Source organism: Paracoccus cavernae, from assembly GCF_042430175.1.
Lineage (GTDB): Bacteria > Pseudomonadota > Alphaproteobacteria > Rhodobacterales > Rhodobacteraceae > Paracoccus > Paracoccus cavernae.
This window is the reverse complement of record NZ_JBHMDZ010000002.1, coordinates 166,326-222,418: the sequence shown is the minus strand read 5'-3', so window position 1 is coordinate 222,418 and position 56,093 is coordinate 166,326. Positions and strand designations below refer to the sequence as shown.

Genomic DNA, 56,093 nt, shown 5'->3' with positions numbered 1-56,093 from the left:
AAGCTGATGTCGGCATGGGGCCGCGTGACAGAGCGCAGCTTTGCCCGCATGGTCATCAAGCCCGACTGGAAGATCCCCTCCATCGCCGGCGAGGATGGTCAGGACCATATCATCTATGTCGAGCCGGTGCTCGAAAAGGACTTCGGCGATCTGGTGCATTTCCGCGTTGCGCGCCGTGATCCGATGCCGCGCAAGGTTTTGATCATCGCGCCGATGTCGGGCCATTACGCCACGCTGACCCGCTCGACCGTGGCCTCGCTTCTGCCCGATTGCGACGTCTATATCACTGACTGGCACAATGCCCGCGACATCCCCGTCAGCGCCGGCAAGTTCGATATCGAGGATTACACCAAATATCTGGTGGAATTCTTCCGCTTCCTCGGCCCCGACACCAATGTCATCGCGATCTGCCAGCCCGCGCCGCTGGCTCTGGCCGCGACCGCGATCCTCGCCGAAGAAGACCCCGCCTCGCAGCCCCGTACCCTCACGCTGATCGGCGGCCCGATCGATCCCGATGCCGCCGCGACCGAAGTCACCGATTTCGGCAACCGCATGACCATGGGCGAGCTGGAGCATCTGATGATCCAGCAGGTCGGCTTCAAATACCGTGGCGCGGGCCGCATGGTCTATCCGGGCCTTGCACAGCTGTCGTCCTTTATCGCGATGAATGCCGAAACCCATACCTCGGCCTTCATCGACAAGATCTTTGCCGAGGCGCGCGGCGAGGGCTCGGAACATGACCGCCACAACAAATTCTATGACGAATATCTCTCGGTCATGGATATGACGGCGGAATTCTATCTCTCGACCGTCGAGCGCATCTTCAAAGGGCTCGAGATCGCCAAGAACGAATTCACCGTTGACGGCAAGAAAGTCGATCTGGGCAAGATCAAAGATGTCGCGATCATGACCGTCGAAGGCGCGAACGACGACATCTCCGCCCCCGGCCAATGCGTCGCGGCCTTGCGTCTGGCGACCAATGTTCCGGCGAACAAAAAGGTCGAGCATCTGGAACCCGGCGCGGGCCATTACGGCATCTTTGCGGGCAAAAGCTGGCGCCTCAATATCCGCCCGCTGGTTCTCGATTTCATCGACGACAATCTTGCGGGCAATGACGAGCAATTCCGCCGCCGTCGTCGCAAATCCGGTTCGGCCGCAGAGAAAGCGGCAGCCGCGCCCGCGGCCAATGGCGACGCAAGCCGCGTCACCCACTGACGCGACAGCGCGCAACCAATGCGAAAGGCCGGTCCCGCGACCGGCCTTTCGCTATCGGGCCGCCCTCAACCGAAGGGTGCTTGCCCGCTCAGGCCGTGCAGGCCAAAGCCTCGAGCACCTCGCCCGTCGCTTCCTCGATCAGATGAAGGCAATCGGGGGTCGAGAAACGGTGATCCGCGCCTTTGACCAGATTGAGCCGGATATCCTGCCCCTTGGCATGGCCGAGCAGCCGCAACGCCCATTCCTGCGGCACATCCGCATCTGCCGTGCCTTGCAGGAAGCGCGTGGGGATCGCGAGCGTGAGCGGCTCGGCAAAGACCAGATTGTTGCGGCCTTCCTCGATCAGGCGGCGGGTGATGACATAGGGCGCGTCGTAGTCGCTGGGGATTTCGACATGGCCGTTTTCGGACAGCATGCGGCGCTGCGCATCGCTGAAGCCCGCCCAAAAGCCGTTCTCGGTGAAATCGGGCGCGGCGGCGATCGTGACCAGACCCGCGACGCGCTCGGGCATGTCGCGCGCGATCAAAAGCGAGATCCAGCCCCCCATCGAGGAGCCGACCAGAACCTGCGGCCCCTCGGTCAAGGCGGAGATCGCGGCTTTGGCGTCGGCAAGCCAGTCGCCGATCGCGCCCTCCTCGAAAGTCCCGCTGCTCTCGCCGTGGCCGGAATAGTCGAAGCGCAGGAAGGGACGGCCCTGTTCGCGCGCCCAAGCCTCGAGCGCGACCGCCTTGGTGCCCTGCATGTCCGAACGGAAACCGCCGAGGAAAACGATGCCCACACCTTCGCCCGCCGTGCGGTTATAGGCGATCCGGCGTCCCTGCGGCGTGTCGAGATAATCGGTCATGCTGTACCCCTTGCTTGCCTTGATACCTTGCGCCACAGCGATAGCCGCAATGGGCGGAGGGGTCCATTCCCCGCGTAGCGCCGCCGGTGGCTGCACGGGCTTTCGGCCCAAACATCAAGGCCGCGCCCCCCCTTTCGCGCCCCTTGCGGCGGGTGATCGCGCACTCCGTTTCGCGACGGCATCCGTCACCGCCCGCTGCATTGACTCTCGCGTACAATCTGTCCACAACCCTCAACCGAAATATTCACCCGCAACCGGGCGTTCCGTGGGCGCCAAACCGACGAGGAGCCAGACATGGCCGACCAGATCTCGCTAACTTTTCCCGATGGCAGCATTCGTGAGTACCCCAAAGGGACCACGGCCGGCGCAGTCGCCGCCTCCATCGCGCCAAGCCTTGCCAAGGCCGCAATCTCGGCCAATCTCGACGGCAAGCATATCGATCTGGCATGGCCGATCGAGGCTTCGGGCACGTTGCGCATCAATACGATGAAGGACGAGGCCCCTGCCCTCGAACTCATCCGCCACGACCTTGCCCATATCATGGCCCGCGCCGTGCAGGAGATCTGGCCCGATGTGAAAGTCACCATCGGTCCGGTCCGCGATGCCGGCTGGTTCTATGACTTCGACCGCGCGGAGCCCTTCACCCCCGAAGATCTCGGCCAGATCGAGCAGAAGATGCGCCAGATCATCGCCGCCAAGGATCCGGTCCGCACCGAGGTCTGGGACCGCGCCCGCGCGCTCGCCTATTACGAAGAGCGCGGCGAGCCCTTCAAGGTCGAGCTGATCAACCGCATCCCCGAAGGCGAGGATCTGCGGATGTATTGGCACGGCGACTGGCAGGACCTCTGCCGCGGCCCGCATCTGCAAACGACGGGGCAGGTTCCGGCCGATGCCTTCAAGCTGACGCATGTCGCGGGGGCCTATTGGCTCGGCGACAGCTCGCGTCCGATGCTCCAGCGCATCTACGGCATCGCCTTCCGCAACCGCGACGATCTCAAGGCCCATCTGACGATGCTGGAAGAGGCCGCCAAACGCGACCACCGCAAGCTCGGCCGCGAGATGGATCTCTTCCATATGCAGGAAGAGGCCCCCGGTCAGGTCTTCTGGCATCCGAACGGCTGGACGATCTATACGACGCTTCAGGACTATATGCGCCGCCAGCAGCGCCGCGGCGGCTATGTCGAGGTCAACACCCCGCAGGTCGTGAACCGCAAGCTGTGGGAAGCCTCGGGCCATTGGGAAAACTATCAGGAAAACATGTTCATCGTCGAAGTCGACGAGGATCATGCCCGTGAAAAAACCGTCAATGCGCTCAAGCCGATGAACTGCCCCTGCCATGTGCAGGTCTTCAACGTCGGTCTGAAATCCTATCGCGACCTGCCCCTGCGCATGGCCGAATTCGGTGCCTGCAACCGCTACGAGCCCTCGGGCGCGCTGCACGGGATCATGCGCGTGCGCGGCTTTACCCAAGATGACGCGCATATCTTCTGCACCGAAGCCCAGATCGAGCCGGAAACCAAGAAATTCATCGATTTCCTGTCGATGATCTACAAAGACCTTGGCTTCGAGGACTTCCGCATCAAGCTGTCGACCCGCCCCGAGAACCGCATCGGCTCCGAGGAAAGCTGGGACATCGTCGAGGCGGCTCTGGCCAATGCCTGCACCAAAGCGGGCTATAGCTTCGAGCTGAACCCGGGCGAGGGCGCCTTCTACGGCCCGAAACTGGAATTCGTTCTGCGCGATGCGATCGGGCGCGATTGGCAATGCGGCACGTTGCAGGTTGACCCCAACCTGCCCGAGCGTCTGGATGCCAATTACATCGCCGAAGATGGCGCCAAGCACCGCCCCTATATGCTGCACCGCGCGGTTCTGGGCAGTTTCGAGCGCTTCATCGGCATCCTGATCGAAAGCCATGCGGGCAAATTCCCGCTGTGGCTGGCGCCGCGTCAGGTCGTGGTGGCCTCGATCGTTTCGGATGCGGACGACTTCGTGCACGAGGTCGTGGCGACCCTGCGCGCGGCCGGCATCCGCGCCGAAGCCGATACCCGCAACGAAAAGATCAACTACAAAGTCCGTGAGCATTCGGTCGGCAAAGTACCGGTGATCATGGCGGTCGGCATGAAGGAAGTCGCCGAACGCACGGTTTCGGTCCGCCGTCTCGACAAGCAGGGCAGCGAATCACTGGCGCTCGATACGGTGCTGGCACAACTCAAAGCCGAGTCCACGCCGCCCGATCAGCGCTGATCCGCCGATTTATGACCACATGAGTGCGCGGAACGACGAGTTTCGCGCATTTGTACTTGTTTTTTTCGGCAGATCGCGCAACCGTTTGCGCGTGAGCACGACTTTCTACCGCCTCCCTAACTGGGCAGCCGGGCTGATGAACGGAAAGGCTGCACGGCCTGGGCTGCAATCTCGCAGACAGGAATTACTAAGGAGAGACGGTAATGGCTACCGGTACCGTAAAATGGTTTAACGCCACCAAAGGCTTTGGCTTCATCGCGCCCGACGACGGCGGCAAAGATGTGTTCGTTCACATCTCGGCTGTTGAGCGTGCAGGTCTGACCGGGCTGAACGACAACCAGAAGGTCAGCTACGAGCTGCAGGCAGGCCGTGACGGTCGTTCCTCGGCAAGCGACATCACCCTGCTCTAATTTTTGGGCCTAAGATTTGGAACGGCCCGTCCGCACGGGCCGTTTTGCTTTTTCCGGGAGGCCGCCACGGCATTGCCGCAGGCTGACATGTCGCCCGGGGTCCAGATCACGGATGTGCCGGATGACCGAGCCCCCGATCCAGATGAATTTGGCGCGCCATGTGCTCACAGCTGGCGCAACCACGCCGGACAAGATCGCTCTGGCGGTTCTTCATCCGGCGCTCGAGCCCGAAATCTGGAGCTACCGCCGCCTGATTGCCGCCATTCGCGGCACGGCGAGCGGCTTTTTGCAGGCTGGCCTTGTGCCCGGAGACCGCATTTTGCTGCGTCTCGGCAATAGGCCGGCCTTTCCCATTGCCTATCTGGGCGCGATTGCCGCGGGACTTGTGCCGGTGCCGAGCTCGGCCCAGCTGACCGCCCCCGAAATCACCCGCCTCGCCGCAACCATCCGCCCCGCTTTGGTCATCGCGGGCGACGGCATCGCTTTGCCCGACCATCCCGCGCCGGTTCTGCCCGAAAGCGCCCTGAGCGGTTTTGCGGCCCTGCCGCCGGCCGGCTGGCACATGGGCCCGCCCGATCGTCTGGCCTATATCCTCTTCACCTCGGGCAGCTCGGGCCAGCCGCGCGCGGTCGCCCATGCCCATCGCGCGATCCTCGCGCGCCGCATGATGATGGAGGATTGGTCCGGGCTTCGCGCCGACGACCGCCTGCTCCATGCCGGCGCCTTCAACTGGAGCTTCACTCTCGGCACCGGACTGATGGATCCTTGGACCATCGGCGCCACTGCCCTGATCCCCGCCGACGGCACCCCGCCCGCGGCTGTGGCCACGCTGGCTGCCCGCCATCACGCAACGCTTTTGGCCGGTGCGCCGGGCGTTTTCCGCAAGATGCTGCAGACCGGCTGGCCGAACTGGCCCGCACTCCGCCACGGGCTTTGTGCAGGCGAAAGGCTCGAGCCCGCGCTGCGGCAGGAATGGCGCACGCGTACCGGCACCGATCTGCACGAGGCGATGGGCATGTCGGAATGCTCGACCTTCCTTTCGGGTAGTCCCTCCCGCCCTGCCCCCACCGGCACGGCCGGCTATCCCCAACGCGGCCGCAAAGTCGCCCTGCTCGACGATCTCGGCCGGTCGCTCGGCGCGGGTCTTGCGGGGCGGCTCGCGGTTTCCGCCGATGATGCGGGGCTTTGTCTGGGCTATCTCGACCAGCCGCAAGAGACCGCCGCGCGCATCACCAACGGCTGGTTTCTGACCGGCGATCTTGCCGTTGCGGCGGATGACGGCGCGATTGCCATGCTCGGGCGCACGGACGACCTCATGAATGCCGGCGGTTTTCGCGTCGCGCCCCCCGAGATCGAGACGCCTTTGTCGCAGGTCGCGCAAGCGGGCGATCTGGCCGTGGCGGAGATCACCCTGCGCGCCGGTGTCTCGATCATCGCGGCTTTCTGGACCGGAACGGCCCCTGAAGAAGCACTTCGCGACAAGGCCGCGAGCGATCTGGCTGGATATAAACAACCGCGTGCCTATATCCATCTCGACGCGTTGCCCCGCACCGCCACCGGAAAAATCAACCGCCGCGCCCTGCGCGAGACCCATTCCAAGGACCGCCTATGACCTCTGTTCGCCTCGATATTTTCGCCGATCCCGTCTGCCCCTGGTGCATGATCGGCAAGGCAGAGCTGGACCGCGCCCTTGAAAGCCGCCCCGACCATCCTTTCGCGATCAGTTGGCATCCCTTCCGTCTCGATCCGCAAATGCCGCCAGCAGGCATGCCCTATGTCGATTACATGAAGATGAAATTCGACGACGAAAAAGGCATTCTCGCCGCAATGGGGCCGGTGATGGAGGCATCCGAGCGCCTCGGCCTCTGGATCAACCCCTCGCTGATCGAGCGCGTACCCAATACGCTCAACGCCCACCGCCTGCTCCATTGGGCGGGGATGGAGGGGGTACAGACCCCCGTCATGTCGGCATTGATGCGGGCCTATTGGCGCGAGGGGAAAAACATCTCCAACCCCGATGTTCTGGTCGCAATCGGCGAAGGCGCAGGGCTGGACGGTGCGATGGTCCGCCGCCTTCTGGCGACCGATGCCGATGTCGAACAGGTCGTCGGCCGCGAGGTCCATGCCCGCGGGCGCGGCATTTCCTCGGTCCCGACCTTCATCATCGCCGACCAACATGCGGTTTCGGGCGCACAGCCCGCCGCGCTGTGGCAGCAGGTGATCGACGAGCTGGCGCAAGGCAAACCGCCCGCCTGATTCCGTAGCTTCCGGCCCAAGAGCACAGGTAGAAAAAAGCGCGCGATTGGCCTATCTTGACACTGCCCCGCCTCAAACGGAGCGCGTCAAGGAGACCGCCGATGAGCCGCTTCCCCGCCCCTATCGCCGAACAGATCTGGGATATGAAATACCGCCTGAAGGCGGCCGACGGCACGCCGCTCGATCTGAGCGTCGAGGATAGCTGGCGACGCATTGCCCGCGATCTCGCGCGGATAGAGAAAGACCCCGCCCTCTGGGAGGACCGCTTTTACGCCGCGCTCTCGGATTTCAAATTCCTGCCCGCAGGCCGCATCATGGCGGGCGCGGGGACGGACCGCTCGGTGACGCTGTTCAACTGTTTCGTCATGGGCACGATCCCCGACAGCATGGCGGGGATTTTCGACATGCTCAAAGAGGCCGCTCTGACCATGCAGCAGGGCGGCGGGATCGGTTACGATTTCTCGACCATCCGCCCGCGCGGCGCGGCGGTCAAAGGGGTTGCCGCCGATGCCTCGGGTCCCCTGTCCTTCATGGATGTCTGGGATGCGATGTGCCGCACGATCATGTCGGCAGGCTCTCGGCGCGGGGCGATGATGGCCACGATGCGCTGCGACCACCCCGATATCGAGGATTTCATCACCGCGAAACAGGACAAGAACCGGCTGAGGATGTTCAACCTCTCGGTTCTCGTCACGGATGCCTTCATGGAGGCGGTGCGCGCGGATGCGCCTTGGGATCTGCGCTTTGGCGGCGCGGTTTTCCGCAGCATCCGCGCCCGCGAGCTTTGGGAAAAGATCATGCGCGCGACCTATGATTATGCCGAGCCGGGCGTGATCTTCATCGACCGCATCAACCAGCAAAACAACCTCCATTACGCCGAGACGATTTCCGCGACGAACCCCTGCGGCGAACAGCCCTTGCCGCCCTATGGCGCCTGCCTGCTGGGCTCGATCAACCTTACGCGGCTGGTTGCGAACCCGTTCACCCCCGATGCCGCTCTTGATCCGGCGGCGCTGGATGATCTGGTGCGGGTGGCGGTGCGGATGATGGACAATGTCGTTGACGCCAGCCGCTTTCCCCTGCCCCAACAAGAGGCCGAGGCCCGCGCCAAGCGCCGCATCGGGCTCGGGGTCACAGGGCTTGCCGATGCGCTGATGATGGTGGGGCTGCGTTACGGCGCGGATGACGCCGCCGACCAGACCCGCCTTTGGATGAAGGCGATCGCGCGGGCGGCCTATCTGGCGTCCAGCGATCTGGCGCGTGAAAAAGGTGCCTTTCCGCTATTCGACGCCGAAGCCTTTCTCGCCTCGGGGTTCATGTCGCGAATGGATGACGACATCCGCGCGGCGGTGCGCGAAAACGGCATCCGCAACGCGCTTTTGACCTCGATCGCGCCGACGGGCACCATCTCGCTTTATGCCGGCAATGTCAGTTCGGGGATCGAGCCGGTTTTTGCCTATAGCTACCGCCGCAAAGTGCTGCAAAAGGACGGCAGCCGCCGCGAAGAGGAGGTCGAGGATTACGCCATCCGCCTTTGGCACGAGATCCACGGCGATGCCCCCCTGCCCGCGCATTTCGTCAATGCCCAGACCCTGTCGCCGCTTGATCATGTCGCGATGCAGGCGGCAGCGCAGGAATGGGTCGACAGCTCGATTTCAAAAACCATCAACTGCCCCGAAGATATCGCCTTCGGTGATTTCGAGACCGTCTATCTCGCGGCATGGGATCAGGGCTGCAAGGGCTGTACCACCTATCGCCCGAATGCGGTGACGGGATCGGTGCTCTCGCTCGCCGATACGCCCGCCGTGGCCAAGGCAACTATGCCACCCGCCCCCGACCTGACCCGCCCGCTCGACCGGCCCGCCAGCCTTGAAGGCGCGACCTACAAGCTTAAATTCCCCGGTTCGGAACATGCGATCTACATCACGATCAACGATGTGGTGCAGGACGGCCGGCTGCGCCCCTTCGAGGTTTTCATCAACTCCAAGAACATGGAGCATTTCGCCTGGACGGTAGGGCTGACGCGGATGATCTCGGCGGTGTTCCGGCGCGGAGGCGATGTGTCATTCGTCGTCGAAGAGCTCAAAGCCGTCTTCGATCCGCGCGGCGGCGCATGGATCGAGGGGCGTTATGTGCCCTCGATCCTCGCCGCCATCGGCTCGGTGATCGAACGCCATATGATCGCGACCGGCTTTCTGGCGGGCGAAGGCATGGCGCTCAAATCCGATCCGAAGGCTTTGCCCCGCGAAAACCCGCCCGACGCCGAAGGCGCGGTGATGACGCAGCCCCTCGGGCCGCTTTGCCCCAATTGCGGCCAGCCCGGAATGCATATGGCGGAGGGCTGCATGACCTGCCTCAATTGCGGCTATTCGAAATGCGGCTAGGGCACGGCACAGCCGGGCCAAAAGAAAAGCGGCGCGAAAACCGCGCCGCTTCTCGTCTATTCTCGCGAAACCGCCGCGTGATCAGTCGTCGACCGCGACATATTTCTCGGCGAGGATGACCACCGGACGCAAAGGCGCGCCGATCTGGTCGAGCACCGAAATATCGGTCAGCGCCAGCTTGTAGCTGCCCGGAGCCAGCAGAACCGGCAGAATGCGCGCATTGCGGCCGTCGTCTGAATCGTCGTTTTCCTGCACCACGCGGCCCGAGGCATCAAAAAGCACCAGCTTGGTATCGACGCCCGAGGGCGAACCCAGCGTGCGGATCCCGATCAAGGTCGGCTCGGAGAGTTCGAAACCGAACCAATTGGCCGAGCTGCCCTGAAGGATGACCTCGCCCTGGGTGCGCTTGAACACAAGCGGCGCGACCGGATAGCTGTCGTCGACCGGCGGCAGCTCGCCGCGCGCGGCGGCGCGACGGATGTATTCCTGCGGATCGAGCGTCTTGGCCGAGACCGTGATCGTGCCCTGCGCGCCGCCATTCACCGCACCGACGCCGATGCAGTAACGCCCTGCTTCGAGAACCGGCGAGAAGTCGAGGCGCGAGTTGCGACCGTCGGCATCGTCGTTGATCGCGATGCGCTGGCCGCTTTGGTCGAACAGCGCGATCTGCGGATCGACACTGCCGTCGCCGAGCGCGCGCAGCGAGACCGGCGAAGCCTTGTCAAGCGTGAAGCGCAGATAGCGGTTGCGCTCGGCACTGCCTGCCGACGTGATCTCGCCCTTGGCCAGTGCCAGCTCGAGGGATTCGGCTGCGAAAGCCTCGGCCTCGGTGTCGGGGGAACAGGTCAGCGCAGTGCTTTCCATCAAGGGCTGCTGGCCGTCGCGGCCGACTTGCACGGTCACATCGACCGTATCGCGCAGCTCGCCCATGCGCAGACAGTAATCGCCCTGCGCGACATTGATCTCGAGCAGCGAATTGAGCGAATTTTCCATATCGTCATTGCTGCCGATCTCGTTGCCCTCGCTGTCGAGCAACGTGACCGAGGGGTCGCCGTCGGCATTGGAACGCGCCTCGATGCGGATCCTCTGATTCCCGTCCGTCACGCGGAAGCCGAAGATATTGTTCTCTTCGTCGAGAAAGCGCGCCTGAAGCGGCTCGTCGACCGAGGAAATATCCGATTCCTCTGCCGAAGCGCCCAGCCACGGGCCCGCAATGGAGGGGCCGCATTGTGCCTGACCGCTCGCGGCAACCGCCACCTCGACGGCCGCCACGGCATCGTCGGTCGCGGCATCGGCAGCTTCCGCAGCGGCATCCGCTGCAGCCTGGGCGGCCTCCAGAGCGGCGCGCGCGGCGTTTTCGGATTGGCTCCAGCCGGTACCGGCAGAGATCGCAAGCGCCGCGACCGACAGAGTGGCAAGAAGCTGATGGCGGATTGTCATCACAAAATCCCGTTCCTGATTAAACTGTTGCGTGGTCTTTTTCACAAAGGTTAACCCTCCTGCAACGCCAAACAACGCCGGCGGAGGGCAGTCGTTCCGGCGCGGGGCCGGCTTAGGCGAAAGAGACAGGCCCGCGCTCTACAATGCAAGCCGCGATTGCGGCCACTAAAGGGGACGACAGGCTGCAGGCAGACCGCGCCCAGACCGCGGCCCAGACCGCGCGAGGCGGAACTGCAAAGGATCATGTTCTCGACCGCAGCATTCTGCGCTAGATTGCCGCGGTCACCAGAGCATTCCGTTTTCCCGCAGAACGTCTTTCCCCAAAACAACCGCAGCCGCCCGCCTTTTTTCCGGCCGTTCCCGCCGCGAAACTTCCCGCCCCTCTCCGGTGCCGAAAGCGCGCAAACTCGCCCTGACGTTGCGCCGTTTCCAAAGGGAAGGTTGAACTGTGGCTGATCTCGGCTTACGGACCTGCGACCAAACAACGAGTAGGCCATGGCCCAAAACGATTTAGAAGCCCGTCACCTCGAGACGCTCGACCGCGATCTGGGCCGGTTCTCGAACCTGGAAGTGGCGACCGGCTATATCTCCCGCCCGCTCGTCGCGCCGGGGATCGCCTTTGTCTTCATCCTGCTGGCCGGATTGGTCGCAGCGGTCCTTCTGGGGCATTCCAACAATGTGATGATCGTCGTCGTCGCGGCGATCTTCGGGGCCTATATGGCGCTCAATATCGGCGCCAACGACGTGGCCAACAATATGGGTCCGGCAGTCGGGGCCAATGCGCTGACCATGGGCGGCGCGATCATCATCGCGGCGGTCTTTGAAAGCGCGGGTGCGCTGATTGCGGGCGGCGATGTCGTCACCACGATCTCGCGCGGCATCGTCGCGCCCGAAAGCATCGGCACGCAGGCGACCTTCATCTGGGCAATGATGGCGGCGCTGCTGTCTTCGGCGCTTTGGGTGAACCTTGCGACCTGGATCGGCGCGCCGGTCTCGACCACGCATTCGGTGGTGGGCGGCGTCATGGGCGCAGGCATCGCGGCTGCCGGTTTCGGCGCGGTGAACTGGGGCAATGTCACCACCATCGCGGCAAGCTGGGTGATCTCGCCCCTGCTTGGCGGCGCGATTGCGGCCGCCTTCCTGTGGTTCATCAAATCCCAGATCGTCTACCGCGACGACAAGATCGCCGCCGCGCGCCTGTGGGTGCCGGTTCTGGTCGGGATCATGGCGGGCACCTTCTCGAGCTATCTCGCTCTCAAGGGCCTGCGCCAGCTGATCGAGGTCACGCTGACGGGCAGCCTGCTGATCGGCCTCGGCATCGGCATCGCGACCTGGCTGATCATGATCCCCGTGATCCGTCGCCAGTCCGAAGGCGCGGAGAACCGCAACAAATCGCTCAAGCCGCTTTTCGGCATCCCGCTCGTCGTCTCGGCCGCGATGCTGAGCTTTGCTCATGGTGCGAACGATGTCGCCAATGCCGTCGGCCCGTTGGCCGCCATCGTCGAGGCGGCCCAATCGGGTGCGGTCACGGAAAACGTCAGCATCCCGCTGTGGGTCATGCTCATCGGGGCCTTCGGGATCTCGTTCGGACTGTTCCTCTTCGGTCCGAAACTGATCCGCATGGTCGGAAGCCAGATCACCAAGCTCAACCCGATGCGCGCCTTCTGCGTCGCGCTTTCGGCGGCGCTGACGGTGATCGTGGCAAGCGGCATGGGCCTGCCGGTCAGCTCGACCCATATCGCGGTCGGCGCGATTTTCGGCGTGGGTTTCTTCCGCGAATGGGATGCCGAGCGCCGCCTGCGCAAGGCCCGCGTCGCCATGCCGGTCGAAGACCAGCTCGGCCCCGAAGAGCGCCGCCGCCGCAAACTGGTGCGCCGCACCCATGTCACGACGATCGCGACCGCCTGGGTCGTGACCCTGCCCGCCGCCGCGGTGCTGTCGGCGATCATCTTCCTCGGGCTGAACGCGATCTCGGGCTGAGAACGCCCACCGCGCAAGATCTTGCTCCGGCCCGCTGCGGCCGGAGTTTTCATTTGTGCCTCCCGAGAGCACCAGAGCAAATGCCCGCCTTCGACGGCATAAGGCTTGCAACCGGACAGCGACCGCCACATAGTCGCTTGGTCAGAGATGTTGCTTGCAACATGGGAACTGGGTTTCGAACCCGACCGCCCCCGCGACTGTGAGCGGAGAATGCAGCGAGAAAGCCACTGGTGCCACGCACTGGGAAGGCCGCGAGCATGATGATCCGCGAGTCAGGAGACCGATCTCTGACGATCAATCAACCTCCGTCGGGTGTGACGGAAAGGAGCTGACATGTCGCGTATGATCGCAACGGCAAATGCCGTAACTTCCGCCGAACAATCGAGCCCGCGGGCCACGATCATTCTGGCCACGGTCCTTGGTTTGGGCCTCGTTTTCCTCTCGGGCATTGCCCAATCCGAAACCTTGCATGATGCGGCCCATGACCTGCGCCATGCGGCCGGCTATCCCTGCCACTAACCGCACATGGATCTGAAATCTTTGTCCAGCGCCTTGATCGCTGGCGCTGCTGCAGGGCTGATTGCCGCCCTGTTGCAGCTGTGGCTTGTCCAGCCGGTGCTTTTGCACGCCGAGCTTTACGAGGGTGGCGAGCGCGTCCATTTCGCAAGCGCCGCGCCCCACCACCACGGCGAGGCAGAGGACGGGGCGCAGCCCCATGACCATGCGGCCGACCACGCTGCGGACCAAACCGCGCCGACAGCAGCCCCCGCGGCTGATGAAGGGGTGTCCGGCGGCATTGACCTCAAGCGCGACGCGCTGACGGTCTTGTTCTCGATCCTGATCTATGCGGGATATGGGCTGCTCGGCCTTGCCGTTCTGCTGATCGCATTGGGTCGCGGCCAAAACCTGCGGCCGCGCGACGGGATGCTTTGGGGCCTTGCGGGCTTTCTCGCGGTGCAATTCCTCCCCGCCTTGGGACTTGCACCCGAGCTGCCGGGCATGTCCGCCGCCGATCTCGGCCAACGCCAGCTCTGGTGGGGTGCGACCGTGCTCGCCTCCGGCCTCGGGCTCTGGCTCATCGCTTTCGGCACAAGCTGGCGGGCATGGGCTCCGGCCATCGCCCTGATCGCGGCCCCCCATGTGATCGGCGCACCGGCGGTCCATGTGTTCGAAGGTCCCGCTCCGCCGGAACTCGCCTCGGAATTCGCGAGCCGCGCCTTGGGCGTGGGCCTCGTGGGCTGGGTCGTTCTCGGGCTGGTCCTTTTCACGCTGGTCCTGCCCAAACGCACCGCCTGAGCCGTGGCGGAAAGCCTCTCGCAACTCAGGCCGGCGCCTCTGACAGGGGCGCTGGCCGATCGTTTGGCGCAATGCGGCTGGAGCTTCGCGACCGGCCCCGCGCTGTCGGCCCTCACGCTGCAAACCCCGCCCTTTCCGGTTGACCGCGATTACCGCGTTCAGGCCTACGAGACGATTTCAAGCCTGCCCGCATCGTGCAATTTCGGCCTGATCCTGCTCAAATGCGGCGCGACCGGCCCCGAGCTCCTCCCGCGCCATCTGCAACTGCCGGAAGGTTTCGCGCTTGCGGGCATTGCCGCCGCGAAACGCGCGAGCCTCGGCCCCCATCCTTTTGCCGAGCATTTCGGCCATGCCTATCGCGCGCAACAGCACGAGTTGCGGGACCTGATCCTGAGCGGCGCCGCACCCGAGAGAGCCGAGTTCCGCAAGGCGCCGCGTCTGATGCTGCGCTGCCTGTTGCGCCAGCTCGCGGCCGATCACGCCCGAACGGTCGCGTGCTTTGCCCCGCTCCATGACCGGCCGCTCGCCCTGCATCTGGGGTGCGGTTAAGGTTCCACTCCCGCCAGCGCGAGCATGCGGTCCAGAGCGAGATGGCTCTCGAGATGGTCGGCCAAAGCATCAAGAACCGCGTCGATTTTGGCGTCATAGGCCAGATCCGAGACCGCACCGAAGCCGCCGAGATAGGCCGCGCGGAAACCGTCATCGGCAAACAACCCGTGAAGATAGCTGCCCTCGACACGGCCATCGCGGGAAACCGCGCCTTCCGGCGAAGACCCTTGAGTTTGCCCGATCCGCGCAAAGGGCCGCGCGCGATCGGGGCCAGTGGTCTCGCCCAGATGGATCTCGTAGCCCCGCATCGCGGCACCGCTCGCCTCGTGGTGCGCCCTGACCTCGCGCAGAACCTTGCCCGATTGCAGCACCGTTTCGACCGACAAAAGTCCCAGCCCCGCGCTGCTGCCCGCTTCCCCTTCGAGCCCTTCGGGATCATGGATCATCGTCCCGAGCATCTGGTAGCCACCGCAGACCCCCAGAATGCGGCCGCCGCGCCGGTGATGGGCGGCGAGGTCGATATCCCAGCCCTGCGCCCGCAGAAAGGCGAGATCCCCGCGCGTCGATTTGCTGCCCGGAACGATCACAAGATCCAGATCGCCGGGGATCGCCTCACCGGCGCGGATCGCGACCAGATCGACGGCCGGCTCGGCCGCCAGAGGGTCGAGATCGTCGAAATTCGCGACCCGCGACAGCACGAGCCAGCCGATTTTCAACGCCCCGCGAACCGCGCCCCGACCCGAATTTCCTTCGATGTCCTGCGCATCCTCGGCGGGCAGAAGACGGGCCTCGGGGAAGGCCGGAACCACGCCCATCCCCTCCCAGCCCGAAAGCGCGGCAATCGCTTGATAGCCCGCATCGAACAACTGCGGATCGCCGCGGAACTTGTTGACGATGAAGCCTTTTATCCGCGCTGCATCGTCGGGCGCGATAACCGTTTTCGTGCCCGCGATCTGCGCGATCACCCCGCCGCGATCAATGTCGCCGACAAGAAAAACCGGCAGGCCCACAGCTTGGGCAAACCCCATATTGGCGATATCGCTCGCCCGCAGATTGACTTCCGACGCGCTGCCCGCGCCCTCGACGATCACGATGTCATGGGCGGCTTCGAGGCGGCGAAAGCTTTCGAGCACCGCCGCCATCAGATCGGCCTTCATCCCCCAGTAATCGCGCGCGCGAAAAGCACCGAGCCGCTTGCCCTGCACGATCACCTGCGCGCCCATCTCGCTTTCCGGCTTCAAAAGGACGGGGTTCATGTCGCTGTGGGGCGCAAGCCCCGCCGCGCGCGCCTGCAGCGCCTGCGCCCGCCCGATCTCGCCGCCATCGGCGGTCACGGCGGCATTGTTCGACATGTTTTGCGGCTTGAACGGCGCGACCGAAAGCCCGCGGCGGCGCAAGGCGCGGCAGATCCCCGCGACGATCAGCGACTTCCCGACATTCGAGCCGGTGCCTTGGATCATCAGCGCGGGCATCAGAATTCGATCCCCGCCTGCCCCTTGATCCCCGCCCGCCACGGATGTTTCACCAGCGCCATTTCGGTCACGAGATCGGCCAGTTCGACCAGCTCGGGCTTGGCATTGCGGCCGGTCAGCACGACATGCGTCATCGCAGGCTTTTCGTCGCGCAGGAAGGCGCAGACCTCGGCCGGATCAAGGTAGTCGTTGCGCAAGGCGATATTGATCTCGTCGAGTAGCACAAACCGGATCGCCGGATCGCGGATCAGGGATTTGGCTTTCTCCCAACCCGCCTGCGCCGCAGCAATGTCGCGGGCGCGGTCCTGAACCTCCCAAGTGAAGCCTTCGCCCATCGTGTGGAACTGGCACAGATGCGGGAAATGGGTGGTCAGCAGGCGGCGCTCGCCGGTCTCGCGGCTGCCTTTGATGAATTGGACGACGGCGCAGGGCATCTCGTGGGCGATGGCGCGCATGACCATGCCGAAAGCCGAGGATGACTTGCCTTTGCCCGCGCCGGTATGAACGATGATCAGGCCCTTCTCGCCTTGACGCTCCTCGTTGACGCGATCCTTTGCAGCTTTGATTTTTTGCATTTTTTCCGCATGTTGCGCGTCATTCATCATGTCGAGTATCAACCTTTTCCGGACGGGTTTGCCGCAACGTTCCGGCCTTGGCCGGAGAGGGATTCGCCTTTCTGCCTAGTCCGGCACGCGCCCCTCTGGCAAGCCCGCAGCGCTGGTCCGGCGGGGGCGGAATGCGGGCCCGACACCACCGGCACCAATCGGCAACCCGAACGCGGCTTGACTTGGCGCGCGGCTTGGCGGCATCAAGGGCGGGCAATGGTTCCTGTGGCGACACAGGCTAAGAGGGAATGCACCAAGCCCGACAGCGCCGCGTCAAACGCGCGTCCGAAGGCCCGAGTGCAGCCGCCCCCGCGACCGTGACCGGAGAGCTTCTCCACCGCCACTGGGCCTGTCCCGGGAAGGCAGGAGAAGCGCGGGCCCCGTGCCCAGATCCGCAAGCCGGGAGACCTGCCTTTGCGAGATAACCAATGATGCGGACGGGGTGTGCCGCGGATGGATGGCATCGGACCACCCGCCCTTGCCCCCTCCGCCCGCCCTTTCGCAAAACCGAAGGGGCGCTTGTGGAAACCACGCTGTACATCTGCCAGACCTGCCGCATGGGCCAGCCCGTGCCCGAGGACGGCATCGTGCCCGGCGCGCGCCTTTTGGCGGCGGTCGCGGCAGGAGACCTGCCCGAAGGCATCCGCATCGTCCCCGCCTCCTGCCTTCAGGCCTGCGCCGAGGGCTGCGCCGTCGCGCTGAGCCGCCCCGGCGCATGGAGCTATGTTCAGGGCGGCCTTGCCCCCGACGACGCCGGCGAGGTCGCCACCATGGCGCGCCAATACCGCGACAGCGAAGACGGGATCGTGCCGTGGCGCGAACGCTCGGCACTCTTTCGCAAGAATACCGTCGCGCGCATCCCGCCGCTTCCCGCCCCCTCCCTTATTGCAACCCCGCTTGCGCCCAGCCCCGCAAAGGATCCGGCATGACTTTTCCGACGACCGCCCCGCTTTCCGGCACTGTTGCCGAAACCCGCACCCGAACTCTCGCCAAAACCCCCGTTACCGTGATCACGGGCTTTCTCGGCGCGGGGAAAACCACGCTGATCCGCCATCTGATCGGCAATGCCGGCGGCAAAAGGCTGGCGGTTCTGGTCAACGAATTCGGCACAGCCGGCGTCGACGGCGAGATCCTGAAATCCTGCGCCAGCAGCGATTGCCCCGAAAACAACATCCTCGAACTGGCGAACGGCTGCATCTGCTGCACGGTTGCCGACGACTTCCTGCCCGCGATGGAGCAACTTCTGGCCCTGCCCGAGCCGCCCGACCACATCCTGATCGAGACCTCGGGCCTGGCTCTGCCCAAGCCTCTCCTCAAGGCCTTCGACTGGCCTGCGATCCGCTCGCGCATTACCGTCGACGGGGTGATCGCTTTGGCCGACAGCGAGGCCTTGGCCGCAGGCGCCTTTGACGAGGGCGAGACCGAAGGCTCCGGTCACGACAGCCCGCTGGCCGAGGTTTTCGAGGATCAGGTCAACTGCGCCGATATCGTGCTTTTGACCAAAGCCGATCTCGCAAGCGAGGCGGTCAAAGCCGCAGCCCGCACCCGCCTTGCCGCGATCGCCCAGCGCAGCCTGCCGGTGATCGAGATCAGCGAAGGTGTGATCGATCCGCGCGTGATCCTCGGGCTCGAGGCCAAGGCCGAGGACGATCTGGCCGCGCGCCCCTCGCATCACGACGGGGCCGACGATCACGAACACGAGGATTTCGAAAGCATCGTGGTCGATCTCCCCGAGATCACCGATCCCGCCGATCTGGCCGCCCGCATCGAGCGCCTTGCCCGCGAGCAGCATATCCTGCGTGTCAAAGGTCATGTCGCGGTTGCGGGCAAGCCGATGCGGCTTTTGGTGCAGGCCGTCGGAGCGCGGGTGCGCCACCAATACGACCAGCCGTGGCGGGGTCCGCGCCATTCGCAGCTCGTGGTGATCGCCGAGCATCACGACATCGACCCCGCCGCCATCCGCAAGGTGCTTGTCGGCTGATGCATGTCGTCTTTCGCGAAAAGGGCGGGCTTGAAGAAAGCGCCACGCCGCAAGATCTCGGGCAAAGCCCCGCGGATCTTGCCGTGTTGTCCTTTTCCGACAGCGATCTTGGGGCCTTTGCCCAGGCTTGGCACGACGGGCGGGAGCATCTGCCCCCGCTTCGCCTCGCGCCGCTGGCACGGCTGACGCATCCGGTCTCGGTCGATCAGTATATCGAGGCCACGCTTTCGGGCGCACGCGCCATTCTGGTGCGGCTTCTGGGCGGGCAGAGCTATTGGCCCCACGGAGTCATGGCCCTGCAGGATCTCGCCCGCCGTCGCGGCATCCGGCTAGTGCTTTTGCGCGGCGACGGGGGCGTGGATGCGGGGCTGATGGGCCTGTCGAATGTCGATGCCGCCCTGTGGCACCGGCTGAACCGGCTTTGCGCGATCGGCGGGGTCGAGGCGGCAGCCGCCGCGCTGCGGCTTTTGGCGGGTGGAGAGTTCGCGGCCGAGACCGATCCCCTCGCCCAGCCTTTGCCCGAACCCTTGCCCGAAGCGGGCTGGCTGGACCCGCAAAGCTCCGCCACGAAGAGGGCGCAAGGCTGGATCGCCATTCCCTTCTACCGCGCGTGGCTCCTTGCGGGCGACATCGCCCCGATCCATGCGCTGATCGCGGCTTTCGCGGCCAAAGGCGTCACGGCGCAGGGGATCTTCCTGCCCTCGCTGAAATCGGCAGAAGCGCAGCGCTTCCTGCATGCGGCTTTTGCCGAAAATCCGCCGCTTGCCGTGGTCAATACCACCGCCTTCTCGAGCGGCGATCCCGATTGTGCCCTCCGCTCCGGCCCGCCGGTTTTCCAGGCGGTACTGTCGACCGCCGAGGCGCGTCTTTGGGCCGAGAGCAGCCGCGGCCTGTCGCCGGCCGATATGGCGATGCATGTCGTTCTGCCCGAGGTCGACGGCCGCGTTCCCGCGCAGATCATCTCGGTCAAAGAGGCAGGACGCCATGACCCCGATCTGCAAATCGCGCTCCCCCGCCACCACCCGCTGCCCGACCGGATCGCGGCGTTGGCCGCGCGGGTGCTGGGCTGGTGCGCATTGCAACCCGAGCCCGCACCTGCGCCTGCGCCCGCACTGGCTTTGGTGCTTTCGACCTATCCGGGCAAGCCGTGGCTGGATGCCCATGCGGTCGGCCTCGATGCCACGCTTTCGGCGGAGGCGATCTTGCGTGGTTTGGGCGAAGAGCCCGAGGCACTCGCACCCCTTTTGCGCAACCGCACCCTGCACTGGCCGCTCGCCGACTACCGCAAAGCCTTGGCCCGACTACCCAAAGAGCTGCGCAAATCGCTCCGCGACCATTGGGGCACGCCCGAGGAGGACCCACAGATCCACGGCGGCGCGGTCCATTTCCACGCCGTGGCGCAGGGTTCGCATCTCGTCGCGCTCCAGCCCGAGCGCGGCCGGATCGCGGATCGCGAGAGCGGCTATCACGACCTCTCCGCCCCGCCCCGCCATGCCTATGTCGCCTTCTATCTTTGGCTTGCGACCCGCGTGAAAGCGATCCTCCATCTCGGGGCGCATGGCACGCTCGAATGGCTGCCGGGCAAGGCCGTCGCGCAGTCTCGGACTTGCTGGCCCGAGGCGCTGACCGGCGCGCTGCCGGTGATCTATCCCTTCATCGTCAACGATCCGGGCGAAGCCGCACAGGCGCGCCGCCGGCTGGGCGCGCTGACGCTCGGCCATATGCCCCCGCCGCTCAAACCCGCGCAGCTGCCGGAGAAATTCGTCAGCCTCGAGCAGATGCTCGACCGCTATGCCTTGGCCGACGGCATCGATCCCGCGCGCCGCGACCGCTTGGCCGACATGATCCGCGACGAGGCCGAGGCCTTAGGCCTTTTCGCCGAACTCGGGCTTGATCCTGCGGCAGCGCCCGAAGCGCTCGGCTCGCTCGACCGTTTCGTCTGCGAGCTCAAGGAAAGCCGCTATACCGACGGGCTCCATATCTGGGGCGCGGCCGAGGGCGAGGTCGAGGGGCTTGCCCGCGCTTTGGCGGGCCGCCATGTCGCGCCCGGCCCGTCGGGCAGCCCGTGGCGCGGCGCGCGCGATGTCGCCCCCACGGGCCGCAACCTTTACGCGGTCGATCCCCGCGCCCTGCCCTCGCCCGAGGCCGAGGCCAAGGGACGCGCCATGGCCGAGGAGTTCATCCGCAGCTATCTGCAAGATCACGGCGACTGGCCGCAATCGGTGATGATCGATCTCTGGGGTTCGGCCACGATGCGCACAGGCGGCGAGGATTTCGCGATGGCGCTGGCGCTGGCGGGGCTTTCGGTGTTGCGCGATGCGGGCACGGGTCGGGTGACAGGGCTGGAGGTCGTGCCGCTCTCGTTGCTGGGGCGTCCGCGGATCGGCTGCATCCTCAAGATATCAGGTCTGTTTCGCGACAGTTTTCCGGTGCTGATCCAGCTTTTCACGCTCGGGGCCAGAATGTTGGCCGCCCGCGTGGAAAACGGGATCGAGACGCCTGCCGACAATCCTTACGGCACGAGCACCGCGCGGGTCTTCGGCCCGAGGGACGGGGTCTACGGCACGGGGATCGCGCTTGACGAAAGCCCCGAACGCATCGGCGCGGCATGGCTCGAAAACGGGGCTTTCCGCCATGACGGCCAAGGCGGTGCGATCCCCGATGCCGCCGGTCTGCGCGCTGCTTTGGGCGGGCTTTCGGCGCATCTGCACAGTCAGGATCTACCCGAAACCGACCTGCTGATGGCCGAGGATTACGCCGCCCATATCGGCGGGATTTCCGCCGCGCTGCGCCTGCTCGACCATGATGCCGCGCTTTATCATCTCGACAACACCCGCGAGGACCGCGTGACCTTGCGCGAGATCGGCGTGGAGCTTGCCCGTATCATCCATAGCCGCGCGGCCTCGCCGCAATGGATCGGCTCGATGCTGCGCCACGGTGCGCGGGGCGCGGGCGAGATTGCCGCCTCGCTCGATCACCTCGCGGCTTTCGCGCGGCTGACCGGTCGGGTGCCGCCGCATCTTTTCGACGCTTTCGCCGGCGCGACCCTGCTCGACGATCACGTTGCGGATTTCATGTCGCGCGAGAACCCGCAGGCTTTGGCGCGAATGATGGAGATTTTGCGCGATCTGCGCCGCTCGGGCCATTGGAACAGTCGCCATAATGCCGTTCTGGCCATGATCGACGGAGGCGACGATGACCGTACGCCCGCCTGATCGGGGCTATATCGTCAAGGGCTGGTGCCCCGCGCCGGGCCGCCCGATGGAAAGCGGCGACGGCTGGCTTTTGCGGCTCAAACCCTTCGGCGGCATCCTGACGGCGCAACAGGCCGCGGCGATCGCTGCGGTTGCGCGGGAACTGGGCAACGGGCAACTCGATCTGACCAACCGCGGCGCGCTGCAATTGCGCGGCATCGCCAGGGACCGTCTCGCCGAGGCAGGCGCGGCTTTGGACCGCATCGGACTGGCGCAGGGCGGCGCGCTTGCGGCGATCACCATCGCGCCGCAGCTCGGGCAGGAGGATGGCTCCGACCCCGGGGGGCTCGCCCGCGACTGCGCGGCGGTTCTTGCGGCCTTTCCCGATCTGCCCGCGAAATTCGGGCTCGTCATCGACTGCGGTGCCGCGCGGCTGCTGGCCGATTGCCCCGCCGATCTGCGTCTCGAACGCGCCGCGAGACCGCCCGATAGGCAGGGCGAGACGCGGCTTTTGCTGCGCATCGATGGCCGCGCGCAGGGCATTCCCACCAACCGCGCCGATCTGGCAGGGCATCTTTCGGCCATCCTGAGCGCCTTTTGCGCAAACGGCATCAGTTCGGGCCGCGGCAGGATGCGCGACTGGCCGGGCGCGATAACCGAGAGCTTTGACACTCAAGGCACGACCTTGGACGAAAGCCTTTCGCCGGTTCTTGCAATCACGCCCCAAGCCGGCCGCTTTGGCGACAGCGTTCTTCATGCTGCGGCCTTCGGGGCGCTGGATGCCGATCTGCTTGCTCTGGCCGCCGAAACCGGCCCGATCGTCCTGACCCCTTGGCGCATGATCGCACTTGGACGAAAGCTCGATCATCCCGCGCTGATCTCTACCCCCGACGCGCCGCTGGCCCGCGTTCAGGCCTGTGTCGGCGCGCCCGCCTGTGCGCAGGCCCATGCACCGACGCGGGGGCTGGCCCGACGGCTGGCGGCGACGCTCGGGCGCGGGGAGAGCCTCCTTGTCTCGGGCTGCGCCAAACATTGTGCGGGTGGCGGCAAAAGGGCCGGCCTGGTTCTGACCGCCAGCCCTGCGGGCTTCGCATTCGCGACCTCCGACCCCGCGCCCCCCGTCCTTTTACCCTTTCCCCCAGCGGATAATACCATGCTCCACAGCTATGAAACCAACGGTCAGACGATCTATGACCAATCCTTCGCGATCATCCGCGCCGAGGCCGATCTGGCGCGTTTTCCCCCGATCGAGGAACGCGCCGCGGTGCGCATGATCCATGCTTCAGGGCTGGTCGGGATCGAGCGCGAGATCGCCTTCACCCCCGGTTTCGGCGCGGCGGCAGCGGCGGCGCTCAAGGCGGGCGCACCGGTGCTTTGCGATGCGCGCATGGTCTCCGAAGGGATCACGCGGGCGCGGCTTCCGGCGGAGAATGCGGTCATCTGCACGTTGAACGACCCCCGCGTTCCGGCGATGGCGGCAGCAATGGGCAATACGCGCTCGGCGGCGGCGCTCGAATTGTGGCGGCCCCATCTCGCGGGCGCGGTGGTGGCGATCGGCAATGCGCCGACCGCGCTTTTCCATCTGCTGAACATGCTGACCGATCCCGATTGCCCGCGCCCCGCCGCGATCATCGGCTGTCCGGTCGGATTTGTCGGTGCCGCCGAATCCAAAGCCGCGCTGATTGCCGCCCCGCCCGTCCCCGCCCTTGTGGTCACCGGCAGGCTGGGCGGATCGGCGGTGACGGTTGCCGCGGTGAACGCGCTCGCCTCGGAGAAAGAGTGATGGGCCGCATCATCTGTGCGGGGCTCGGCCCCGGCGCACAGGACCTCATGAGCCTGCGCAGCGCCCGCGCGATCGGGAATGCCCGCCAGATCGCCTATTTCCGCAAACCCGGCCGCAAGGGCATGGCGCGCATGATCGTCGAGGGGATGCTTCACCCCGAGGCCGCCGAACATGCGATGGAATATCCCGTCACGACCGAGCTGCCCTTTGCCTCGCCGGAATACCGCGCGCTGCTGGCCGATTTCTACGACCTCTGGGCCGACAGGCTGGCCGCGCTTGCCGCCGCGCAGGATGTCGTCGTGCTCTGCGAGGGCGACCCCTTCTTTTACGGCTCCTTCATGCACTTGCACGCCCGCCTGCAGGACCGCGTGCCGATCGAGATCATCCCCGGCATCACCGGCATGTCGGGTTGCTGGACCGCGACCGGCCTGCCCGTGACCTGGGGCGACGATGTGCTGACCGTCCTGCCTGCGACGCTCCCCGAGGCCGAGCTGGCCCGCCGCCTCGCCGATAGCGATGCCGCCGTGATCATGAAGATCGGGCGCAACCTGCCGCGGTTGCGGGCGGCCCTGAGCCGCGCGGGCCGGCTGGAGGACGCATGGCTGTGCATCAAGGGCACGATGGAGGGACAGCGCGTCCTGCCCCTGACCGAGGCAGGCCCCGAAGAATGCCCCTATTTCGCGACCGTCATTCTCCACGGCAACGGCCGCCGCCCGATGCGCGAGGTGCGGTCGTGAGCGGGACATTGACCATCCTCGGGACCGGTCCCGGCGCCGAAGGGCTGATCGTCCCCGAAGCCGATGCGGCTTTGGCGCAGGCAACCGATGCTTTGGGCTATATCCCCTATCTGCGCCGCCTTGCGCCCCGCGCGGGTCTGAGGCTGCATGAAAGCGACAACCGCGAGGAACTGGACCGCGCCCGCCATGCGATCGCTCTGGCGCAGGCGGGCGGGCGCGTGGTTGTGGTCTCCTCGGGGGATCCGGGGGTTTTCGCGATGGCCGCGGCGGTTTTCGAGGTGCTCGAGGATCTCGCCCCCCAAACCCATCCCGAGATCGCGGTCATCCCCGGCATCACCGCCATGCTGGCGGCGGCAGCGCGGATCGGCGCACCTTTGGGCCATGATTTCTGCGCGATCAACCTGTCGGACAATCTCAAGCCCGCCGAGACCATTCGCCACCGCATCCGTCATGCCGCTTTGGGCGGCTTTGCCATGGGCTTTTACAACCCACGCTCGGCATCGCGCCCCGACGGCTTTGCCCGCGCCCTCGACGTTCTGCGCGAGACCTGCGAGCCCGAACGCATCGTGATCTTCGCCCGCGCCGTCTCGACACCCCAAGAAGAGATCACCGTAACGACATTGGCCGAAGCCCGCGACACGATGGCCGATATGCGCACCGTCGTTCTGGTCGGAAATCCCGAGACGCGCCGCATTGCGGGCAAGGGGCGCGACTGGGTTTATACGCCGCGCAGCTGGCCCGCATTATGAGCCGCGCCCAAAGCCGCCCCCTGCGCCAGCCAGCCCATCACGCCGGCCACGGTCGCAAAGCTCAGGCGCGGCGCGATCTGCGGACGCGCGACCATGACCACCGGCAGGGACAAGGCGCGGGCCGCCTCGATCTTGGCATAAGCGCCGCTGCCGCCCGCATTTTTGCTGACGATGCAGGTGATGTCATGGGCACGCAAAAGCGCGAGATCGCCCGCGAGCGTGAAGGGGCCGCGCGCCACCACCCAATCGGCATTGGCCAAAGGGGGGCTTTGCGGCGGATCGACCAGCCGCAAGAGAAAGCGGCGCGCGCGCGGACCGCTGCCGGCCTGTGCGCCGTCCCCCCCGCCGAAGGCCGCCAGCTCGTTGCGTCCGATCCCCAGAAAGACGCGCCTCCCGACCAGATGCTGCGCTGCCTCGGCCATCGAGGCGACCCCGATCCAGCGGTCGCCCGCAACCGGCTGCCAAGGCGGGCGCTCCAGCGCGGCCAGCGGCAGGCCGAGCGCAGCTGCCGCGGCGACCGCGTGATTGCTCATCTGCGCGGCGAAAGGATGGGTCGCATCGATGATCGCGCCGATCCCTTCCGCGCGGCAATAGGCACAAAGCCCCGCGATGCCGCCGAAGCCCCCCACGCGCACCGGAAGAGGCTGGCTGCGCGGCGCGGCAACCGCTCCGGCATAGGAATAGACCGCCGCGATCCCCGCGCCCGCCAAGGCCTGCGCCAAAGCGCCCGCCTCGGTGGTGCCGCCCAGAAGAAGGATGCGTGACATGGATGCTCCCGCCAAGGCTTGGCTTACAATCATCGGCTTGCAGGAAGACGGGATCGAGGGGCTTTCGCCCCGCGCCCGCCGCGCGCTCGACGAGGCCAGTACCATTTTCGGCGGCCCGCGTCACCTCGAACTCGTCGGCGCGGGTGCCCGGGGGCGGGCATGGCCCCTGCCCTTTTCGATCGCGCCGGTTCTGGCCGAACGCGGCCGCCCGAGCGTGGTGCTGGCCTCGGGCGATCCGTTCCATTTCGGCGCGGGCCGCGCTTTGGCGCAGGCGCTGCCCAAGGGCGAATGGCTCAGCCTGCCCGCGCCCTCGACCTTCGCGCTGGCAGCCAATGCGCTCGGCTGGCCGCTCGAGGATTGCCTGTGCCGCGCGCTCCACGCCGCGCCCGCGCAAACCATCCGCGAAGATCTTGTGCCCGATGCGCGGCTGATCCTCTTGATGCGCGATGCGCAAGCGCCCCATCAGCTCGCCCGCCAGCTGGCTGCATGGGAGATCACCGCCGAGATCACCGTGCTCGAACGGCTGGGCGGGCCGCATCAGCGCATCCTGCCCTATCGCGCCGGCGACAGCTTTGCCGCGCCGGTCGCGGTGGCAGTCGCGGTCATGGCGGGGGGCGGTCTTTCGCGGGCCGCCGGTCGCCCCGAGACGAGCTATGCCCATGACGGCCAGATCACCAAAGCGGCCATTCGCGCCGTGACCCTGGCCGCGCTTGCTCCGCGCGAAAACGAGATGCTCTGGGATCTCGGGGCGGGCAGCGGCTCGGTCGCGATCGAATGGTGCCGTCTGGGCGGCCGCGCCACCGCCGTCGAGACCCGTGCCGACCGCGCCGCCAATATCGCCGCGAATATCGCCGCTTTCGGGCTTGGCGCGCGGATGAGCCTGACGCAGGGCGACCATCTCGGCCGTATCGGAGACCTGCCGCGCGCCGATGCGGTTTTCGTCGGCGGCGGCTTTTCGCAGCCCCTCTTCGAGGCGCTTTGCCGCCATGCCGAAGGCGCGCGGCTGGTGGTCAATGCCGTCACCCTCGAGACCGAGGCCCTGCTGATCGCGCTCGCGGCCAAGGGCGGGAGGCTGATGCGCTTCGATCTCTCCGAGGTGCAGCCTCTCGGGCCGATGCGCGGCTGGAAAAGCGCCCGCCCCGTCACGCAATGGGTGACGACATTATGAGCGCGCGGCTGATCGCTGGGATCGGTTTGCGCGCCGGTGCCTGCCTTGCCGATCTCGAGGCGCTGCTCGCCTTGGCCCCCGCCCCCGTCGCGGGGCTCGCCACGCTTTCGGACAAGGCGGGCCACGCCGCTTTGCGCGAATTGTGCGACAAAACCGCTCTGCCGCTGACCCCGATCGCGGGGCAGGCAATTGCCGGCATCCCGACCCCGACCCGCTCGCCCGACCAGATCGCACGCTTCGCCACCGGCTCTCTGGCCGAGGCTTGCGCGCTGGTCGCCGCCGGAACCGGCGCCCGTCTTCTCGGCCCGCGCCTCGTCTGCCCGAACGGCCGCGCCACCATCGCTTTCGCCGAAAGGAAGCCCCTATGACCGTCCATTTCATCGGCGCAGGCCCCGGCGCGCCCGATCTTCTGACCCTGCGCGCCGCGCGTCTGATCGCCGCTTCGCCGGTCTGCCTTTACGCGGGTTCCCTGATCCCGTCCGAGGTGCTCGACCATTGTCCGCAAGGCGCGCGCATCATCAACACCGCGCCGATGTCGCTGGACGAGATCATCGCGGAAATCAGGGATTCCCATGCGCAAGGCCATGATATTGCGCGGCTTCACTCGGGGGACCTGTCGGTCTGGTCGGCCATGGGCGAACAGCTGCGCCGTCTGCGTGCGCTGGCGATCCCCTATGATGTGACGCCGGGCGTTCCGTCCTTTGCGGCGGCCTCGGCCGCGCTCGGGGTCGAGCTGACACTGCCCGGCCGCGCCCAATCGGTGATCCTGACGCGGGTGTCGGGCCGCGCTACCGCCATGCCCGAGACCGAGCGGCTCGAAACCTTTGCCCAAAGCCGCGCCACCCTTGCGATCCACCTTTCGATCCATGTCGCGGCCGAGGTGCAGTCACGCCTTTTGCCCCATTACGGCGCGGATTGTCCGGTGGCCGTGGTCTGGCGCGCGAGCTGGCCCGACCAGCAGATCGCGCGCGGCACACTCGCCGATCTTGCCGCGATAGCCGCCTCGGGGGCCGAGCGGACCGCGCTGATCCTTGTCGGCGAAACCCTTGCGGCCGAGCCCGAAGACTTTCTCGAAAGCCGCCTTTACGCCGGCGATTACGACCGCCGCTTCCGTCCCAACGGCGCCGAGCCGCGTTTCCCCGAGGGCACGGCATGACCGCGGGCCTGTTGATCGCCGCCCCCGCCTCCGGCACCGGCAAGACCACGGTGATCCTGGGCCTCCTGCGGGCCTTTCGCGACCGCGGCCTGACGGTGCAGCCCTTCAAATGCGGCCCCGACTACATCGACCCCGCCTTTCACCGCGCGGCTTCGGGACGCGAGAGCCTCAACCTCGACGGCTGGGCGATGGAGGGGGCGATGCTCGACGCCCTGAGCCTCTCGGCGCGCGGCGCGGATCTGGTCATCGCCGAGGGCTCTATGGGGCTTTACGACGGGGTGATCGCCGCCGGAGCCTATTCCAACGGCTCGAGCGCCAGCATCGCGCGGCGCATGGGCTGGCCGGTGGTGCTGGTGATCGACGCCTCGGGTCAGGCACAATCTGCGGCGGCAACGGCGCTTGGCTTCGCGACGCTGGAAACGGGCTTGCCCTTTGCGGGGGTGATCCTCAACCGCGTGAACTCGCCGCGCCACGAAAGCCTGCTGCGCCATGCGATGGCGCAAGCGGGAATCACGGTTTTCGGCTGCCTGCCGCGCCGCGCCGATCTGACTCTGGCCGAGCGACATCTGGGGCTGGTTCAGGCAGCCGAGCATCCTTCGCTCGAGGCGGCGATCCGCGATTATGCGGCCATGCTGGCCGGTCATGTCGATCTCGATGCGCTGCGGGGCGCGGCGAATGCGTCGGGCAGCAAGGTCTTGGCTCTGGGCACGCGGATGGCGCCGCCCGCCCAAAGGATCGCGGTGGCGCGGGATCTGGCCTTCAGCTTTCTCTATCCCCATCTCGTGCAGCTCTGGCGCGATCAGGGGGCCGAGCTTGTGCCCTTCTCGCCCCTTGCCGACGAGGCCCCCGACCCCGCCTCCGATCTGGTCTGGCTGCCGGGCGGCTACCCCGAGCTTCACGCCGCCAAAATCGCCTCGGCCGGCCGGTTCCTCGCGGGATTGCGCACCTTTGCGCAAAGCCGTCCCGTTCACGGCGAATGCGGCGGCTATATGGTATTGGGCCGCTCGCTGACCGACAAGGACGGCATCAGGCACGAGATGGCGGGGCTCTTGGGCCTCGAAACCTCTTTCGCCAAGCGCAAGCTGAACCTCGGCTACCGGCTCGCGACTCTGGCCGCGCCGGTCGGGGCGCTGCCCACAGGCGCGCGGCTGCGCGGGCACGAGTTCCATTACTCCTCGATCACGGCCCAGCCCGATCCACCGCTGGCCCGCGTGGTCGATGCGACCGGCACCGAGGTCGCGCAGAGCGGCTCGCGGCGCGGCAATGTCACCGGCAGCTTCTTTCACCTCATCGCCGAGGAGAAACCATGAAGCTCACGCTTATCGGGATCGGCTGCGGTAATCCGCAGCATCTCACGCTCGAGGCCATCGCGGCAATGAACGGCGCCGATCTGATCCTGCTGCCCGACAAAGGTACGGAAAAGGCCGCTTTGGCCCATCTGCGCGAGGATATTCTGGCGCGTCATCTGACCAATCCATCCGTCGAAATCCGCCGCATTGCGATGCCCGCGCGGCGCAAGGACAATGGCTACCGCGCCGGTGTCAACGACTGGCATGACGAGATCGCGCGACTTTGGGCGGGGGCAATCGCGCAAGCAGGCGCGCCCGCGCATGTGGCGCTTCTGGTCTGGGGCGACCCCGCGCTTTACGACAGCAGCCTGCGCATCGCCGCGCGGCTCTCGCCCGCGCCCGAGATCCGCGTCATCCCCGGCGTGACCTCGCTCTCGATGCTGACGGCGGCGCATCGGGTGCCGCTCAACGATCTGGGCGAAAGCGTGGCGATCCTGCCCGCGCGGGTCCTGCGCGAGCGGGGCTGGCCCGAAGGGGCGGCCACACTTGCGGTCTTTCTCGATGACGGCTCGACGCTGGCGGGCCTGCACGATGATTGCCGGATCTGGTGGGGAGCCTATCTCGGCATGGAGGAACAGGCGCTGATGGCGGGCAGGCTGGGCGACATCCGCGGCGATCTGGCGGCGACCCGCGCGGCTTTGCGCCAAAGACATGGCTGGATCATGGACCTCTACCTCTTGCGGCGGGGCTAAGGCGCGCGAGCAGATCGGGGCGGTGCAAGCCATGGCCCGCCCCGATTTCCCGTTTTCCTGCCGCGCGTTCTTCTTTAGCCTTGGCGAGACCAGCCGGAGCGCGCTCGCATGGAACTGAAATGGCTCGAGGACTTTCTGTCGCTTGCGACCACGCGCAGCTTTTCGCGCTCGGCCGAAGAGCGAAACGTCACCCAGCCCGCCTTCAGCCGCCGCATCCGTGCGCTGGAAATCTGGCTCGGCCGCGACCTTCTGGACCGCAGCGTCTATCCGGTGGCCCTGACGCCCGAGGGCAAGCAATTCCTTGAAACCGCCGAAGAGGTCGTCGGCGCGCTCAATGCCGCGCGCGAGAGCTTCCACGGTACGAAAGGCGGCGGGCGGGTCCAGAGCCTCTCGATCACGGCGTTGCACACGATCGCGCAATCGGTGCTGCCGCGCTGGATCTCGGTGCTGCAGGACGCTCTCGGTCCTTTCACCAGCAAGGTGCTGCCCGACAATTTCAACACCTGCCTCCATGCGCTGACCGATGGCGGCTATGATTTCTTCATGACCTTCTATCACGCGCAGGTGCCGATCAACCTGTCGGAGCAGGCCTACCCCTATCTGACGATCGGGACCGACCATCTCGTCCCCGTCGCCACCCCCGCTCTGCGCGACGCCTTGGCCGAAAACGGCGCGGCCCTGCCGCTTTTGCAATATTCGCGCGGCTCGTTTCTCGGGCTTCTGGCAAAGATCGCCCACGGCCAGCAGAAATCCGTTCCGACCTATCTGAGCCATATCAACGAGAACTCCATGGCCGAGGCCCTGCGTGCGATGGCGCGGCAGGGTTTGGGCATGGCATGGCTGCCGCAATCGCTGATCGCGGATGATCTGGCGCTCGGCCGCCTTGTGCGCATGGGCGAGAGCTTCGAGATGGAAATCCGGCTTTACCGCAATCTCGAACGCGCACGCGGCTTTCTCGACCGCGTCTGGGAAACGACGCGCAAGGCCGCCCCCTTCGGCGAAGAGGCCGCGGCCCAGCCCTTGGCTTCGCCCCAGCCCTTGGCGTCGCCCTAACCCTTGGCTTCGCGGCTCTCGACCGGATGGCCGGCGGCCTTCCAGCCAGAAATGCCGCCCTTCAGGCTGCGCGCGTCCAGCCCCATCTCCTGCGCGAGCTTTACCGCCAGCAACGAACGCCAGCCCGAGGCGCAGTAGAAGACATAGGTCTTGCCCTCGGCGAAACGCGGCTTGTGATAGGGACTTTCGGGATCGATCCAGAATTCGAGCATCCCGCGCGGCGCATGAAAGGCCCCCGCGATCACGCCTTCGCGTTCCAGCTCGCGCGGGTCGCGGATGTCGACCATGACGAGATCGTCGTCATCGAGCCGGTTGACGATCTCGTCGGGGAGCAGCGAATGCACGACCCGATCCGCCTCGTCCAGCATCTCCTGATAGCCTTTGACCATCGCGCCCTCCTGTTCCGTCCGGCTTGGCTTCCTGTCGGTCCCAGCCTAACCCTTAGGGCGGCGCTTCTCCAAGCGGATGTCGCCGCCGCCGATGTCTTGCTCGTTGCCCCAGCCAAGCGCGCGGTAAAACCCCGCCGCCCGCGTTGCCGCGCCGGTTTCAAGCCATGCGGCGGGATGGCGCGCGAAAAGGGCATCCTCGGCCAGAAGGACCAGTTCGCGCCCGATCCCCTGCCCCTCGCTTTCGGGCAGAACGAAGGCCGCGAAAAGCGAGCCCTCGTCCAGATCGACCATCGAAAAGCCCATGACCGCATCGCCCGTGACCGCATCGCCCGTGACCGCGACCCAAGCGCAGGGCTGCGAAGCGATCATCCCCGCGACGGCCGCTTCGGTAATACCGGCGCGGGTCAGCTCGTCGCGGCTCATGTGGTTTTCGCGCACATGGGTGCGGACATGGAAAATGCCGGCAATATCGTCGGTGGTGGCGGGGCGGATCTTGATCGTCATGGTATCGTCCTTGGGGGCCTAACGGGCGAAGCGTCGCCCCTATTCCGCCGCCAGTCCGGCAAGGGTCGCGCGGGTGTGTTCCATCGCATCGGGCGCGCTTTCGCCGTAATGCTCGATCCGCACAAGGCAGGTATGCGCCGCGCAGCCCTGACCAAAGCGCGAGGTCGGGATATCGGGCGTCAACACATTGGGGTTGCCCGACAGATCCAGCCCCGAATTCCCCGAAGGCGCGAACCATGCGCCGGTCGGCAGGACCAGAACCCCCTGCCGCACCGAGGCGCTGGTGCGCACCGTCGCCAGACAGGCCCCGCGCCCGTTCCAGAGACGCGCGATATGGCCGTCGGTCAGACCAAGCCGCAAAGCGTCCTCGGGATGGATCGAGACTTGCTCGCGGCCGTTGCGCTTGTCGGCCATGCTGGCGGGGCCGGTTTCCAGCTGGCTGTGCAGGCGGCCCGCCGGCTGGTTCGACATCAGGTGGAATTCGTCGTCGTGACGCGCCGCGCCCAGCCATTCGTCGGGCGCGATCCACGCGGGATGGCTCGGGCAATCGTCATAGGCCAGCCGCGCCAAAGTCGCGCTGCCCAGAACGATACGCCCGCTTTCGGTGGCCAAGGCCGCGCCCTCGGGATCGGCGCGGAAATCGGCGAGATAGACATGATCGTCCGTCACCGGCACCTCGGCGAAACCGGCCTGCCAAAAGGCGTCGAATTCGGGCAGATCGACCCCGAACCGCGCCTTGCTGTCTTGCCGCGTGCCCTCGTACAGATGGCGCAGCCAGCCCATCTCGTTACGGCCCTCGTTGAAGGCGGGGCCGACGCCCAGCTTGCCCGCGATCAGGTCGAAAATCGCGTAATCCGAACGTGCCTCGCCCAACGGTTCGATCGCCTGCTGCATGGCAAGGATCACATCCATGCGCCGGTTGCCCGCCAGATCGTTGCGCTCGACCGAGGTCGAGGCCGGCAGCACGATATCGGCACGCTGCGCGGTGGCGGTGAACATCGGATCCTGCACGATGATGGTCTCGGGGCGCGTCCATGCCTCGTTCAGGCGGTTGAGGTCTTGGTGATGGTGGAAGGGATTGCCCCCCGCCCAATAGACCAGCCGCGTATCGGGATAGTGCCGAACTGCGCCCTCATAGGTAAATTCCGCACCGGGGTTGAGCAGCAGATCGCTGATCCGCGCCACCGGAATGAAGCTGTCGATGACATCCGCGCCCGCCGTGATCGCGGGCGAGCGGCCGCTGTTGATCCCCGCGCCGACCCCGCCGAGCGAGGCATAGCCGTAGCCCACCCCGCCGCCCTCAAGCCCGATCTGGCCGATGACCGCAGCCAGCCCCAGCGCCGCCCAATAGGGCTGCTCGCCATATTGCGCGCGCTGGAGGCTCCAACTGACGCTGAGCATCGAGCGGGTCTCGACCAGCTGGCGCGCAAGCGCACGGATCGCCGCCGCATCAAGGCCGGTGATCCCTGCCGCCCAATCGGCATCCTTGCGCTGGCCGTCTTCCTGCCCGCGCAGATAGGCCAGATAATCGCCCGAACCGCTGGTATAGCGGGCAAGGAAATCCGCATCATGGCGTCCCGCCGTGACGATTTCGCCCGCAAGCCCCAGCATCAAAGCCGTGTCGGTATTCGGGCGGATCGCCCACCAGTCGGCCCCGACCCAATCGGGGATGTCGTCGGCCAGAGGCGAGACCAGCACGATGCGCATGCCGCGCTCCTTCATGCGCCTCAGGCGGGTTTCCAGCATATGGCTGCCGATGCCGCCCGCCTCGTTTTGCGCGGTGCGGGGCGAGAGCGCGCCGAAAACCACCAGCGTCTCGCTGTGTTCGGCGATCGTATCCAGCGTGCTCGCCCGCCCGACACAGGCCGCATCACTGCCTAAAGCATGGCGCAAGATCACCGGCCCTGCCGCGATCGAATAGGTATCGACATGGCCGGTATAGCCGCCCACCAGATTGAGCATCCGCTTGAGCAGCGTCGGCGCGTGATGGAACCGCCCGCAACTCGTCCAGCCGTAAGAGCCCGCAAAAATCGAGGCATTGCCGTGATCGCGCGAAACGCGGGTGATTTCCGATGCAACCAGCTCGGCGGCCTCGTCCCAGCTGACGGGGATGAACCGGTCCGAGCCGCGCCCCTTCCGGTTCAGCGCGGCATCGCCGCTTTTGCGCGCGGCCAGCCAACCCTCGCGCACCATCGGCTGTTTGATGCGGCGCTCGGGATTGCCCCATTCCTTGACCGAATGGATGATCGACGAGGGGGCCGGATCGCGCGAGAAAGGTTCGGCCCCGATGATCTTGCCGTCTTTGACCAGCAGCGAATATGCGCCCCAATGGCTGCAATGCTGAACCCTTTTCACGCCGTCCATTTCGCTCTTGCCCATCGCCTGCCCTCTTGCCCGACCCGTCAGAAACCGCCCGCGCGGGGCCCCGTCAAAGGGGCAATCGTCCGCGCGGATCTTGCGCCGAATTCGCACAGTCCAAGCGGCCCGCGTCAAGGCCTCCGCGCGATGAAAACCGCAAATCATGCCGATACGTGCAGGCCGGTCCGATGGCGGGCCGCAGAGCCCTGCGCGGCACAACCGACGCGGAATTTCCCCACCGGGCGTCTTTCTTGCGGTTTTCTGCCCCGATCCGGCATCTTTGTGGCGCTTTCGCTTTGACAATCAGCGCGAGAGTAGATAGGGCCGCCTCTCTGGCTCCGGATTCCGGGGCGGCGGGCATTGGGAGGCCCTGCCGCGAAAGGGACATGGTGCCGTTCATCGGGTAGTTACACCCCCTTTTCCTGGCGAAGTATATGACCACATTCGATATTGCCGCACCTTTGGCTGCGGCGCTGGCAGCCAAAGGCTATGCCAGCCTGACTTCCGTGCAACAAGCCGTTCTGGCCGAAGATGCCGCAGGTCGCGACCTTCTGGTTTCGGCGCAGACCGGCTCGGGCAAAACCGTTGCTTTCGGGATCGCGATGGCCCCCGAAGTTCTGGGCCACATGGACCGCCTGATGCCCGCAGAGCGCCCGCTTGCGCTGGCGATCGCACCGACGCGCGAACTCGCGCTTCAGGTCGCACGCGAACTGCAATGGCTTTACGGCGAGGCCGGTGCCCAGATCGCCACCTGCGTCGGCGGCATGGATTACCGCACCGAGCGCCGCGCGCTTGATCGTGGCGCCCATATCGTTGTCGGCACCCCCGGCCGTCTGCGCGACCATATCGAGCGCGGCAGCCTGAACCTGACCGGCCTGCGCGCCGCGGTTCTCGACGAGGCCGACGAGATGCTGGACCTCGGTTTCCGCGAGGATCTGGAATTCATCCTGTCCGCGGCCCCCGAAGACCGCCGCACGCTGATGTTCTCGGCCACCGTGCCGCCGGCGATCGAAAAGCTCGCCAAGGACTTCCAGCGCAGTGCCCTGCGCATCAGCGCGGTCGGCGAAGCGCGCCAGCATGGCGACATCCAGTACCGCGCCCTGTCGATCGCGGCACGCGACCGCGAGAACGCGATCTTCAACCTGCTGCGTTTCTACGAGGCGCAGACCGCGATCATCTTCTGCAAGACCCGCGCCAATGTGAACTATCTGCTCTCGCGCATGGGCAACCGCGGCTTCCGCGTCGTGGCGCTGTCGGGCGAGCTGAGCCAGCAGGAGCGCATGCATGCGCTGCAGGCTTTGCGTGACGGCCGTGCACGCATCTGTATCGCGACCGATGTCGCGGCGCGCGGCATCGACCTTCCGGGTCTGGAACTGGTGATCCATGCCGATCTGCCGACCAACTCGGAAACGCTGCTCCACCGTTCGGGCCGGACCGGTCGTGCGGGTGCCAAAGGCGTCTCGGCGCTGATCGTGCAGCCGTCGGAATACAAAAAAGCCCAACGCCTGCTGCAAGGGGCAAAGGTCGTCGCGGAATGGGGCACTGCGCCCAGCTCTGACGAAGTCCGCGCCAAAGACGATACCCGCATGCTCGAAACGCCCTCGCTGACCGAGCCGATGGAAGACGAGGCCGCGATGGCCGCGCATCTGGTCAAGCGTTTCGGTGCCGAACAGGTCGCCGCGGCCTTCATCAAGCTTTGGCGCGAAGGCCGTCCGGCCCCCGAGGAAATCAACGAGACCGTGACGCCGGCGCAGCCTTCGGCTCCGCGCCAGCGCGAGGCTTTCGGGGCTTCGGTCTGGTATCTGCTGACGGTCGGCCATTCGGGCCGCGCCGAAGCGCGCTGGCTTCTGCCCAAGATCTGCGAAGCGGGCAACATCACCCGTGACGCCATCGGCGCGATCCGCGTCAAGACCAACGAGACCTTCGTGCAGATCGCGGCCGAAATGGCCGACCGCTTCCACGACGGCGCCGAAATCGAGGAAGGCATCGTCATGCGCCGCCTCGCCGACGAGCCGGTCTTTGGTCCCGAGACGCGCGGCGAGCGCCCCGAGCGCGCCCCGCGCCGTTACGAGGACCGTGGTGATCGCGGTGGTGATCGCGGCGAGCGTTACTCGGCTCCGCGCGCACGTCGCGACGACGACGGCGACAGCCGTCCGCCGCGTCCGCCGCGTGGCGAAAAGCCTGCCTATGTCCGCAAACCCTCGCGCTTTGTCGAGGACGACGGCCAGGGCCATGACGCGGCTTCCGCCCGCAGCGAGCGCAAATCCTATGATCCGGCCGCCGAGAACGAGAAGCTGAAAAAGCCGCGTTGGTCCGCAGCCGACCGCGCCAAGAAAGACGGCGAAGGCTTCAGCCGCGACGACCGCGCCGCACCGGCGAAGTTCGGCGGCAAACCGGCCTCGAAATACGGCAAGCCCGCGGGCAAACCGGCTCCGGCCAAAGCAGGTTTCGCAAAACCCGCGCGCGCCAAATCCGGCGATGCCGGCACCAAGCGCAAGCCGGCGAAATACTGAGGCGCGACCTTGGTGCAGGCAGCGCCGCCGCTTGCACCGAACCACCGCATTCTGGGTGAACAACGCGAAGCCGCTCCGAAAGGGGCGGCTTTCGACTTATTGGTCTGCCGTCATTGAACCAGTCGGGACCACAGGACGTTTCCACCCCGTCGCAGGGCATCGGGCCCGGCTGCGGCACGTCCCTGGAGAGAATGATGAGCACTGATCGCAAAGTCGCAGTTATCGTAGGCAGCCTGCGCAAGGATTCGCATAACCTCAAACTGGCCAAAGCGTTGGTCGAGGCGGCGCCGGCAGGCCTTTCCTTCACCTTCATCGAAATCGGCGATCTGCCGCATTACAACGTCGATCTCGACCCGACCCCGCCCGCCAGCTGGACCCGCTTCCGCGAGGCGGTCGCGCCGATCGATGCGGTGCTCTTCGTGACGCCCGAATTCAACCGCTCGGTGCCCTCGGCGCTCAAGAACGCGCTGGATGTCGGCTCGCGCCCCTATGGCCACAGCGTCTGGGACGGCAAACCCACGGCAGTCGTCAGCGGCTCGGCCGGTGCCATCGGCGGCTTTGGCGCGAACCATCACCTGCGCCAGTCGCTCGTCTTCCTCAACATGCCCTGCATGGCCCAGCCCGAGGCCTATATCAGCAGCATCAACGACATGTTCGACGAAAACGACAAGGTGAAATCCGAGGGAACGCGCAAATTCCTCGGCAGCTTCATGCAGGCCTACAGCGCCTGGATCACCACGAACGCCAAGAAATAATCCGCGCGTCCCGCCCTGCGCCCGTGGCAAAAGAAAGGCGCGGCCCCGCAGGGTCGCGCCTTTCGCACGCGTTTCGCCGCTTTGGCCCGAAGGCGCTAGCCCGCGATGAAGAGGTCGCGGTAAACAGCGGGCTGGCTGCGCAGATATTGCGGCACGACCTTGACCTGCGCCCCCAGTTTCGCCGCCGCATGCCAGGGCCAGCGCGGATCGTATAGAATGGTGCGGGCGAGCCCGATCATATCGGCATCGCCGGTCGCCACGATGGCCTCGGCCTGTTCGGGCTCGGTGATCAGCCCGACCGCCACCACCGGCATCGAGACCGCCGCCTTGACCTGACGCGCCAGCGGCACCTGATAGTTCGGACCGACCGGAATTTTCTGCTCGACCGCCAGCCCCGCGCTGGAGACATGGATGCCGTCGCAGCCGCGCGCCTCGAGCGCTTCGGCAAAGGCGACGGTCTGGGCGATATCCCAACCGCCCTCGACCCAATCCGTGCCCGAGACCCGCACCGTCACCGGACGGTCGGAGGGAAAGGCCGCCCGTACCGCATCATAGATTTCGAGCGGGAAGCGCATGCGGTTTTCCAGCGAGCCGCCGTATTCATCCGTGCGCCGGTTCGACAAGGGCGAGAGGAATTCATGCAGGAGATAGCCGTGCGCGGCATGGATCTGGACGGCATCGATCCCCAGCCGCGCGGAGCGGCGGGCGGCATCGGCAAAGGCCTCGCGGATCCGCACCAACCCCGCCGCATCCAGCGCCTCTGGCGGATTGTCGGTTGCGGCGAAGGGCACGGCCGAGGGGGCCTCGGTCTGCCAGCCGTCGGCATGGTCGGGGGCGATCTGCGCGCCGCCCTTCCACGGCAGATCGGTCGAGGCCTTGCGGCCGGCATGGGCAAGCTGGATCGCTATGGGCATGTCGGACCAGGCGCGCACACCGTCGAGAACCCGCTTCATCGCGGCCTCGGTCGCATCGTCCCACAGCCCGACATCGCGGTAGCTGATGCGGCCCTCGGGAGTGACTGCGGTGGCCTCGATCGTCAGGATCGCCGCCCCCGACATCGCCAGCTGGCCGAGATGGATGAGATGCCAGTCGGTCATCTGCCCGTTCTCGGCGGAATAGGTGCACATCGGCGCGATCACGATGCGGTTGGCAAGCGTCTTGCCCCCCACCGTGACCGGTTCAAAGAGCTTGGAGCGCGGCATCAGCTTCGTCCTTTTTGATGGGCTTGTTTACGGTACCAAACACTTGGCCCGAGAGTGGAATTTAGGGCCGGATGCGCGGCAGAAAAGCCCCTGCCGCCGCTTTGGGCGGGAAAAGGCGCGACAGATCCGCCGCGCCTTTGCCGAAAATCAGATCTTGCGGGTCACGAAACGGGTCTCGAGATAGGCCTCGAGCGCTTCCGAGCCGCCTTCGGTACCATAGCCGGAATCACCGATCCCGCCGAAGGGCACTTCGGGCAGCGCAAGGCCGAGATGGTTGATCGTGGTCATGCCCGCGCGCACCTCGGCCCCGATCCGCGCCGCGGTCGTGCTGTCGCGGGTGAACGCATAGGCGGCAAGGCCGTAGGGCAGACGGTTGGCCTCGGCAATCGCCGCATCGAGGCTGTCGAAGCGGTTGATCACCGCAACGGGGCCAAAGGGCTCCTCGTTCATGATCCGCGCATCGACCGGCACATCGGCGAGAACCGTCGGCTCGAAGAACCAGCCCTCGTTGCCGATCCGGCGCCCGCCGGTGGTCAGCCGCGCACCGCGATCGACCGCATCGGCAATCAGCGCCTCGAGCGCGGGAATGCGGCGCTCGTTGGCCAGAGGCCCCATATCGACGCCCGCATCCATACCGTTTCCGACCCTCACCGCCTTGGCCGCTTCGGTGAAACGGGCGGTGAAATCATCGGCCAGACGGGTCTCGACCAGAAAGCGCGTGGGCGAGACGCAGACCTGCCCCGCATTGCGGAATTTCGACCCCGCCATCAGCGCCACCGCCTGATCGAGATCGGCATCCCCCGCGATGATCACCGGCGCATGACCGCCCAGCTCCATCGTCGCGCGTTTCATGTGAAGCCCCGCCAGCGCCGCAAGCTGCTTGCCCACGGGCGTCGAGCCGGTGAAGCTGATCTTGCGGATCACCGGATGCGCGATGAGATATTCCGAAATCTCGGCCGGCACGCCGTAGACGAGGTTCATCACCCCCGCAGGCAGACCGGCATCGGCGAAGGCGCGGATCAGTTCGGCGGGCGAGGCCGGCGTCTCCTCGGGGGCTTTGACGATGATCGAGCAGCCCGCAGCCAGCGCCGCCGACAATTTGCGCACGACCTGGTTGATCGGGAAGTTCCACGGAGTGAAGGCCGCAACCGGACCGACCGGCAGCTTCACCGTCATCTGCAAGACATCGGGGGCGCGGGCGGGAATGACCTGACCATAGGCGCGCTGCCCCTCGCCCGCGAACCAGTCGATGATATCGGCACCCGCCGCAGCCTCGGCCACGGCCTGCGCCAGTGGCTTGCCCTGCTCGAGCGTCATGATCCGCCCGATCGCGGGGGCGCGTTCGCGCAGAAGATCAGCGGCGCGGCGCATGATGCGGGCGCGTTCGTAGGCCGAGGTCTGCGACCACAGCGCGAAACCGCGTTCCGCCGCCGCCAGCGCCGCATCGAGATCGGCGCGCCCGGCCCAGGCCACAGCGCCGATCCCGAGGCCGGTCGCGGGGTTCACCACATCGATGCTGCGCCCGTCCGAGGCATTCTGCCAGCGGCCGTCGATGTAAAGCTGGGTATCGGGATAATCGCTCATGATAGGCTCTCGCTTGCGGAATGGATGAGGCCGGAGGCGATCGCGACCGGCTGCGACTTGCCCAAAGACATATAAGCGTGATCGCGAAAGGTCGACCTCCCTCCCCCGAATACCGCCGCAATGTCGCGCAAATGCATGATCGACAAGGAAAATCTACGACTTTTATCCGCGACACAACGCCACCTTGCCATTTTTCCTTTTCGCAAACTTTCCCGACTATTTCTGTTGAACATTCCCGCCACTCCGTCATATCTGGGCCAATCGACTGCGTTCGGCCGGAGTTTTTGCGTGTTCGCTCCTTTTCTCATCATGCTCCGCGAGGGGCTCGAAGCAGCTCTGATCATCGGCATATTGGCAGGCTATCTGACGCGGACGGGCCGCGCGGCGCAGCTTCCCGCGATCTGGGCGGGGATCTTCCTCGCGCTCTCGGTCGCATTGCTGACCGGCGCGGCGCTGATCATGCTCGACGCCTCCTTTCCGCAAAAGGCGCAGGAGCTGCTCGAGGCGGGAATCGGCGTCATCGCCTATGTCTTCCTCATCACCATGGTGCTCTGGATGCACAAATTCGGGCGTTCGGTGAAATCCGACCTGCAAGGCCAGATGGACAGCGCCTTCAGCGGCGGCTCGATCTGGTCGCTGGTGGCTTTGGCCTTTGCGGCTGTCGCGCGCGAGGGGCTGGAATCGGTCTTTTTCCTGCTCGCGATCTTCCAGCAAAGCAGCGGCTGGCATGCACCGCTCGGCGCGCTCACGGGCGTGCTGGTTGCGATCGTGCTGGGCTGGCTGATCCATCGCGGCGCGCTGAGCGTCAATCTGGGGAAGTTCTTCCGCTGGACCTCGATCTTCATCATTCTGGTCGCTGCCGGAATCGCCGCCAGCGTGCCGCGCGCGCTGCACGAGGCGGGGATCTGGAACCATCTGCAACAGCCGGTCTGGAACCTGTCCGAGACCCTGCCCGAGTCCTCGCTGTTCGGCACGCTGCTGTCGGGCTTCTTGGGCTACCGCGAAAGCCTCGTTCTGGGCGAGCTGCTGGTCTATCTGGTGGCGCTGGTCGTGCCGCTTTTGTGGATCTTGCGCCCGCGCAAGGTCGTGCCCCTCGCCCCCACCAAACCCGAGGCGCGCCATGTCGGCAACTGATCCGCTCCAACCGATCCCGCGCCTGCTGTTTCCCGCAAGCCTCGCGCTTTGCGTGGTCTCCGCCGGCCTGTTCGTTACGGCCTTGGCTGTTGCCGAACGCGGCGCGACATCCGGCCAAGAGGCGCTGACCGAAATCCGCGTGACCGAGAAGGTCTGCGATCCGATGTCGCTGACCCTGCCCGCCGGACGCCAGAGCTTCCGCATCCATAATGCCGCGCAGACCCGCCCGCTCGAATGGGAGATCCTCGACGGTGTCATGGTTGTGGCCGAGCGCGAAAACATCGCGCCGGGTTTCAGCGCCGATCTGGCGGTGCGCCTGATGCCGGGCGAATACCAGATCACCTGCGGCCTGCTGTCCTCGCCGCGCGGCACGCTGACCGTGACCGCGACCGACCAATCTCTGGCCGAACAAAAGCAGCCTCCCGTCCGCGCCATGATCGGGCCCTTGTCGGAATACAAGGTGCGCATGATGCGCGATGCGGGACGCCTGCAAAAGACGCTGGCCAAGCTGTCTGCGGCGATCGAGGCCGGTGATCTTGCCAAGGCGCGCGAGCTTTACGCCGAGGCGCGCGGCCAGTGGCGGCGCATCCAGCCGGTTGCGGGGCGTTTCTCGGATCTCTCGCAACGCCTCGATCCCTCGCCTCGCTATCTGGCGGGCGGCGAGGACGATCCGGCCTTCACCGGCTTCCACCGCCTCGAAGGCGCGCTTTGGGGCACCGCCCCCGAAGATGCCGCAACGGCGGATGCAACGGTCACGGCAATGGTCGCGGATGCCGCACTTGTGTCGGCGCGGATGAAGGATTTCGCCCCCGCTCCCGCCGATATCGCCGAGCAAAGCGCGCAATTCGCGGCCCATCTCGCCGATGCCGTCATCCCCGAGGGCGACAATGCCCATAGCGGTCAGGACGGCGCGGAGCTGGCGGCGGCGCTGGCGGGGCTTCAGGCATCGGCGGGGCTGCTCGAGCCCTTCCTCTCGACCGGCCACCCCGATCTGCAGGCCGGTCTCGGCCAAAGTTTCGCCGCGCTTTCCCAGCGCATCGCCGCCCTTCCCGCCGATTACCGCGAAACCCCGCGCGCAGATCGCGCCGCGCTGGCGGCAGGCTTTACCCAATTGTCGGAGCTCCTGCGCGAAGCCAATCGCGCGATGGGGCTGGAGGCGTGAGATGACCAAAGAAATGCCGCCCCAAGGCGGATGTCCCCATTCGTTCAACCGTCGCGGCCTGCTGATGGGTCTGGGTGTGGCCGGATTGGGCGCGGCCATGACAGGGACCGCGCATGCCCAAGTGCCGGCACAGCAAGGCGATCATGCCGTGACCAACGCGCCCTCGGCCACAGTGGCCTCGGGTCCGGTCTCGCCCTATGGCACCCATCAGGCGGGGATCGTGACGCCGCGCCCCGCACACGGGCTTTTCGCCGCATTCTCGGTCCTTGCCCGCGATCCCGCCGAGCTCGAAAACCTCATGCGCCGTCTGGGCGAGCGTATCGCGACGCTGACCCATGGCGGGCCGGTGCCGCAGCTCGACGCCAACCTGCCGCCCTTCGACAGCGGGCTTTTGGGGCCGGTGATCGCGCCGGATGCGCTGACGATCACGCTGTCTTTCGGCGCCTCGCTTTTCGACAACCGCGACTGGCTGGCGCCGCACCGGCCCAAGCAATTGCAGCGCATGACCTCGTTTCCCAATGACGCGCTGGTCGCCGATCAATGTCATGGCGATCTGGGCGTGCAGATCTGCGCCAATACCTCGGATGCGGTCATCCACGCGCTGCGCGATCTGATCAAGAACATCCCCGACCAGATGGTACTGAAATGGAAGGTCGAGGGCTCGGTCCCCGTCCTGCCCGCAGCAGCCGACGGCACGGTCGAAAGCGCGCGCAACTTCCTCGGTTTCCGCGACGGCTCGGCCAATCCCGATGCGGGCGACGACGCGCTGATGGGGCGCATCCTGTGGGTCAATGCACCCGCCGAGCCCCTTTGGGCCCGTCACGGCAGCTATCAGGCCGTGCGCATCATCCGCAATTTCGTCGAACGCTGGGACCGCACCAATCTGGGCGAGCAGGAACGCATCATCGGCCGCCTGAAAATGTCGGGCGCGCCGCTCGACCAGCCCGAAGCGGGCGAATTCGTGCCCCCCGACTATGGCAGCGACCCCGAGGGCAAGGCCACGCCGATGGATGCCCATATCCGTCTGGCCAACGACCGCAAGGCGGGCTCGGAGGCGCGTCTGATGCTGCGCCGCCCCTTCAACTATTCGCTCGGGGTGACGAAATCGGGCCAGCTCGATCAGGGGCTTTTGTTCATCGCCTATCAGGCCGATCTCGAACAGGGCTTCATCGCGGTCCAGAACCTGCTCAACGGAGAGCCGCTCGAGGAATATATCAAGCCCGTCGGCGGCGGCTATTTCTTTGCTTTGCCCGGCTACGGGCAGGGCGACTACCCCGCCAGCCAGCTGATTGCGAGCCTGTGATCCCACACATCCCCAAGGGCCGTGCGCCCGCTTCCTTGCCAAGGAGACCCTGATGAAACGCCTGCTACTGACCTGTGCCTTCGTGCTGGCCGCCCCCCTTGCCCATGCGCAAGAGCCGAGCCTCGATCTTGTCGGCCCGATCGCCGAATACAAGCTTTATGTCGCGGAGAACCTCGACCAGCTGGTCGAAGACACCACCGCCTTCACCACCGCCGTCAAGGCCGGCGATATCGAGACCGCCAAGGCGCTTTTCGCCCCGACCCGCCTGAGCTACGAGCGGATCGAACCGATCGCCGAGCTGTTCTCGGATCTCGACGTCTCGATCGACAGCCGCGCCGATGATTACGAGCTGGCCGAGAAGGACCCGAAATTCCCCGGCTTCCACCGCATCGAATACGGGCTTTGGGACCAGAATTCGACCGAGGGCCTCGCTCCGGTCGCCGACAAGCTTCTGGCCGATGTCACCGAGCTTCAGGGCCGGATCGAGGGCCTGACCTTCCCGCCCGAAGTCGTGGTCGGCGGCGCGGCTGTTCTGATGGAAGAGGTCGCGGCCACCAAGATCTCGGGCGAGGAAGACCGCTACAGCCACACCGATCTTTGGGACTTCCGCGGCAACTTCGACGGCGCCTATAAAATCGTCGAGCTGACCCGCCCGCTGATCGCCGAAAGCGAGGCCGAATTCCTCGCCAAGGTCGACGAGAACTTCAAGACGATCGACGTCACCCTCGACAAATACAAAGAGGGCGAAGGCTATGTCTCCTACGACAAGCTGACCGAAGAGGACCGTCTGGTTCTGGCGACCGGCGTGAATACGCTGGCCGAGGATCTCTCGACGCTGCGCGGCAAGCTCGGCCTCGATTGATCCCAGCTGATACCCAAACAAAAACGGCCCGGGGATTGCCTCGGGCCGTTGTCGTTTTGGCGTGTTTGGCTTGTGGCGGCCTCAGATCAGCCCGTCGAGCAGCAGGAAACCCGGCAGCCAGCCGGTGAAAATGCCGGTGAACAGCGTGACCCAGGCGGTCTGGCGCTGGATCGGGCGGCCAAGCGCCAGAAGCAGGAAATACATGAACCACAGCCCGCACCAGACCACCCAATTGGCGGCCAGCCACAGATCGGTCGCGCTGGCGGCCTCGGCGAAACCGCGCAGGAAGACCGGCACGGTGGTGATCGCGACAAAAAGGCTGAACCAGCCCAAGCCGCGCCCGTCGACGCCCGACCAGCGGTTATAGGCCACCCAAAGATAGGTCGTCGCAAAGAGCAGCGACAGCGCCGCATTGCGGATGCTGCCCGCCGTGCCCACGACAAAGCCGTCATGGACGACCACGCCAAGCGAGACCAGCGCCGAGATGATGTTGATCACGACGATTTCGCGATCCTCGATTTTGCCCATCAGCCACAGGCCGTTGAGGCACAAAACCGCGCCGACATAGAAAAGAACGAAGCCGGTAAGCATCGCACGAACTCCGAAAATGGCCCGAAAGGGCGAAATGACAGGGGACAGGAGCTTCGCGCGTCGATCCGGCTACCTGCCGCATCGCGAGACTTTTCGACCGACCGCCCGCAAAGGGGCGTTTGTCGCCGAAGGAACCAGCCAAAACCGCCTATTGGGCAAATCCGCGCCCCTGTCAACGCCCTTCCGGCGGGGCGAAAGCGGCACGGATGTTGGCGCATGCGGAGACTACGGCGTCCCGCCTGCCGCATGGCTGCCTTGCACGGATACCGCGCGGGCGCCGCGCATCCTATCCGCCCCCTAGGCGCGCCGTTTTGGCCAATGAAATGAGATGCTTCCGCCCGATTCCCGATGGATTTCCGGCACTTTCTCGTGGCGTTTTGCAAATGCGTCTCAAAAACAAGTCATTGTTTTTATTGACATTACCGCTCGCAGCCTTATTTCGGGCGCTTCGGGGAGTAGCGACCGCAGCAATGCGGGGGCGTGTCAACATTCTCGCGGGTAAGTCCCCGCGTGGCGCGACCAGCCGGAAGGCCTTGCAAGACCGTACATCATGTTTTGGGCGGAGCTTCGTCCCGCCAAGCCAAGGAGAAATCCGATGTCCCCGATTGCAATCGGCGTTCTGGCCGTCGGCATGTCCGTCGACGCATTCATTGCCTCGCTCGGGCGCGGGGCGAGCGGGAGCCGCCCGAGCTTCGCCCTCGCGCTGCGCACCGGCGCGGTTTTCGGCATTATCGAGGCTCTGACGCCGCTTTTGGGCTGGACCCTCGGCGTCGCGGCCAGCCGCTATGTCGAGGCTTTCGACCACTGGATCGCCTTTACCCTTCTCGCGGCTGTCGGGCTGCGCATGGTGATGCAGGCGCTGCGCCGTCCCGAAGACGAGACACCGGCTCCCGCCTCGTTCTGGATGCTGGTCGCAACTGCGGTCGGCACTTCGATCGACGCGATGGTGGTCGGGGTCTCGCTGGCCTTTCTCGAGGTCAATATCGTGATCATCGCCCTTGCCATCGGTCTGGCCACTATGGCCATGAGCACGACGGGCATGCTCGCGGGGCGATTTCTGGGCAGCCGTCTCGGCCGCATCGTCGAGATTCTGGGCGGCCTCGCATTGGTCGCTTTCGGCACGACCATCCTGATCGAGCATCTGAGCGCCTAGACCGCGCGCCCCTGATCCAGACCGAAACGCCGGATGCGGCGATGGATCGTGGTGCGGTCGACCCCGAGCCTGCGCGCGCAGAGCGAGATATTGCCGCCAGAAGCGACCAGCATCTGCGCGAGAGCCGCCGCCTCCGAGGGCAGGACCCCGACCGGATCGTGCTGGGGCGCGGGCCCGAGCAGGGCCAAGGCAGCCTCGGGCGCGATGGTCCCGCCGCGCGCCAGAACGGCCAGCCTTTGCGCCAGAAACGCGAGCTCGCGCAGATTGCCCGGCCAGCTTCTTTGCGCAAAAGCGCGCAACAGTTCTGGCGGCAGAACCACCGTGGCGGCAGCGGCCTTGCTGGTCAGATGCTCGGCCAGCCACAGCAGATCCTGCCGTTCGGCAACGCGCGGCAAGGCCAGATGCGCGCCGCAGATCCGGTGGTAGAAATCCGGCCGGAGCCTGCCGTCGCCCGCCAAATCCGCTGCACCAAGGCCCGTGGTCGCGATCACCCGCAGATCCAGCGGCACCGGCCGCAAAGCGCCGAGCGGAAGAAAGCTGCCCTCGGCCAGAAGGCGCGACAGACGTGTCTGGATACGCTCGGGCAAGGCCTCGATATTTTGCAAGACCAGCGTCCCGCCATCCAGTTCGCCCAGATGGCCCGATGCCGATTTGCGCGCGCTTTGGCGGCCGAAAAGAAGGGCCTCGGTCTCGGGATCATCGAGGTCAGGGCACGAGAGCACCGAGAATGCACCACTGCGGCGCGAAAGCTCGTGGATCTTGCGCGCCAGCGTCAGCTTGCCCGTTCCCGTCGCCCCCGAAATCACCAAAGGCAGCTTTGAAGGGGCCAAAGCCGCCGCCTGCGCCAGCAATTCGGCCATGACGGGATCGTCGCCCGCAAGGCTGCGCAGGGCATCCGGCAAGGGCGCGGGCGTCATCGTCCGGGGTCTTGCGGTCCGGCGCGGAGGTGTCGGCGGGCGCGGTTCGATCGCATGGGCAAACAGACGGTGGCCGTCGCGGGTCTCGATCAGGCGGTCGCGGGCGGGGCGCTGGCGCGTCAGATCCTCGAGCCTGCCAAGGCCGATATCGAGGAAATCCGAGACCGGCCGCCCCATCACCCGCCCCGCCTGCCGCCAGTCCAGCCCTGCTGCCCGCGTCAGAGCTCGCATCGCGCCATGGGTTGCGCCGATCACCCGTCCCGCGCCATCGAGCGCCACCGCGGCCTCGGGATCGACATCGAGAAAATCGGGACTTCCCGCCAGCCGCAGCACCCATTCGCGCCGGCTTTCGGCCATGAGATTGGCCATCTCGATCCGCCGCACGGTCTGGCCGACCAAATTGAGTGCCATCGACTGGCTCGCGCGCGGCAAAGGCGAGGAAAGCAGCGAAATATCGAGCGCCGCAACCAGCGCGCCCTGGCTGTCGTAGATCGGTGCGGCGGTGCAGGAGAGCCCGCCATGGGTCACGTCGAAATGGTCGGTCTGGTGGATGATCAGCGCCTCGCCGGTTTCGAGGCACGCACCCAGAGCGCAGGTTCCCGCGCGCGCCTCGGACCATTCCGCGCCGAGATAAAGCCCGCTTTTGCGCAGCGCGCTTTTTTGGGCCTCGTCGCCCAGATATTCGACGGTGACACCCGCGCGATCCGACAGCATCAGCACATAATTCTGGCCCGCGACCAGAGCGAAAAGCTGCTCGATCCCCGAACGCGCGATCGCCACGAGATCGCTGGCGCGCTGGCGGTGCTCGCGCAATTCGGCATCGGTGACGATATGGGCCGCCGCGCGCTGGCTCGGGTCCAGACCATGCTGGTTGAGACAGCGCAGCCAGCTGTCGACCACGATCGGATCGCGTCCGACCCCGCGCCCCTGCGAGACATGTTCGATCTCGCGGATATGGTGGCAATCGCTCGCCATCGCGCCCCTTCCTCCACCCGAGATGCCCTGCTGCGGACGGGCCTCGACAAGGCTAAACCCGCGCGCCCCCTCCCGCAAAGGCACTTTGGTCGCAGAAGATCGATCACCGCCGCACCTGTGGCACGCGGCGCCACAGGTGATCCGCACAAGTCTTTGATTTCGTTGAGACGCGTTTTTTTCTTTGTCGCACTGCCGCCGGCAGAGCAGCATCACCCTATCTCAAAGCGCGCGGCATCAGGGGGAAGGAGGAGCCCCCGCCGCGCGCCCGATCACCGCAAGGGAGGAACCATGCTCGACCAACACTCACCCCAAAGCCAGCTTGCCGCGCTGGTTGGCCAACTCAATGACGCGCTTGTGGCCCAAGATGCCGACCGCGTCGCGGGGCTCTTCCTCGACGACAGCTATTGGCGCGATCTGGCCGCTTTCACGTGGAACCTGAAGACCAGCGAAGGCCCTGCCCAGATCCGCGACATGGCAAAGGCGCAGCTGTCCCATATCAAGCCGCAGTCGATCGCGCTTGACCCCAAGGAGAGCGTCTCCGAGGGCGGGGGCGTCACCGAAGGCTGGCTGGTTCTGGAAACCGAAACCGGCCGCGGTGTCGGCCATATCCGCATGAAGGACGGCAAGATCTGGACGCTGCTCACCACGCTCCACGAGCTGAAGGGCCATGAGGAACCGCGCGGCCTGCGCCGTCCGATGGGCGCCGAACACGGCCATGACCCCGAGCGCAAGACGTGGAAGGAAAAGCGCGCGGACGAGGCCGCGACCCTCGGCTTCACCGAACAGCCCTATGTCTTGGTGATCGGCGGCGGTCAGGGCGGCATCGCGCTTGGCGCGCGTCTGCGCCAATTGGGCGTGCCCGCGATCATCGTCGACAAACATCCGCGTCCGGGCGATCAGTGGAGGAACCGCTACAAATCGCTCTGCCTGCATGATCCGGTCTGGTACGACCACCTGCCCTATATCCCCTTCCCCGACAACTGGCCGGTCTTTGCGCCCAAGGACAAGGTCGGCGATTGGCTGGAGATGTATACCAAGGTCATGGAGCTGAATTACTGGTCCTCGACCACCGCCAAATCCGCGAAATACGACGAGGCCAAGAAGGAATGGACAGTCGTCCTTGAACGCGACGGGCGCGAGATCACCCTTCACCCGAAACAGCTGGTGCTGGCGACCGGCATGTCGGGCAAGGCTAATGTCCCAGACATTCCCGGTCAGGACATCTTCAGGGGCGAGCAGCAGCATTCCAGCCAGCACCCCGGCCCCGATGCTTACCGCGGCAAGAAGGTCGTGGTGATCGGCGCGAACAACTCGGCCCACGACATTTGCGCGGCGCTTTGGGAAGGGGGCGCGGATGTGACGATGATCCAGCGCTCCTCGACCCATATCGTGAAATCCGACAGTCTGATGGATATCGGTCTGGGCGATCTCTATTCGGAAAAGGCGCTGGCCAACGGTATCACAACCGACAAGGCCGATATGATTTTCGCATCCCTGCCCTATGCGATCATGGCCGATTTTCAGGTGCCGGTTTACAACGCCATCCGCGAGCGCGACGCCGATTTCTACAAGGCGCTGGAAGGCGCGGGCTTCATGCTGGATTTCGGCGACGACGACAGCGGGTTGTTCATGAAATACCTGCGCCGCGGCTCGGGCTATTACATCGACGTAGGCGCTTGCGATCTGATCATCGACGGCTCGATCAAGCTGAAATCGGGCGTCGGGATCGAGCGTCTGACCGAAACCGGCGTTCTGCTGGATGACGGGACCGAACTGCCCGCCGATCTGGTGGTCTATGCCACGGGCTATGGGTCCATGAACGGCTGGGCGGCGGATCTGATCAGCCAGGAGGTCGCGGACAAGGTCGGGAAATGCTGGGGCCTTGGTTCCGACACGACCAAAGACCCCGGCCCTTGGGAGGGCGAGCAGCGCAATATGTGGAAACCCACCCAGCAGGAAGGCCTGTGGTTCCACGGCGGAAACCTGCACCAGTCGCGCCATTATTCGCGCTATCTGTCCTTGCAGCTGAAAGCGCGGCTCGAGGGGATCGAGACGCAGGTCTACGGCATGACCAAGCCCCATCACCTGCGCTGAAACCCGCCCCTGAAAACGCGAAAGGCCGGAGATCCTCCGGCCTTTTCCATGCGCGATGACGGCTCCTTACGCGCGCCCCTCCGCGCGAGAGGTCACGACCGAGGGGCGCAGTTTCAGCAGCGTCTGGGTGATCAGCCCCGCCAGAACCGCCTTGATCGCGTCCCCCGCAAGGAACGGCAGCGTCAGTAGATAGGCCTGAGCGAAGCTTTTTCCCAGAATGATCGCCATGCCTGCCGCGCCGAAAACCGAAAAAAGCAGCACCGGACCAAGGATCGCACCCGCAAAAGCCGAGACGCTGACCGGCACCTTGCGCCAATGCTCGACCACCAGCCCCGCGACAAAGGCCGCAAAGGGAAAGCCGATGATATAGCCCGCCGTCGGACCTGCCAGAACGCCCAAGCCCCCGCGCCCGCCCGAGAATATCGGCAGGCCGATCAGGCCGAGGACCACGAACAAAAGCACCGCCAGAAAGCCGCGTTTCGCGCCCAGCACCGTTCCCGCCAGCGCGACCCCCAAGGTCTGCAACGTGATCGGCACGCCCGAAATCAGGTCGATCCGCGGCATCATCCCCAGAACGGCGATCAATGCGGCAAACAGGGCGATATGGGCGATACTGCGTTCCATCAGGCTTTCCTCGGGCGGGATCCGCGCACTGCGAATCACTTGTGGCGGGGCGAGATGCCGCCGCGTGCGCGCAAGGCTTCCGCGACCTGATCGGCCTCGTCAAGCGCCGAGAGCGTCAGCGGAAGCGCGGTCCGCCAGCCCGGACGGCGATGCGAACGTGCGCGCCATGCCATCGCGATCCCGCGCTGCCGCTCCAGCAAAAGCGGCGCGAAGCGGATGACCAAAGCCATCGCCAAAGCCACCGCGCGCGGATCAAGCCCGAGGCGGCGGAGCGGCGAAAGCAGCCGCTCGATCACCGCGATCATCTCGGAGAGGGAGGTGGTCAGCGTCACCAGATTGGCTGCGGCAACCGCCAGCATCATGCGTAGGATCAACAGGCCGCCCAGCGCCAAGGTCCCGCCAAAAGCGTGCCAGACCGCGAGCACGAGAACAAAGGGCCACAAGGGCAGCAAGGCCCGCAGCCCCGCCCGCGCCAGATCACGCCCGAGCGCGAGGTAGATCCCCGCCAAGGCCAACGCCGCCAAGGCCAGACCGGCCGGCGGCAGGCGGAAAAGCAAGAGCGAGGCCGCCGCCAGCAGCGCCAGCTTGACGCCCGCGGGCCAACGGTGAAGTACCGTCCTACGCGGATGGGTCAGGGTCAGCATCAAGCGCCCCCAGCTCGGCCATCGCCGCATGAAACTGCGGCAGGATCAGCGCGGGCGGGCCATCGGCCGCAACCAGACCGCGATCGATCCAGATCACGCGATCGACGCTTTCGGCATGGATCGGATCATGGGTGATGGTGATCAGCCGCTGCTTGAGCCGCCCGAGCTGACGTGCAAGCCGCAGGCGCGTCGGCAGATCCAGCGCGGCAAAAGGCTCGTCGAGCAGAATGGTGCGCGGCGCCATCAGCAAGATCGCCTGAAGGCAAAGCCACTGTTTCTGGCCGTGGCTCAGCGTATGGACGAGCCGGTCGTGCCAATCGCTGCGCCCCTCCTGCTCGAGATGCGCCCTGACCTGTGCCGCCGCATCGGCCGCATTCACGCCCTGCTGGCGCAGCCCGAAGGCAAGCTCTTCGTGAACGGTCGGGAAGATGATCTGGTGGTCGGGATTCTGGAAGAGAATGCCGATCGCCGCCAGCATCCCCTCGCGCTCCTTGACCGGATCGAGCCCGCTGATACGGACCTGCCCGCGGGCAGCCCCCACCAAACCGGCGGCAAGCCGGAGAAAGGTGGATTTCCCTGCCCCGTTGCAGCCGATGACGGCAATGCGCGCCTCGCGAATATCGAGCGTGATCGGGCCGAGCAGACGCTGGCCGTTCTGCTGCACCTCCGCAGCCTCGAAAATCAGGGAATCGTCGCGCCACTCGCTCATATGGGAAAGATTTAGCCCCGCCGCCGCCAAGATGCAAAAGGGAGTTCGCCTTGATTCTCCGCGACTTTCCCGTTTTCCGACAAATATCCTTCTGCCGTTGCGCAAGGCCGCGTGCCGGCCACGGCGCAATCACGACCGGATCGGGGGGGCAGGCATGCCTCGCCCCCGCACTTCTCCGTGCTTCACCATCGCGTCCCCTTTGTCCGCAAATCCGCGCACGCCCTTGCCTCAAACCCTCCCCCACCCTAACGCAGACATGTTAAGCAATTGATAACAAAAAGCCTCTTTCACGGTCCCGCTGCCGGCCTGCCGGAAAGCCCCCTCCACGATTGCGCCGATCCGCCTGCGATCACGCCTAAGCCGCTGTTTACTTGCGCTCCGATCGGGTCGGGCGCAGCGCCGCAGGGCTGGTCAAACCCATCCCGACTTTGCATGATGCCGCGGGATCCACCCTTGCGGTGAAACTTTGAAGGACTTGTCATGATCACGCTTTTCTACGCGCCTGGCGCATGCTCTCTCGCACCCCACATCGTTCTGGAATGGATCGGTGCCCCCTATAAAGCCGTGAAAACCGCGATCGGCTCGCCCGAGCTTCTCGCCCTGAACCCCGCAGGCGCCGTTCCGGCGATCAGCGAGGAGGACGGCTGGCACCTGACCCAGGCTTCGGCCATTCTCGACTATATCACCCAGCTCCACCCCGAGGCCGATCTGGCCGGCGGCAGCAGCCCGCGCGAAAAGGCCGAGGCGCATAAATGGAGCGCCTTCCTGACCAGCGACGTCCATGCCTCCTTCTGGCCGATCTTCATGCCCGACCGCTACAGCACCGATGCCGAGAAGAAGGCGCAAGATCAGGTCGTCGAGGCCGGCAAGATCATGGCCGCCAAGAAATTCACCATCCTGAACGCCCATATGGAAGGGCGCGACTGGATCCTTGGCGAAGGCCGCGGCAAGCCCTCGTATCTGGACGCCTATGCCTTCCCGATGCTGCGTTGGGGTGCCTCGAAACTGCCCGAGGGCCTCAAGCCCTGGCCGAACCTGCTCGAGCTGACCAAGCGCCTCTATGCCGATCCGGCTGTCGACCGCGTTCTGGCCGTCGAAGCAACCGCCTGATCACAGGCGAGGAACCACCGCCCGCTCAGGGCAGCGAAGAAGGGCCGAAAGGCCCTTCTTTTTTGTTTCGCGCCCACGTCGCCCGCTTGCGGTCGCCCGACGCATCGCAATTTTATCTATTATTTACCAAAACATCATTTCCGTTTCCCAAATCCTCCCGCTTTTTATAGACAATCCTTGTTGATTCCGACGAAACAGAGCACGGGGCAGTAAAATGGATCAGACGGCAGCAGAAATTATCTACAATCTGCCATTTATGGAGCTTCTAAATCGCGCCCATCAGACCCATCGCGCGCATTTCGACCCCAACTACGTCCAGCGCTCCAAGCTTTTGTCGATCAAGACCGGAGGCTGCCCCGAAGATTGTGCCTATTGCTCGCAATCGGCGCGCAACGGCTCGCAGCTTTCGGCCTCCAAGCTGCTCGAAGTCCAGCGCGTCATCGCCGAGGCCCGCGCCGCGCGCGATCAGGGGGCGACGCGCTATTGCATGGGCGCGGCCTGGCGCTCGCCCAAGGAGCGCGACATGCCCGCGATCATCGCGATGGTCCAAGGCGTCAAAGCCCTCGGGATGGAGACCTGCATGACGCTCGGCATGCTCGACGCGGAGCAGACCCTCGCGCTGAAAGAAGCGGGGCTCGATTATTACAACCACAATATCGACACGTCGGAACGCTTTTACCCCGAGGTCATCACAACGCGCAGTTTCGCCGACCGGATCGAGACGCTGGAGCGGGTGCGCGAGGCGGGGATCAATGTCTGCTCGGGCGGCATTCTGGGTATGGGCGAGACGGCGGAGGACCGCATCTCGATGCTGGTGACGCTCGCCAACCTGCCCGAGCCGCCGCAATCGGTGCCGATCAACATGCTGATGCCGATGGCCGATACGCCGATGGCCGATGTCGCGCCGCTCGATCCTTTCGACTTTCTGCGCAGCATCGCGCTGGCGCGGATCCTGATGCCCAGATCCCATGTCCGCCTCTCCGCCGGCCGCAGCAAGATGAGCGACGAGATGCAGGCCCTGTGCTTCTTTGCCGGCGCCAATTCGATCTTCGTCGGCGACACGCTTCTGACCGCCGACAACCCCGAGGAGGACCGCGACGCACGGCTCTTCGCGCGGCTGGGTCTTCATAGCGGCGAGGGCCTTCCGGCAGATCCCGCGAAAACCGCTGCCGCAACCGCGAAGGCCAAGCGCGCAAACCGCCCCGTCCCAATCCTGACATGAGCCGCTTTCCGGCCCATCAGGCCCAGCTTGCCGCGCTTGAGGCGCGCGGGCGGACGCGGGCCCTTTCCCCCGCGCAGGGGCTCGACTTCGCCTCGAACGACTATCTCGGGCTTGCTGGGTCGGAGCTGCTGCGCGACGCCGCGCATCAGGCGCTGGCGCGCGGGGTACCGCTTGGTGCGGGGGGCTCGCGGCTCCTGCGCGGCAACCATCCCGAATTCGAGGCTCTCGAAACCGAGGCCGCCGCCTTCTTCGCAAGCGGGGCCGCCTTGTTCATGGGCGGCGGGTTTCAGGGCAATCTCGCGCTTTTCGCGAGCCTGCCCCGCGCCGGCGATCTGGTGCTGCACGACGCGCTCATCCATGCCAGCGCCCATGACGGGCTGCGCCATTCACGCGCCGAGCACCGCCCCTTTCGCCACAACGACGCCGCCGATGCGCGCGCGGTCCTGCAGGGCTGGCGGCGCGCGGGCGGCACGGGGCGGATCTGGATCGCTGTCGAAAGCCTCTATTCGATGGATGGCGATTTCGCGCCGCTGGATGCGCTGGCCGATCTCGCGCGCGAAAACGATGCGGTGCTGGTCGTGGACGAGGCCCATGCCACCGGACTCTACGGACATCAGGGGCGCGGCCTGTCGCATGCAATCGACGATGTCGCGCTGATCGCGCTGCATACCTGCGGCAAGGCCCTCGGAGTTTCGGGGGCGCTGATCACGGCCGACAAGGTCGTGATCGACTGCCTGATAAACCGCGCGCGGCCGTTCATCTATGCGACTGCGCCCTCGCCCCTCAATGCGGCGCTGGTCCGCGCGAGCCTAGCCGCCCTGCAGGAGCGCCCCGCTCTGATCGCCCGAGCGGGCGCGTTGCGCGCCCATGCCGCAAAAGAGGCGCGCGACCTATGCGGCCTCGATCCCGCGCCGAGCCAGATCATCCCCCTGCCCGTCGGCGACGATCACGAGGCGCTTACGCT

General features: G+C 65.9%; 48 protein-coding genes, 1 pseudogene and 2 riboswitches (2 of these 51 cut by a window edge). Of the genes and pseudogenes, 34 read left to right on the top strand and 15 right to left on the bottom strand.

The window, feature by feature from the left end:
- Positions 1–1,215, top strand: the 3' portion of a protein-coding gene (gene phaZ / locus ACFFUC_RS04690) for a polyhydroxyalkanoate depolymerase (RefSeq protein ID WP_377684007.1). 138 nt of this gene lie to the left of the window's left edge; the window shows 1,215 of its 1,353 coding nt (coding positions 139–1,353); its start codon lies off the left edge, out of view; the stop codon is at positions 1,213–1,215.
- Positions 1,216–1,303: 88 nt separating this feature from the next.
- Here phaZ and ACFFUC_RS04685 read toward each other — a convergent pair whose 3' ends face one another.
- On the bottom strand, positions 1,304–2,059 hold the full coding sequence (locus ACFFUC_RS04685) for an alpha/beta hydrolase (RefSeq protein ID WP_377684005.1): 756 nt from the start codon (positions 2,057–2,059) through the stop codon (positions 1,304–1,306).
- Positions 2,060–2,353: 294 nt separating this feature from the next.
- Here ACFFUC_RS04685 and thrS point away from each other — a divergent pair, with 294 nt between their 5' ends.
- From thrS to ACFFUC_RS04660, 5 genes are all read left to right on the top strand, one after another.
- Complete coding sequence (gene thrS, locus ACFFUC_RS04680) at positions 2,354–4,303, top strand: threonine--tRNA ligase (RefSeq protein WP_377684003.1); 1,950 nt, start codon at positions 2,354–2,356, stop codon at positions 4,301–4,303.
- Positions 4,304–4,506: 203 nt separating this feature from the next.
- Positions 4,507–4,713, top strand: coding sequence for a cold-shock protein (locus ACFFUC_RS04675; protein ID WP_377684001.1), 207 nt, complete (start codon positions 4,507–4,509; stop codon positions 4,711–4,713).
- Between the two features lie 121 nt (positions 4,714–4,834).
- The gene (locus ACFFUC_RS04670; protein ID WP_377683999.1) at positions 4,835–6,325 is read left to right on the top strand and encodes a class I adenylate-forming enzyme family protein; all 1,491 of its coding nucleotides are present in this window, start codon (positions 4,835–4,837) and stop codon (positions 6,323–6,325) included.
- Positions 6,322–6,969, top strand: coding sequence for a DsbA family oxidoreductase (locus ACFFUC_RS04665; protein WP_377683997.1), 648 nt, complete (start codon positions 6,322–6,324; stop codon positions 6,967–6,969). The genes ACFFUC_RS04670 and ACFFUC_RS04665 overlap by 4 nt, the downstream gene beginning before the upstream one ends.
- A gap of 101 nt (positions 6,970–7,070) precedes the next feature.
- Positions 7,071–9,353, top strand: coding sequence for an adenosylcobalamin-dependent ribonucleoside-diphosphate reductase (locus tag ACFFUC_RS04660; RefSeq protein WP_377683995.1), 2,283 nt, complete (start codon positions 7,071–7,073; stop codon positions 9,351–9,353).
- An 81-nt stretch (positions 9,354–9,434) separates the two neighbouring features.
- On the opposite strand, the gene ACFFUC_RS04655 is transcribed toward ACFFUC_RS04660, so the two are convergent.
- Complete coding sequence (locus ACFFUC_RS04655; protein WP_377683993.1) at positions 9,435–10,793, bottom strand: DVUA0089 family protein; 1,359 nt, start codon at positions 10,791–10,793, stop codon at positions 9,435–9,437.
- Positions 10,794–11,288: 495 nt separating this feature from the next.
- On the opposite strand from ACFFUC_RS04655, the gene ACFFUC_RS04650 reads away from it, so the two are divergent.
- From ACFFUC_RS04650 to ACFFUC_RS04635, 4 genes are all read left to right on the top strand, one after another.
- Complete coding sequence (locus ACFFUC_RS04650) at positions 11,289–12,773, top strand: inorganic phosphate transporter (protein ID WP_377683991.1); 1,485 nt, start codon at positions 11,289–11,291, stop codon at positions 12,771–12,773.
- A 128-nt stretch (positions 12,774–12,901) separates the two neighbouring features.
- A riboswitch (cobalamin riboswitch) is annotated at positions 12,902–13,076 on the top strand.
- Positions 13,077–13,106: 30 nt separating this feature from the next.
- Positions 13,107–13,292, top strand: a complete 186-nt coding sequence (locus ACFFUC_RS04645; protein WP_377683989.1) for a CbtB domain-containing protein — start codon at positions 13,107–13,109, stop codon at positions 13,290–13,292.
- Between the two features lie 6 nt (positions 13,293–13,298).
- Complete coding sequence (locus ACFFUC_RS04640; protein ID WP_377683987.1) at positions 13,299–14,069, top strand: CbtA family protein; 771 nt, start codon at positions 13,299–13,301, stop codon at positions 14,067–14,069.
- A gap of 3 nt (positions 14,070–14,072) precedes the next feature.
- On the top strand, positions 14,073–14,618 hold the full coding sequence (locus ACFFUC_RS04635; RefSeq protein WP_377683985.1) for a hypothetical protein: 546 nt from the start codon (positions 14,073–14,075) through the stop codon (positions 14,616–14,618).
- Here ACFFUC_RS04635 and ACFFUC_RS04630 read toward each other — a convergent pair.
- Together ACFFUC_RS04630 and cobO are read right to left on the bottom strand one after the other, a co-directional pair.
- Positions 14,615–16,090, bottom strand: coding sequence for a cobyric acid synthase (locus ACFFUC_RS04630; protein WP_377683984.1), 1,476 nt, complete (start codon positions 16,088–16,090; stop codon positions 14,615–14,617). The genes ACFFUC_RS04635 and ACFFUC_RS04630 overlap by 4 nt on opposite strands.
- On the bottom strand, positions 16,090–16,695 hold the full coding sequence (gene cobO, locus ACFFUC_RS04625) for a cob(I)yrinic acid a,c-diamide adenosyltransferase (RefSeq protein ID WP_377683982.1): 606 nt from the start codon (positions 16,693–16,695) through the stop codon (positions 16,090–16,092). Before cobO ends, ACFFUC_RS04630 begins: the two co-directional genes overlap by 1 nt.
- Positions 16,696–16,895: 200 nt before the next feature.
- A riboswitch (cobalamin riboswitch) is annotated at positions 16,896–17,125 on the top strand.
- Between the two features lie 91 nt (positions 17,126–17,216).
- Between cobO and ACFFUC_RS04620 the strand changes: the two genes are divergently transcribed.
- The 7 genes and pseudogenes from ACFFUC_RS04620 (at position 17,217) to cobJ (ending at position 25,139) form a co-directional block, all read left to right on the top strand.
- The gene (locus ACFFUC_RS04620; protein WP_377683980.1) at positions 17,217–17,624 is read left to right on the top strand and encodes a DUF1636 domain-containing protein; all 408 of its coding nucleotides are present in this window, start codon (positions 17,217–17,219) and stop codon (positions 17,622–17,624) included.
- Positions 17,621–18,676 (top strand): cobalamin biosynthesis protein CobW, encoded by a 1,056-nt coding sequence (gene cobW / locus ACFFUC_RS04615; RefSeq protein WP_377683978.1) that lies wholly within the window; start codon positions 17,621–17,623, stop codon positions 18,674–18,676. Before ACFFUC_RS04620 ends, cobW begins: the two co-directional genes overlap by 4 nt.
- Positions 18,676–21,891 carry a cobaltochelatase subunit CobN gene (gene cobN / locus ACFFUC_RS04610; RefSeq protein ID WP_377683976.1) on the top strand — a complete coding sequence of 1,072 codons (3,216 nt, stop codon included), beginning with the start codon at positions 18,676–18,678 and terminating at the stop codon, positions 21,889–21,891. The genes cobW and cobN overlap by 1 nt, the downstream gene beginning before the upstream one ends.
- Positions 21,872–22,117: pseudogene (locus ACFFUC_RS04605) on the top strand (ferredoxin-like domain-containing protein); the annotation flags it as partial. The gene cobN and the pseudogene ACFFUC_RS04605, both read left to right, overlap by 20 nt.
- Positions 22,118–23,023: 906 nt before the next feature.
- Entirely contained in the window at positions 23,024–23,653 is a 630-nt protein-coding gene (locus ACFFUC_RS04600) for a precorrin-8X methylmutase (protein ID WP_377684158.1), read from the top strand.
- On the top strand, positions 23,653–24,390 hold the full coding sequence (cobI, locus tag ACFFUC_RS04595; RefSeq protein WP_377683974.1) for a precorrin-2 C(20)-methyltransferase: 738 nt from the start codon (positions 23,653–23,655) through the stop codon (positions 24,388–24,390). The genes ACFFUC_RS04600 and cobI overlap by 1 nt, the downstream gene beginning before the upstream one ends.
- Entirely contained in the window at positions 24,387–25,139 is a 753-nt protein-coding gene (gene cobJ, locus ACFFUC_RS04590) for a precorrin-3B C(17)-methyltransferase (RefSeq protein WP_377683972.1), read from the top strand. The genes cobI and cobJ overlap by 4 nt, the downstream gene beginning before the upstream one ends.
- Here cobJ and ACFFUC_RS04585 read toward each other — a convergent pair.
- Positions 25,109–25,906, bottom strand: coding sequence for a cobalt-precorrin-6A reductase (locus tag ACFFUC_RS04585; protein WP_377683970.1), 798 nt, complete (start codon positions 25,904–25,906; stop codon positions 25,109–25,111). The genes cobJ and ACFFUC_RS04585 overlap by 31 nt on opposite strands.
- Here ACFFUC_RS04585 and cbiE point away from each other — a divergent pair.
- The 6 genes from cbiE (at position 25,905) to ACFFUC_RS04555 (ending at position 31,324) form a co-directional block, all read left to right on the top strand.
- The gene (gene cbiE / locus ACFFUC_RS04580; RefSeq protein ID WP_377683968.1) at positions 25,905–27,074 is read left to right on the top strand and encodes a precorrin-6y C5,15-methyltransferase (decarboxylating) subunit CbiE; all 1,170 of its coding nucleotides are present in this window, start codon (positions 25,905–25,907) and stop codon (positions 27,072–27,074) included. The genes ACFFUC_RS04585 and cbiE overlap by 2 nt on opposite strands.
- A complete protein-coding gene (locus tag ACFFUC_RS04575) occupies positions 27,056–27,442 on the top strand; it encodes a cobalamin biosynthesis protein (protein WP_377683966.1) in 387 nt (128 codons plus the stop codon). Before cbiE ends, ACFFUC_RS04575 begins: the two co-directional genes overlap by 19 nt.
- Entirely contained in the window at positions 27,439–28,230 is a 792-nt protein-coding gene (cobM, locus tag ACFFUC_RS04570) for a precorrin-4 C(11)-methyltransferase (RefSeq protein WP_377683964.1), read from the top strand. The genes ACFFUC_RS04575 and cobM overlap by 4 nt, the downstream gene beginning before the upstream one ends.
- Positions 28,227–29,540, top strand: coding sequence for a cobyrinic acid a,c-diamide synthase CobB (locus ACFFUC_RS04565; protein ID WP_377683962.1), 1,314 nt, complete (start codon positions 28,227–28,229; stop codon positions 29,538–29,540). The genes cobM and ACFFUC_RS04565 overlap by 4 nt, the downstream gene beginning before the upstream one ends.
- On the top strand, positions 29,537–30,271 hold the full coding sequence (gene cobF / locus ACFFUC_RS04560) for a precorrin-6A synthase (deacetylating) (protein WP_377683960.1): 735 nt from the start codon (positions 29,537–29,539) through the stop codon (positions 30,269–30,271). The genes ACFFUC_RS04565 and cobF overlap by 4 nt, the downstream gene beginning before the upstream one ends.
- A 108-nt stretch (positions 30,272–30,379) precedes the next feature.
- Positions 30,380–31,324 carry a LysR family transcriptional regulator gene (locus ACFFUC_RS04555; protein WP_377683958.1) on the top strand — a complete coding sequence of 315 codons (945 nt, stop codon included), beginning with the start codon at positions 30,380–30,382 and terminating at the stop codon, positions 31,322–31,324.
- Here ACFFUC_RS04555 and ACFFUC_RS04550 read toward each other — a convergent pair.
- From ACFFUC_RS04550 to ACFFUC_RS04540, 3 genes are read right to left on the bottom strand one after another with little or no spacing between them, the layout of a single operon-like run.
- The gene (locus tag ACFFUC_RS04550) at positions 31,321–31,713 is read right to left on the bottom strand and encodes a rhodanese-like domain-containing protein (RefSeq protein ID WP_377683956.1); all 393 of its coding nucleotides are present in this window, start codon (positions 31,711–31,713) and stop codon (positions 31,321–31,323) included. The two genes, ACFFUC_RS04555 and ACFFUC_RS04550, sit on opposite strands and share 4 nt — an antisense overlap.
- Before the next feature lie 45 nt (positions 31,714–31,758).
- The gene (locus ACFFUC_RS04545; protein WP_377683954.1) at positions 31,759–32,217 is read right to left on the bottom strand and encodes a GNAT family N-acetyltransferase; all 459 of its coding nucleotides are present in this window, start codon (positions 32,215–32,217) and stop codon (positions 31,759–31,761) included.
- A 39-nt stretch (positions 32,218–32,256) separates the two neighbouring features.
- The gene (locus tag ACFFUC_RS04540) at positions 32,257–34,596 is read right to left on the bottom strand and encodes a molybdopterin-dependent oxidoreductase (protein WP_377683953.1); all 2,340 of its coding nucleotides are present in this window, start codon (positions 34,594–34,596) and stop codon (positions 32,257–32,259) included.
- 413 nt (positions 34,597–35,009) lie between these two features.
- On the opposite strand from ACFFUC_RS04540, the gene ACFFUC_RS04535 reads away from it, so the two are divergent.
- Positions 35,010–37,088 carry a DEAD/DEAH box helicase gene (locus ACFFUC_RS04535; protein WP_377683951.1) on the top strand — a complete coding sequence of 693 codons (2,079 nt, stop codon included), beginning with the start codon at positions 35,010–35,012 and terminating at the stop codon, positions 37,086–37,088.
- A 194-nt stretch (positions 37,089–37,282) separates the two neighbouring features.
- On the top strand, positions 37,283–37,843 hold the full coding sequence (locus tag ACFFUC_RS04530) for an NADPH-dependent FMN reductase (protein WP_377683949.1): 561 nt from the start codon (positions 37,283–37,285) through the stop codon (positions 37,841–37,843).
- A gap of 95 nt (positions 37,844–37,938) precedes the next feature.
- Here the strand turns inward: ACFFUC_RS04530 and ACFFUC_RS04525 are convergent, their stop codons facing one another.
- Together ACFFUC_RS04525 and ACFFUC_RS04520 are read right to left on the bottom strand one after the other, a co-directional pair.
- Positions 37,939–39,045, bottom strand: a complete 1,107-nt coding sequence (locus ACFFUC_RS04525) for an NADH:flavin oxidoreductase/NADH oxidase (RefSeq protein WP_377683947.1) — start codon at positions 39,043–39,045, stop codon at positions 37,939–37,941.
- Positions 39,046–39,192: 147 nt separating this feature from the next.
- Complete coding sequence (locus ACFFUC_RS04520) at positions 39,193–40,629, bottom strand: NAD-dependent succinate-semialdehyde dehydrogenase (protein WP_377683945.1); 1,437 nt, start codon at positions 40,627–40,629, stop codon at positions 39,193–39,195.
- Between the two features lie 288 nt (positions 40,630–40,917).
- Between ACFFUC_RS04520 and efeU the strand changes: the two genes are divergently transcribed.
- The 4 genes from efeU to efeO are packed head-to-tail and all read left to right on the top strand — an operon-like array spanning position 40,918 to position 45,090.
- Positions 40,918–41,763, top strand: a complete 846-nt coding sequence (gene efeU, locus ACFFUC_RS04515; protein WP_377683943.1) for an iron uptake transporter permease EfeU — start codon at positions 40,918–40,920, stop codon at positions 41,761–41,763.
- Positions 41,750–42,925, top strand: a complete 1,176-nt coding sequence (locus ACFFUC_RS04510; RefSeq protein WP_377683941.1) for an imelysin family protein — start codon at positions 41,750–41,752, stop codon at positions 42,923–42,925. Before efeU ends, ACFFUC_RS04510 begins: the two co-directional genes overlap by 14 nt.
- A 1-nt stretch (position 42,926) precedes the next feature.
- Positions 42,927–44,228 carry an iron uptake transporter deferrochelatase/peroxidase subunit gene (efeB, locus tag ACFFUC_RS04505; protein ID WP_377683939.1) on the top strand — a complete coding sequence of 434 codons (1,302 nt, stop codon included), beginning with the start codon at positions 42,927–42,929 and terminating at the stop codon, positions 44,226–44,228.
- A gap of 52 nt (positions 44,229–44,280) precedes the next feature.
- Positions 44,281–45,090: an iron uptake system protein EfeO gene (gene efeO, locus ACFFUC_RS04500; protein ID WP_377683938.1), complete on the top strand. Its 810-nt coding sequence runs from the start codon at positions 44,281–44,283 to the stop codon at positions 45,088–45,090.
- An 81-nt stretch (positions 45,091–45,171) separates the two neighbouring features.
- On the opposite strand, the gene ACFFUC_RS04495 is transcribed toward efeO, so the two are convergent.
- Complete coding sequence (locus ACFFUC_RS04495; RefSeq protein ID WP_377683936.1) at positions 45,172–45,681, bottom strand: AmiS/UreI family transporter; 510 nt, start codon at positions 45,679–45,681, stop codon at positions 45,172–45,174.
- Positions 45,682–46,276: 595 nt separating this feature from the next.
- On the opposite strand from ACFFUC_RS04495, the gene ACFFUC_RS04490 reads away from it, so the two are divergent.
- On the top strand, positions 46,277–46,834 hold the full coding sequence (locus ACFFUC_RS04490; protein ID WP_377683935.1) for a manganese efflux pump MntP: 558 nt from the start codon (positions 46,277–46,279) through the stop codon (positions 46,832–46,834).
- On the opposite strand, the gene ACFFUC_RS04485 is transcribed toward ACFFUC_RS04490, so the two are convergent.
- On the bottom strand, positions 46,831–48,726 hold the full coding sequence (locus tag ACFFUC_RS04485) for a sigma-54-dependent Fis family transcriptional regulator (protein ID WP_377683933.1): 1,896 nt from the start codon (positions 48,724–48,726) through the stop codon (positions 46,831–46,833). The two genes, ACFFUC_RS04490 and ACFFUC_RS04485, sit on opposite strands and share 4 nt — an antisense overlap.
- Positions 48,727–49,014: 288 nt before the next feature.
- Between ACFFUC_RS04485 and ACFFUC_RS04480 the strand changes: the two genes are divergently transcribed.
- On the top strand, positions 49,015–50,820 hold the full coding sequence (locus tag ACFFUC_RS04480) for an NAD(P)-binding domain-containing protein (RefSeq protein WP_377683932.1): 1,806 nt from the start codon (positions 49,015–49,017) through the stop codon (positions 50,818–50,820).
- Between the two features lie 66 nt (positions 50,821–50,886).
- On the opposite strand, the gene ACFFUC_RS04475 is transcribed toward ACFFUC_RS04480, so the two are convergent.
- The 3 genes from ACFFUC_RS04475 to ACFFUC_RS04465 are packed head-to-tail and all read right to left on the bottom strand — an operon-like array spanning position 50,887 to position 52,797.
- Positions 50,887–51,444, bottom strand: a complete 558-nt coding sequence (locus tag ACFFUC_RS04475) for a biotin transporter BioY (RefSeq protein WP_377683931.1) — start codon at positions 51,442–51,444, stop codon at positions 50,887–50,889.
- Positions 51,445–51,479: 35 nt separating this feature from the next.
- A complete protein-coding gene (locus ACFFUC_RS04470) occupies positions 51,480–52,088 on the bottom strand; it encodes an energy-coupling factor transporter transmembrane component T (RefSeq protein WP_377683929.1) in 609 nt (202 codons plus the stop codon).
- On the bottom strand, positions 52,063–52,797 hold the full coding sequence (locus ACFFUC_RS04465) for an energy-coupling factor ABC transporter ATP-binding protein (protein WP_377683928.1): 735 nt from the start codon (positions 52,795–52,797) through the stop codon (positions 52,063–52,065). Before ACFFUC_RS04465 ends, ACFFUC_RS04470 begins: the two co-directional genes overlap by 26 nt.
- Before the next feature lie 480 nt (positions 52,798–53,277).
- Here ACFFUC_RS04465 and ACFFUC_RS04460 point away from each other — a divergent pair, with 480 nt between their 5' ends.
- The 3 genes from ACFFUC_RS04460 to ACFFUC_RS04450 form a co-directional block, all read left to right on the top strand.
- Positions 53,278–53,907 (top strand): glutathione S-transferase family protein, encoded by a 630-nt coding sequence (locus ACFFUC_RS04460; RefSeq protein WP_377683927.1) that lies wholly within the window; start codon positions 53,278–53,280, stop codon positions 53,905–53,907.
- A 214-nt stretch (positions 53,908–54,121) separates the two neighbouring features.
- A complete protein-coding gene (bioB, locus tag ACFFUC_RS04455) occupies positions 54,122–55,129 on the top strand; it encodes a biotin synthase BioB (protein WP_377683925.1) in 1,008 nt (335 codons plus the stop codon).
- Positions 55,126–56,093: the 5' portion of an 8-amino-7-oxononanoate synthase gene (locus ACFFUC_RS04450; protein WP_377683923.1), read on the top strand. Its footprint extends 157 nt past the window's final position; 968 of the gene's 1,125 nt are visible here — the first part of the coding sequence; its start codon is at positions 55,126–55,128; its stop codon lies off the right edge, out of view. Before bioB ends, ACFFUC_RS04450 begins: the two co-directional genes overlap by 4 nt.

What these genes read in the sequence shown, in the direction of transcription:
- ACFFUC_RS04685 (WP_377684005.1), bottom strand. Translation starts at nt 2,059, where the DNA reads ATGACCGATTATCTCGACACGCCGCAGGGACGCCGGATCGCCTATAAC.
- thrS (WP_377684003.1), top strand. Translation starts at nt 2,354, where the DNA reads ATGGCCGACCAGATCTCGCTAACTTTTCCCGATGGCAGCATTCGTGAG.
- ACFFUC_RS04675 (WP_377684001.1), top strand. Translation starts at nt 4,507, where the DNA reads ATGGCTACCGGTACCGTAAAATGGTTTAACGCCACCAAAGGCTTTGGC.
- ACFFUC_RS04670 (WP_377683999.1), top strand. Translation starts at nt 4,835, where the DNA reads ATGACCGAGCCCCCGATCCAGATGAATTTGGCGCGCCATGTGCTCACA.
- ACFFUC_RS04665 (WP_377683997.1), top strand. Translation starts at nt 6,322, where the DNA reads ATGACCTCTGTTCGCCTCGATATTTTCGCCGATCCCGTCTGCCCCTGG.
- ACFFUC_RS04660 (WP_377683995.1), top strand. Translation starts at nt 7,071, where the DNA reads ATGAGCCGCTTCCCCGCCCCTATCGCCGAACAGATCTGGGATATGAAA.
- ACFFUC_RS04655 (WP_377683993.1), bottom strand. Translation starts at nt 10,793, where the DNA reads ATGACAATCCGCCATCAGCTTCTTGCCACTCTGTCGGTCGCGGCGCTT.
- ACFFUC_RS04650 (WP_377683991.1), top strand. Translation starts at nt 11,289, where the DNA reads ATGGCCCAAAACGATTTAGAAGCCCGTCACCTCGAGACGCTCGACCGC.
- ACFFUC_RS04645 (WP_377683989.1), top strand. Translation starts at nt 13,107, where the DNA reads ATGTCGCGTATGATCGCAACGGCAAATGCCGTAACTTCCGCCGAACAA.
- ACFFUC_RS04640 (WP_377683987.1), top strand. Translation starts at nt 13,299, where the DNA reads ATGGATCTGAAATCTTTGTCCAGCGCCTTGATCGCTGGCGCTGCTGCA.
- ACFFUC_RS04630 (WP_377683984.1), bottom strand. Translation starts at nt 16,090, where the DNA reads ATGCCCGCGCTGATGATCCAAGGCACCGGCTCGAATGTCGGGAAGTCG.
- cobO (WP_377683982.1), bottom strand. Translation starts at nt 16,695, where the DNA reads ATGATGAATGACGCGCAACATGCGGAAAAAATGCAAAAAATCAAAGCT.
- cobW (WP_377683978.1), top strand. Translation starts at nt 17,621, where the DNA reads ATGACTTTTCCGACGACCGCCCCGCTTTCCGGCACTGTTGCCGAAACC.
- cobN (WP_377683976.1), top strand. Translation starts at nt 18,676, where the DNA reads ATGCATGTCGTCTTTCGCGAAAAGGGCGGGCTTGAAGAAAGCGCCACG.
- ACFFUC_RS04600 (WP_377684158.1), top strand. Translation starts at nt 23,024, where the DNA reads ATGCTCCACAGCTATGAAACCAACGGTCAGACGATCTATGACCAATCC.
- cobI (WP_377683974.1), top strand. Translation starts at nt 23,653, where the DNA reads ATGGGCCGCATCATCTGTGCGGGGCTCGGCCCCGGCGCACAGGACCTC.
- cbiE (WP_377683968.1), top strand. Translation starts at nt 25,905, where the DNA reads ATGGATGCTCCCGCCAAGGCTTGGCTTACAATCATCGGCTTGCAGGAA.
- ACFFUC_RS04585 (WP_377683970.1), bottom strand. Translation starts at nt 25,906, where the DNA reads ATGTCACGCATCCTTCTTCTGGGCGGCACCACCGAGGCGGGCGCTTTG.
- ACFFUC_RS04575 (WP_377683966.1), top strand. Translation starts at nt 27,056, where the DNA reads ATGGGTGACGACATTATGAGCGCGCGGCTGATCGCTGGGATCGGTTTG.
- cobM (WP_377683964.1), top strand. Translation starts at nt 27,439, where the DNA reads ATGACCGTCCATTTCATCGGCGCAGGCCCCGGCGCGCCCGATCTTCTG.
- ACFFUC_RS04565 (WP_377683962.1), top strand. Translation starts at nt 28,227, where the DNA reads ATGACCGCGGGCCTGTTGATCGCCGCCCCCGCCTCCGGCACCGGCAAG.
- cobF (WP_377683960.1), top strand. Translation starts at nt 29,537, where the DNA reads ATGAAGCTCACGCTTATCGGGATCGGCTGCGGTAATCCGCAGCATCTC.
- ACFFUC_RS04555 (WP_377683958.1), top strand. Translation starts at nt 30,380, where the DNA reads ATGGAACTGAAATGGCTCGAGGACTTTCTGTCGCTTGCGACCACGCGC.
- ACFFUC_RS04550 (WP_377683956.1), bottom strand. Translation starts at nt 31,713, where the DNA reads ATGGTCAAAGGCTATCAGGAGATGCTGGACGAGGCGGATCGGGTCGTG.
- ACFFUC_RS04545 (WP_377683954.1), bottom strand. Translation starts at nt 32,217, where the DNA reads ATGACGATCAAGATCCGCCCCGCCACCACCGACGATATTGCCGGCATT.
- ACFFUC_RS04540 (WP_377683953.1), bottom strand. Translation starts at nt 34,596, where the DNA reads ATGGGCAAGAGCGAAATGGACGGCGTGAAAAGGGTTCAGCATTGCAGC.
- ACFFUC_RS04535 (WP_377683951.1), top strand. Translation starts at nt 35,010, where the DNA reads ATGACCACATTCGATATTGCCGCACCTTTGGCTGCGGCGCTGGCAGCC.
- ACFFUC_RS04530 (WP_377683949.1), top strand. Translation starts at nt 37,283, where the DNA reads ATGAGCACTGATCGCAAAGTCGCAGTTATCGTAGGCAGCCTGCGCAAG.
- ACFFUC_RS04525 (WP_377683947.1), bottom strand. Translation starts at nt 39,045, where the DNA reads ATGCCGCGCTCCAAGCTCTTTGAACCGGTCACGGTGGGGGGCAAGACG.
- ACFFUC_RS04520 (WP_377683945.1), bottom strand. Translation starts at nt 40,629, where the DNA reads ATGAGCGATTATCCCGATACCCAGCTTTACATCGACGGCCGCTGGCAG.
- ACFFUC_RS04510 (WP_377683941.1), top strand. Translation starts at nt 41,750, where the DNA reads ATGTCGGCAACTGATCCGCTCCAACCGATCCCGCGCCTGCTGTTTCCC.
- efeB (WP_377683939.1), top strand. Translation starts at nt 42,927, where the DNA reads ATGACCAAAGAAATGCCGCCCCAAGGCGGATGTCCCCATTCGTTCAAC.
- efeO (WP_377683938.1), top strand. Translation starts at nt 44,281, where the DNA reads ATGAAACGCCTGCTACTGACCTGTGCCTTCGTGCTGGCCGCCCCCCTT.
- ACFFUC_RS04495 (WP_377683936.1), bottom strand. Translation starts at nt 45,681, where the DNA reads ATGCTTACCGGCTTCGTTCTTTTCTATGTCGGCGCGGTTTTGTGCCTC.
- ACFFUC_RS04490 (WP_377683935.1), top strand. Translation starts at nt 46,277, where the DNA reads ATGTCCCCGATTGCAATCGGCGTTCTGGCCGTCGGCATGTCCGTCGAC.
- ACFFUC_RS04485 (WP_377683933.1), bottom strand. Translation starts at nt 48,726, where the DNA reads ATGGCGAGCGATTGCCACCATATCCGCGAGATCGAACATGTCTCGCAG.
- ACFFUC_RS04480 (WP_377683932.1), top strand. Translation starts at nt 49,015, where the DNA reads ATGCTCGACCAACACTCACCCCAAAGCCAGCTTGCCGCGCTGGTTGGC.
- ACFFUC_RS04475 (WP_377683931.1), bottom strand. Translation starts at nt 51,444, where the DNA reads ATGGAACGCAGTATCGCCCATATCGCCCTGTTTGCCGCATTGATCGCC.
- ACFFUC_RS04470 (WP_377683929.1), bottom strand. Translation starts at nt 52,088, where the DNA reads ATGCTGACCCTGACCCATCCGCGTAGGACGGTACTTCACCGTTGGCCC.
- ACFFUC_RS04465 (WP_377683928.1), bottom strand. Translation starts at nt 52,797, where the DNA reads ATGAGCGAGTGGCGCGACGATTCCCTGATTTTCGAGGCTGCGGAGGTG.
- ACFFUC_RS04460 (WP_377683927.1), top strand. Translation starts at nt 53,278, where the DNA reads ATGATCACGCTTTTCTACGCGCCTGGCGCATGCTCTCTCGCACCCCAC.
- bioB (WP_377683925.1), top strand. Translation starts at nt 54,122, where the DNA reads ATGGATCAGACGGCAGCAGAAATTATCTACAATCTGCCATTTATGGAG.